46 protein-coding genes and 11 pseudogenes (1 of these 57 running past the window's edge) are annotated in these 57,671 nt (G+C 47.5%); 38 read left to right on the top strand and 19 right to left on the bottom strand.

Annotated features, from left to right (window positions below; genetic code table 11):
* The 19 genes and pseudogenes from flgG to UA76_RS22485 form a co-directional block, all read left to right on the top strand.
* A protein-coding gene (flgG, locus tag UA76_RS10990) for a flagellar basal-body rod protein FlgG (RefSeq protein ID WP_047045943.1) crosses the window boundary here: on the top strand, nt 1-346 show its end. The gene continues 440 nt to the left of window position 1, outside the view; 346 of the gene's 786 nt are visible here — the last part of the coding sequence; its start codon lies off the left edge, out of view; its stop codon occupies nt 344-346.
* A gap of 18 nt (nt 347-364) precedes the next feature.
* Nucleotides 365-1,042: a flagellar basal body L-ring protein FlgH gene (flgH, locus tag UA76_RS10985; protein ID WP_047045941.1), complete on the top strand. Its 678-nt coding sequence runs from the start codon at nt 365-367 to the stop codon at nt 1,040-1,042.
* Between the two features lie 66 nt (nt 1,043-1,108).
* Entirely contained in the window at nt 1,109-2,191 is a 1,083-nt protein-coding gene (locus UA76_RS10980) for a flagellar basal body P-ring protein FlgI (RefSeq protein WP_047046021.1), read from the top strand.
* Between the two features lie 9 nt (nt 2,192-2,200).
* Nucleotides 2,201-2,764 carry a rod-binding protein gene (locus tag UA76_RS22495; RefSeq protein WP_052772021.1) on the top strand — a complete coding sequence of 188 codons (564 nt, stop codon included), beginning with the start codon at nt 2,201-2,203 and terminating at the stop codon, nt 2,762-2,764.
* Entirely contained in the window at nt 2,761-4,134 is a 1,374-nt protein-coding gene (gene flgK, locus UA76_RS10970; RefSeq protein WP_047045938.1) for a flagellar hook-associated protein FlgK, read from the top strand. The genes UA76_RS22495 and flgK overlap by 4 nt, the downstream gene beginning before the upstream one ends.
* A 36-nt stretch (nt 4,135-4,170) precedes the next feature.
* Nucleotides 4,171-5,076, top strand: coding sequence for a flagellar hook-associated protein FlgL (gene flgL / locus UA76_RS10965; RefSeq protein ID WP_047045935.1), 906 nt, complete (start codon nt 4,171-4,173; stop codon nt 5,074-5,076).
* A 48-nt stretch (nt 5,077-5,124) separates the two neighbouring features.
* Nucleotides 5,125-6,177, top strand: coding sequence for a hypothetical protein (locus UA76_RS10960; RefSeq protein ID WP_047045933.1), 1,053 nt, complete (start codon nt 5,125-5,127; stop codon nt 6,175-6,177).
* A gap of 128 nt (nt 6,178-6,305) precedes the next feature.
* Nucleotides 6,306-6,677, top strand: coding sequence for a hypothetical protein (locus UA76_RS10955; protein WP_047045930.1), 372 nt, complete (start codon nt 6,306-6,308; stop codon nt 6,675-6,677).
* A 413-nt stretch (nt 6,678-7,090) separates the two neighbouring features.
* Nucleotides 7,091-7,986, top strand: a pseudogene (gene lafA / locus UA76_RS10945) (lateral flagellin LafA).
* A 545-nt stretch (nt 7,987-8,531) separates the two neighbouring features.
* Nucleotides 8,532-9,857 (top strand): flagellar filament capping protein FliD, encoded by a 1,326-nt coding sequence (fliD, locus tag UA76_RS10940; protein ID WP_047045924.1) that lies wholly within the window; start codon nt 8,532-8,534, stop codon nt 9,855-9,857.
* A gap of 9 nt (nt 9,858-9,866) precedes the next feature.
* The gene (gene fliS, locus UA76_RS10935) at nt 9,867-10,265 is read left to right on the top strand and encodes a flagellar export chaperone FliS (protein ID WP_047045921.1); all 399 of its coding nucleotides are present in this window, start codon (nt 9,867-9,869) and stop codon (nt 10,263-10,265) included.
* On the top strand, nt 10,252-10,557 hold the full coding sequence (locus tag UA76_RS10930; protein WP_047045918.1) for a hypothetical protein: 306 nt from the start codon (nt 10,252-10,254) through the stop codon (nt 10,555-10,557). The genes fliS and UA76_RS10930 overlap by 14 nt, the downstream gene beginning before the upstream one ends.
* On the top strand, nt 10,554-11,603 hold the full coding sequence (locus UA76_RS10925; protein ID WP_047045916.1) for a flagellar hook-length control protein FliK: 1,050 nt from the start codon (nt 10,554-10,556) through the stop codon (nt 11,601-11,603). Before UA76_RS10930 ends, UA76_RS10925 begins: the two co-directional genes overlap by 4 nt.
* 105 nt (nt 11,604-11,708) lie before the next feature.
* Entirely contained in the window at nt 11,709-12,080 is a 372-nt protein-coding gene (locus UA76_RS10920) for a flagellar basal body-associated FliL family protein (protein ID WP_052772020.1), read from the top strand.
* A 13-nt stretch (nt 12,081-12,093) separates the two neighbouring features.
* Nucleotides 12,094-12,825 (top strand): RNA polymerase sigma factor FliA, encoded by a 732-nt coding sequence (gene fliA / locus UA76_RS10915; RefSeq protein WP_052772019.1) that lies wholly within the window; start codon nt 12,094-12,096, stop codon nt 12,823-12,825.
* Between the two features lie 10 nt (nt 12,826-12,835).
* Nucleotides 12,836-13,692, top strand: a pseudogene (motA, locus tag UA76_RS10910) (flagellar motor stator protein MotA).
* Nucleotides 13,692-13,973, top strand: coding sequence for a flagellar motor protein MotB (locus tag UA76_RS10905; RefSeq protein WP_047045912.1), 282 nt, complete (start codon nt 13,692-13,694; stop codon nt 13,971-13,973). Before motA ends, UA76_RS10905 begins: the two are co-directional and overlap by 1 nt.
* A gap of 136 nt (nt 13,974-14,109) precedes the next feature.
* Complete coding sequence (locus tag UA76_RS22490; protein WP_052772018.1) at nt 14,110-14,328, top strand: hypothetical protein; 219 nt, start codon at nt 14,110-14,112, stop codon at nt 14,326-14,328.
* Complete coding sequence (locus tag UA76_RS22485) at nt 14,325-14,654, top strand: OmpA family protein (RefSeq protein ID WP_052772017.1); 330 nt, start codon at nt 14,325-14,327, stop codon at nt 14,652-14,654. The genes UA76_RS22490 and UA76_RS22485 overlap by 4 nt, the downstream gene beginning before the upstream one ends.
* 15 nt (nt 14,655-14,669) lie before the next feature.
* Here UA76_RS22485 and UA76_RS10895 read toward each other — a convergent pair whose 3' ends face one another.
* The 7 genes and pseudogenes from UA76_RS10895 to glnA all read right to left on the bottom strand — a co-directional run bounded on the left by UA76_RS10895 (nt 14,670) and on the right by glnA (nt 24,507).
* Nucleotides 14,670-15,464 carry a substrate-binding periplasmic protein gene (locus UA76_RS10895; RefSeq protein ID WP_238322264.1) on the bottom strand — a complete coding sequence of 265 codons (795 nt, stop codon included), beginning with the start codon at nt 15,462-15,464 and terminating at the stop codon, nt 14,670-14,672.
* 242 nt (nt 15,465-15,706) lie between these two features.
* Nucleotides 15,707-16,708 carry an adenosine deaminase gene (gene add / locus UA76_RS10890; RefSeq protein ID WP_047045909.1) on the bottom strand — a complete coding sequence of 334 codons (1,002 nt, stop codon included), beginning with the start codon at nt 16,706-16,708 and terminating at the stop codon, nt 15,707-15,709.
* A 96-nt stretch (nt 16,709-16,804) separates the two neighbouring features.
* Nucleotides 16,805-19,343 (bottom strand): annotated as a pseudogene (gene gepA / locus UA76_RS10885) (phosphodiesterase GepA).
* Between the two features lie 116 nt (nt 19,344-19,459).
* Nucleotides 19,460-20,863, bottom strand: a complete 1,404-nt coding sequence (gene glnG, locus UA76_RS10880) for a nitrogen regulation protein NR(I) (RefSeq protein WP_047045906.1) — start codon at nt 20,861-20,863, stop codon at nt 19,460-19,462.
* Between the two features lie 54 nt (nt 20,864-20,917).
* Entirely contained in the window at nt 20,918-21,964 is a 1,047-nt protein-coding gene (glnL, locus tag UA76_RS10875; protein WP_047045904.1) for a nitrogen regulation protein NR(II), read from the bottom strand.
* Between the two features lie 125 nt (nt 21,965-22,089).
* Entirely contained in the window at nt 22,090-22,683 is a 594-nt protein-coding gene (locus tag UA76_RS10870; protein ID WP_047045901.1) for a DUF4124 domain-containing protein, read from the bottom strand.
* 414 nt (nt 22,684-23,097) lie between these two features.
* Nucleotides 23,098-24,507 (bottom strand): glutamate--ammonia ligase, encoded by a 1,410-nt coding sequence (gene glnA, locus UA76_RS10865; RefSeq protein WP_047045898.1) that lies wholly within the window; start codon nt 24,505-24,507, stop codon nt 23,098-23,100.
* A gap of 498 nt (nt 24,508-25,005) precedes the next feature.
* On the opposite strand from glnA, the pseudogene typA reads away from it, so the two are divergent.
* Nucleotides 25,006-26,837 (top strand): annotated as a pseudogene (gene typA / locus UA76_RS10860) (translational GTPase TypA).
* Between the two features lie 137 nt (nt 26,838-26,974).
* Here typA and UA76_RS10855 read toward each other — a convergent pair.
* Entirely contained in the window at nt 26,975-27,508 is a 534-nt protein-coding gene (locus tag UA76_RS10855) for an AAA family ATPase (RefSeq protein WP_047045895.1), read from the bottom strand.
* Nucleotides 27,509-27,572: 64 nt separating this feature from the next.
* Nucleotides 27,573-28,214, bottom strand: coding sequence for a DUF2959 domain-containing protein (locus tag UA76_RS10850; RefSeq protein WP_047045894.1), 642 nt, complete (start codon nt 28,212-28,214; stop codon nt 27,573-27,575).
* Nucleotides 28,215-28,261: 47 nt separating this feature from the next.
* On the opposite strand from UA76_RS10850, the pseudogene UA76_RS10845 reads away from it, so the two are divergent.
* The 3 genes and pseudogenes from UA76_RS10845 (at nt 28,262) to UA76_RS10835 (ending at nt 30,650) form a co-directional block, all read left to right on the top strand.
* Nucleotides 28,262-29,202, top strand: a pseudogene (locus UA76_RS10845) (virulence factor BrkB family protein).
* Nucleotides 29,174-29,608, top strand: coding sequence for a D-aminoacyl-tRNA deacylase (dtd, locus tag UA76_RS10840; protein ID WP_047045890.1), 435 nt, complete (start codon nt 29,174-29,176; stop codon nt 29,606-29,608). Before UA76_RS10845 ends, dtd begins: the two are co-directional and overlap by 29 nt.
* A 125-nt stretch (nt 29,609-29,733) precedes the next feature.
* A pseudogene (locus tag UA76_RS10835) lies at nt 29,734-30,650 on the top strand (bifunctional GNAT family N-acetyltransferase/hotdog fold thioesterase).
* A gap of 56 nt (nt 30,651-30,706) precedes the next feature.
* Here the strand turns inward: UA76_RS10835 and UA76_RS10830 are convergent.
* From UA76_RS10830 to hslR, 4 genes are all read right to left on the bottom strand, one after another.
* On the bottom strand, nt 30,707-32,593 hold the full coding sequence (locus UA76_RS10830; protein WP_047045888.1) for an AsmA family protein: 1,887 nt from the start codon (nt 32,591-32,593) through the stop codon (nt 30,707-30,709).
* Nucleotides 32,594-32,717: 124 nt separating this feature from the next.
* A complete protein-coding gene (gene pckA / locus UA76_RS10825) occupies nt 32,718-34,346 on the bottom strand; it encodes a phosphoenolpyruvate carboxykinase (ATP) (protein WP_047045885.1) in 1,629 nt (542 codons plus the stop codon).
* Between the two features lie 339 nt (nt 34,347-34,685).
* Complete coding sequence (gene hslO, locus UA76_RS10820) at nt 34,686-35,561, bottom strand: Hsp33 family molecular chaperone HslO (RefSeq protein ID WP_047045882.1); 876 nt, start codon at nt 35,559-35,561, stop codon at nt 34,686-34,688.
* Nucleotides 35,562-35,588: 27 nt separating this feature from the next.
* Complete coding sequence (gene hslR / locus UA76_RS10815; RefSeq protein WP_047045880.1) at nt 35,589-35,987, bottom strand: ribosome-associated heat shock protein Hsp15; 399 nt, start codon at nt 35,985-35,987, stop codon at nt 35,589-35,591.
* 267 nt (nt 35,988-36,254) lie between these two features.
* Here hslR and gspC point away from each other — a divergent pair, with 267 nt between their 5' ends.
* The 12 genes and pseudogenes from gspC (at nt 36,255) to UA76_RS25645 (ending at nt 47,529) form a co-directional block, all read left to right on the top strand.
* Nucleotides 36,255-37,097: a type II secretion system protein GspC gene (gene gspC, locus UA76_RS10810; RefSeq protein ID WP_052772026.1), complete on the top strand. Its 843-nt coding sequence runs from the start codon at nt 36,255-36,257 to the stop codon at nt 37,095-37,097.
* Between the two features lie 36 nt (nt 37,098-37,133).
* On the top strand, nt 37,134-39,161 hold the full coding sequence (gene gspD / locus UA76_RS10805; RefSeq protein WP_047045875.1) for a type II secretion system secretin GspD: 2,028 nt from the start codon (nt 37,134-37,136) through the stop codon (nt 39,159-39,161).
* A complete protein-coding gene (gene gspE, locus UA76_RS10800; RefSeq protein ID WP_047045873.1) occupies nt 39,161-40,666 on the top strand; it encodes a type II secretion system ATPase GspE in 1,506 nt (501 codons plus the stop codon). The genes gspD and gspE overlap by 1 nt, the downstream gene beginning before the upstream one ends.
* A pseudogene (gene gspF, locus UA76_RS10795) lies at nt 40,666-41,887 on the top strand (type II secretion system inner membrane protein GspF). Before gspE ends, gspF begins: the two are co-directional and overlap by 1 nt.
* A 39-nt stretch (nt 41,888-41,926) precedes the next feature.
* A complete protein-coding gene (gspG, locus tag UA76_RS10790) occupies nt 41,927-42,370 on the top strand; it encodes a type II secretion system major pseudopilin GspG (RefSeq protein ID WP_047045870.1) in 444 nt (147 codons plus the stop codon).
* 67 nt (nt 42,371-42,437) lie between these two features.
* On the top strand, nt 42,438-43,019 hold the full coding sequence (gene gspH / locus UA76_RS10785) for a type II secretion system minor pseudopilin GspH (RefSeq protein ID WP_047045867.1): 582 nt from the start codon (nt 42,438-42,440) through the stop codon (nt 43,017-43,019).
* Nucleotides 43,009-43,365 carry a type II secretion system minor pseudopilin GspI gene (gspI, locus tag UA76_RS10780; RefSeq protein ID WP_075202567.1) on the top strand — a complete coding sequence of 119 codons (357 nt, stop codon included), beginning with the start codon at nt 43,009-43,011 and terminating at the stop codon, nt 43,363-43,365. The genes gspH and gspI overlap by 11 nt, the downstream gene beginning before the upstream one ends.
* Nucleotides 43,352-44,032 (top strand): type II secretion system minor pseudopilin GspJ, encoded by a 681-nt coding sequence (gene gspJ / locus UA76_RS10775; protein WP_047045865.1) that lies wholly within the window; start codon nt 43,352-43,354, stop codon nt 44,030-44,032. The genes gspI and gspJ overlap by 14 nt, the downstream gene beginning before the upstream one ends.
* Complete coding sequence (gene gspK, locus UA76_RS10770) at nt 44,022-45,068, top strand: type II secretion system minor pseudopilin GspK (protein WP_047045862.1); 1,047 nt, start codon at nt 44,022-44,024, stop codon at nt 45,066-45,068. Before gspJ ends, gspK begins: the two co-directional genes overlap by 11 nt.
* Nucleotides 45,037-46,251 carry a type II secretion system protein GspL gene (gene gspL, locus UA76_RS10765; protein WP_047045860.1) on the top strand — a complete coding sequence of 405 codons (1,215 nt, stop codon included), beginning with the start codon at nt 45,037-45,039 and terminating at the stop codon, nt 46,249-46,251. The genes gspK and gspL overlap by 32 nt, the downstream gene beginning before the upstream one ends.
* An 8-nt stretch (nt 46,252-46,259) precedes the next feature.
* A complete protein-coding gene (locus UA76_RS10760) occupies nt 46,260-46,751 on the top strand; it encodes a type II secretion system protein M (RefSeq protein WP_047045857.1) in 492 nt (163 codons plus the stop codon).
* A pseudogene (locus UA76_RS25645) lies at nt 46,751-47,529 on the top strand (type II secretion system protein N). The gene UA76_RS10760 and the pseudogene UA76_RS25645 overlap by 1 nt, the downstream one beginning before the upstream one ends.
* Before the next feature lie 112 nt (nt 47,530-47,641).
* Here UA76_RS25645 and cysQ read toward each other — a convergent pair.
* The 4 genes and pseudogenes from cysQ to UA76_RS10735 all read right to left on the bottom strand — a co-directional run bounded on the left by cysQ (nt 47,642) and on the right by UA76_RS10735 (nt 50,516).
* A complete protein-coding gene (gene cysQ / locus UA76_RS10750; RefSeq protein WP_047045855.1) occupies nt 47,642-48,469 on the bottom strand; it encodes a 3'(2'),5'-bisphosphate nucleotidase CysQ in 828 nt (275 codons plus the stop codon).
* Nucleotides 48,470-48,492: 23 nt separating this feature from the next.
* Nucleotides 48,493-49,044: an ADP compounds hydrolase NudE gene (gene nudE / locus UA76_RS10745; protein ID WP_047045852.1), complete on the bottom strand. Its 552-nt coding sequence runs from the start codon at nt 49,042-49,044 to the stop codon at nt 48,493-48,495.
* A 135-nt stretch (nt 49,045-49,179) separates the two neighbouring features.
* Nucleotides 49,180-49,766: pseudogene (gene nfuA / locus UA76_RS10740) on the bottom strand (Fe-S biogenesis protein NfuA).
* 109 nt (nt 49,767-49,875) lie between these two features.
* Nucleotides 49,876-50,516 (bottom strand): annotated as a pseudogene (locus UA76_RS10735) (ComF family protein).
* Between the two features lie 159 nt (nt 50,517-50,675).
* On the opposite strand from UA76_RS10735, the pseudogene bioH reads away from it, so the two are divergent.
* Both bioH and UA76_RS10725 read left to right on the top strand, forming a co-directional pair.
* A pseudogene (gene bioH / locus UA76_RS10730) lies at nt 50,676-51,448 on the top strand (pimeloyl-ACP methyl ester esterase BioH).
* Nucleotides 51,449-51,561: 113 nt separating this feature from the next.
* Nucleotides 51,562-52,032 carry a hypothetical protein gene (locus UA76_RS10725; protein WP_047045851.1) on the top strand — a complete coding sequence of 157 codons (471 nt, stop codon included), beginning with the start codon at nt 51,562-51,564 and terminating at the stop codon, nt 52,030-52,032.
* 99 nt (nt 52,033-52,131) lie between these two features.
* Here UA76_RS10725 and UA76_RS10720 read toward each other — a convergent pair whose 3' ends face one another.
* Nucleotides 52,132-54,474: a Tex family protein gene (locus UA76_RS10720; protein WP_047045848.1), complete on the bottom strand. Its 2,343-nt coding sequence runs from the start codon at nt 54,472-54,474 to the stop codon at nt 52,132-52,134.
* A gap of 267 nt (nt 54,475-54,741) precedes the next feature.
* Between UA76_RS10720 and UA76_RS10715 the strand changes: the two genes are divergently transcribed.
* Nucleotides 54,742-56,625 carry an ATP-dependent zinc protease family protein gene (locus tag UA76_RS10715; protein WP_047045846.1) on the top strand — a complete coding sequence of 628 codons (1,884 nt, stop codon included), beginning with the start codon at nt 54,742-54,744 and terminating at the stop codon, nt 56,623-56,625.
* 52 nt (nt 56,626-56,677) lie between these two features.
* Here UA76_RS10715 and UA76_RS10710 read toward each other — a convergent pair whose 3' ends face one another.
* On the bottom strand, nt 56,678-57,625 hold the full coding sequence (locus UA76_RS10710) for a hypothetical protein (RefSeq protein WP_047046003.1): 948 nt from the start codon (nt 57,623-57,625) through the stop codon (nt 56,678-56,680).
* Nucleotides 57,626-57,671 lie beyond the last annotated feature (46 nt).

Here is a 57,671-nt window from a genome sequence, read left to right as displayed (position 1 = left end):
AACCATCACCATTGGTAACGACGGTACGGTTTCAGCAAAAGTGGCAAACAGCGATTTCCCACAAGACTTAGGCCAGATCACACTAGCCAACTTCATCAACCCAGCCGGTCTAGAGGCGCTTGGTGGCAATATGTATCGCCAGACTGCTTCTAGTGGTGAAGCGATTGATGGCATTGCGGGTGAAGGTGCGTTCGGTCAGCTGAAGCAGGGCGTTCTAGAAGGCTCAAATGTTCAGGTGGTTGAAGAGATGGTGGACATGATTACCACTCAGCGTGGCTACGAAATGAATGCTAAGGCCCTCTCTTCGTCGGATGAGATGCTGCAGTACATTAACCAAGTTCTTTAATCGATAGGGTAATCACTAATGCTGAGATGGCTGGCACTGTTGTGTAGTGCATGGATGCTGGTGGGGTGTGCTGCAAACAACACCTCACTGATTGATGATAGACCGTCGCCAGACGACGATGTTTATGCGCCGCCCCAATTAGACTACTCACTACCTGATGCGACTTCAGGCTCTGTTTACCGAGACGGCTATATCTGGACGTTGTTCCAAGATCGCCGTGCGTACCGAGTGGGCGACATTCTCACGGTATCGCTCGATGAAGATACACGCTCTAGCAAACAGGCCGACACCAACTTCGGTAAAAACTCGTCGGTCGGTTTGGGTGGATCTTATGATACGGGCAGTAGCTCAGGCGCGGCATCGGGTGATCTCTCTGGTGATAGGGATTTTCGCGGCAGCTCGGCCAGTTCTCAGCGAAACTCTTTGCGTGGTTCGATCACCGTGATGGTGCACGAAGTTCTGCCAAACGGGGTGCTACGCATCAAAGGCGAGAAATGGATTCGCCTCAATCAGGGGGATGAGTTTATTCGTCTTAACGGGTTGGTGCGCGTAGACGACATCAACAACGGCAACGAAATTTCTTCGCAACGCGTCGGTGATGCTCGAATTACCTACTCACAAAGCGGAGTTCTGGCTGATGCCAACGAAGCAGGTTGGCTAACCAAGCTGTTCGTTAATCCGTTATTCCCATTCTAAGAGGTCGCGATGAAATCGAAATACATTTCCATGCTTTTCTTGGCGCTGGCGTCTTTGCTGGTGGTGATGCCAAGCCACGCGACGGATTCGGCGAATGCATCTGCCAATGAGCGCTACTTGATTGATTTGGTTGACATTCAGGGGTTGCGTGAAAACCAATTGATAGGTTATGGCTTAGTGGTCGGTCTCGACGGAACAGGCGATCGTAACCAAGTGAAGTTCACCAGTCAGTCGGTCACCAATATGTTGCGCCAGTTCGGCTTGCAGCTCGATGACAAAATCGATCCAAAACTACGTAACGTGGCGGCGGTGAGTGTTCACGCATCAATCCCACCTTTGACAGGCAAAGGGCAAACTATTGATATCACGGTCTCGTCGATCGGTGATGCCAAAAGCTTGCGCGGTGGTTCACTTCTCATGACGCCAATGCGTGCCATTGATGGTCAAGTATACGCGGTGGCACAAGGCAACTTGGTGGTTGGCGGCATCAAAGCGGAAGGTCGCACAGGTTCTAGCATTACCGTGAATGTGCCAACCAGTGGTCGCATTCCATCAGGGGCGATTATTGAGCGTGAAATTCCCTCGGATTTTGCCACCAAGCCACTGATTACTCTAAATCTACTGCAACCAAACTTCACCACGGCGCGCAATATCTCGCGCACTGTGGATGAAATGTTTGGCCCAGACACGGCAGTGGCACTAAGTCATGCGCGAGTTGAGTTGCAAGCGCCGGAAGATTTTGAGCAGCGTGTGGTTTTTATGTCGATGCTGGAAGAGATGAAGGTCGATATTGGCCGACAACGTGCGCGAGTGGTGTTTAACACCCGAACCGGCACCGTCGTGGTTGGTCAAGGGGTTCAGATTGGTCGTGCGGCGGTGAGTCATGGCAACTTAACCGTGACCATTGGCGAGTCATTTAACGTCAGCCAGCCCAATGCCTTTGCTGGTGGTAACACCGCCATTGTTCCTGAATCGGACATCGATATAAATCAAGAGCGCAATCCAATGTTTATTTGGCCTGAAGGGGTTGAGTTGGAGACGATCGTTAACGCAGTCAATAGCTTAGGGGCTTCTCCCGATGATGTGATGGCGATTCTGCAAGCACTCAATACGGCGGGTGCGCTGAATGCTGAACTGGTTGTGATATAGGAAGTAAAGATGACAGTAACCACACTTCCAGTGAATCCGCTGGCTCTGCAATCAATCCACTCACGGGCCAACCAAATTGCGCCCAACGATATTAGCCAGAACGGGATAGGCACAGTCACCACGTTCGACAGCCGCAGTTTGAACGATCTGAAGCTAGCCGACGAGCAACAGGCCCTGCAGGGCGTGGCCGAGCAGTTTGAGTCCATGTTCTTACAGATGGTGCTCAAGCAGATGCGTCAGGCTAGTGAAGCACTGAGCAACGATGAGAATAACCCACTGTTTAGTAGCCGCGAGCTGAGTACCTATCAGGAGTTTTTTGATGGTCAGCTTTCAATTGAAATGGCCAAAGGTCGTCTTGGATTGGCGGAATCCATTGTCGAACAGCTTTCAAAGCGCGGTATAAGCGAGCAAAATGCGCAAATGACATCGAATCCATTTAAGGAAACCGACGACACGGTCGCTTTATATTCTCAGGAGCCGACAACAGTCGCGGCTCACAGTACACGAGCATTTCATCAGCCTCTGCTTTTAGTCAACGAGTCGCTAGTGAATGATAAGGAGTCAGCAGTATGAGTTTGATGAATATCGGTTTATCAGGGGTGACCGCTAGCCAAGTGGGTATGAATGTGACGGCGCAAAACGTCGCCAACATTAACACCCCAGGTTACAGCCGCCAGCAAGCAGTGTTTGGTACCGTTGGACCTCAGTCTATGGGTGATGCGGGTAATGGTGTGAGCGTAAACAGCATTCGCCGCATTACCGATGACTACCAAACCAATCAGCTGTTTCGTGCGAGCTCCTTGATAGGCTCTACGTCAACGTCGGCTCAGCAACTTGTTAGGCTTGAAACGCTACTTGCGGCAGATTCGATGGACATCGATCAAGGCTTCAACAGTTTTTTCTCTGCGCTGAACGGCTCTAGTCCAACACCTTATAGTTCGGCAAACCGTACTCAGATTATCAGTGAAGCGGAAGCCCTGGCTAATCGCTTTAACCAGTTGAGTAATTCGCTTGATGGGCAATATTCCGATCTTAACCAGCAGCGTACATCGGCAGTGGCGCAAGCCAATAGCCTCCTGACGAATATTAGTCAGCTGAACGAAGAGATTCGTAAAGGAGAAGCGACAGGGGCTAACACTTCAGCTCTGCAAGATGAGCGTGATGTATTAATTACACAGTTGTCAGAAATCGTTGAAGTACGCACTACTGACGCTGGTGATGGCACTATTGAATTATCGCTACCGAATGGTCAGCCGCTGATCAGTGGTAATCAAACCGCGCAGTTTGGAGTGGAAACGGATCCGAATAACCCCCAAAGTACTGTTTTGACACTGAGCTTTAACGGTCAAGACTTCCCGCTCACGGGGGATATTGGAGGGGCATTAGGCGCATTGGATGACTACGAATATGATGTGCTTAAGCCAGCAATGGAAGTCATTAATGACATCGCTTATGAGTTTGCGACCGCCTTTAACGACCAGCTCTCTCAAGGTTTTGACTTAAATGGTGAACCGGGTAAACCTCTATTTATCTTTGATCCAGATAATCCTGCATCGACCTTATCGATTGACCCTGATTTTAAACCTGAAGATCTCGCGCTGTCGGAAGATGGCACAGCAGGTTGTAACGGTAACTTGCTCAAGCTGATTGAGATTCAAGATCAGGAGTTTGAGATTGGCCACCTTGGCTCACAGACGTTAGGTGGTGCTTACACCTCTCTGGTCGGGGATATCGCGGTTAAGTCGCGTCAGGCTCAATCTGATTATCAGGCAGCAGGCAACATCTATGTGCAAGCAACGGTAGAGAAGTCGGGCACTAGTGGCGTCAACATGGACGAAGAAGCGGTGAACTTGATGAAATACCAGCAGGCGTATCAAGCCAACTTGCAGGTGATCAATGCAGCGAACCAGACGTTCGCGTCCGTGATGCAGCTTTTCTATTAATCCAAGCCTGTTAGTCAAAGTATTTAAGGAATCAGTATGCGCGTTAGTACGAATCAATACAGTCAAATGATGTCCTCTAGCCTCAATAACAACTCGCTAGGGCTCAATAAGCTGATGCAGCAGATGGCAACAGGTAAGCGAATCCTTCTGCCTTCTGATGACCCAATGGCATCAACTCGTGTCAAAACCTTGCAAGGGCAGCAGGCCTCACTTAGCCAATACCAGAGTAATATAGAACAGGCGGATGTATTGCTGAAAAACCAAGAGGTGTATCTCAGCAACTCTGTTGACGTGATGCTGCAGATGCGTGATTTGATGCTTTGGGCGGGCAACGATGCCAACGGACCATCCGAGCGTGCGGCGATCGCTGATGAGTTGGAGCAGTTGCAAGAATCCTTAGTTTCCCTGATTAACGCTAAAGATGAGAATGGCAAATACCTGTTCTCGGGCAATGAAGTGAATGAAGCACCGCTGACCAAAGATGCAGACGGCAACTGGATCTACAACGGAGACAGTGGTGTGCGTGAAGTCGTGGTTGGCGATGGTGTGACGGTGAAGATTAACGTTAATGCTGGCGATATGTTCTTCTCGGGCGACTCTAACCTGTTCAACCAAATTGATGATCTGGTCGACGCGCTACGCGATCCAGACTTCAGTGCTGGTGGCAGCAATATTATCGAAGAGAGCGTGGCGGTGCTGGATGCAGCGCTAGGTACTGTGACCAGTGAAGTGACTAACCTTGGTGTGAGACAGAATACGTTAATGACCATGGGCGATGGTCACAGTGAAGTCGAGCTGTTCAACAACCAATTGATTGGTCAGCTGGAAGATTTGGACTATGCCGATGCAATGATCGAGTTTAACAACTACTTGCTTGCCCTACAGGCGACGCAAGCTACGTATGTGAAGACATCGAATATGTCTCTTTTCTCGATGATGTAATCGCTCAATCAAGGCTGTTTAATCCAAGTAATAGGTAGTTAAGTCACTATGGTTTCACAAGTTAGCGATCTGAGAGCCGCTACGTCGGGCAATCATCAACCTTCGGTGATTGCTAAGCGCGCCGAGCAAACGACTCGCGTTGCCGACAGTCAGCAGCGCGACCCTATTCGTTTGTCACGCACACTAACGCCGGAACATACCCGTCAACAAAGTTTGCTGCAGCGTGCGCAACAGCAGCTTGCTTCCGCGCAGGTCGCCGAGCGCAGTTTGATGGATATTGGTAAAGGCCTAATGGATTTGAACAAACGTTTGGGTATGGCCACCCGTTCTGCGCAGGCATCCCATCAAGTGGAGTCACAAGTCTCGCAAATTACCTCATCACTTGAACAAACGTTTAATCAAGCTCAATACCAAGAACAGCCAGTTTTGAGTCGTCAGCTTAGGCCGAACTTTCATGGTGATGCTCAAACCACCTTTTCCGTGAAAGGCCTTGATACAACGCGAGTGGTCAATCGTGACGAAATGTTGGTGTTTAATTTGGGCAAGGGTGGTGCGAACGCGGTTCCAGTGAAAATCCCTGCTAACGCCACCCCTGAAAAACAAGCGTCTCAATTTCGCCAGGCCTTTAATGAGCATGGGATTGGTGTTGGCCTAAATAAGCAGCGTCAGTTGGTGTTTAGTGCAAAAGAGGGCGACTGGCAGCGGTTGCAGCAAAGTTTGAAGGTGACCGGACAGGGTGAACGCTTTCCTGCTGGCAAAGCAAATCGAGCCAAAATAGAAGCGACTGAACTTCGTTTCGAACCCACTAAACTGAAGGTTGATCGCGCCGCGTTGCACGATAGCCAAGCGGAAACAAAACGTTTGATGCAGCAGGTCAAAGCGAGCGTTCAAGAGCTTCGTGAATATCGTCGTGTGATATCGGAAAAGATGAGCAGCATCAGTCAAAAAAGCCCGCAATTAGCGGGGTTGTCACTGGAATCTGTTGAGCGCGATTTACAATCGATTTTACCTCAGGAGATGAGCTTTACTCAGGTGTACCAAAACATTCGGGTGCAGGCGAATGTTCATCGCCATACCGCTGTTGCGTTGCTGTCTAAGTAGTCACTTACAAAGCAGTGGTCGACACGACCAAAACACTTTCCGCTTAATATTCTACAACGCTACCGTTTGATTCTCGGTAGCGTTTTTCTTGGCATCATGTTTCTTAGCAGTATGAAGACGAGGTTAGGATGCAATCACAACTTCCTCCAGGCATTGAAAAATTGGTTCGGGTAGAGCCACAGCAGCTCAAGTCCGAACGGCAACTCTCGCAACCGGCTCAAACAGCGAGTCACCTTCCTTCTCGTCCGACTCAGCAACAGCTCCCAGGATTTACGCTGCCGTTAGCGCAATGGCAAGTGGTGCGTATGTTGTATTCGGCCCACTCGGTAACGCCAACCCGCAAGGATATGGCGTATCAAACGCCCAATCGAGCGACGGCTCAACTTACCATGCCAACCGATCGAGGTATTCTCGCCGCGAAATTTGAACTGGATGGTCAGCCTCATCAATTACGTTGGCAAATTTCTCAAGCGAAGCCGTGTTGGTGTCATCAACGTTAGCCAGCGATCAAGTTGTAAAGCTATTACCTTCAGTGAATGGCAGTTGGCGGTTGGTGGGCAGTGGTTCCGATATGGTAGAGCCACTTCAACTGTTGTGGTTGCCCGCGCAAAAGAGAGCACCACGCTTGTCTCCCATAGATTATCAGTTGGCTTGGCTGCAGAGATTAGCAGTGGTCTTGTTTGGGCTATTGGTACTGCTAGTGGCCTTGTTATAAGGCAAGGACGACGAAAAAACGGTATAAGTCACAAGGTAAATATTCGCCAAACCTCCCAAAAATTAGCCCAATTGGATTTAATATAATTTTTTTTCAGTCGTGGGAAAAAGAATTGTTGTTTAGAGGTTTAAGCGATTAAAAATCCAAGACGTTTATTAACTGTGTAAGCGGTACAGCATAACCAAAGAGGATGAACTCATGCTATCGATTCACACTAACTACACGTCTCTACTGACGCAAAACAACCTAAACAAAACTTCTGGTGCAATGGACCAAGCGATGCAGCGCATCTCTACGGGCTTCCGCGTTAACTCTGCAGCAGATGATGCAGCAGGTCTTCAAATCGCGACTCGTCTACAGTCTCAAGTAAACGGCCTATCTGTTGCGTCTCGTAACTCTCAAGATGCGATCTCTATGCTACAAACAGCAGAAGGTGCATTCGATGAGATGACAAACATTGCTCACCGCATGAAAGACCTAGCGACACAAGCAGCTAACGGTACTAACTCTGCAGATGAGCACTCAGCGATGCAAGCTGAGTGGGACCAACTAGCTGATGAGCTAGACAGCGTAATTCAAAACACGCAATTTGGTTCAGGTAACAACCTATTCCGCGCAGAAACGGATCCAGGCGTAAGCGGTGACGGCGGTATCTTCGACAGTGCAATCACTTTCCAAATTGGTTCTTCGACAGCTGAAACATTGACTCTAGATGTATCTGGTGGTCTTGGTAATGTTCGCAATGGCATCGGTGAAGCGGATCCAGCTGGTGACGGTAGCTACCAGGTACAGGTCTATTTGGTATCGATCTAGGCGCTGATGCAGCGGCTGGTATGGATGCTGTAGATGCACTACTAGGCGATGTGGGTTCTCTACGCTCTGAGTTCGGTGCAACCATCAACCGTCTAGACCACACTGTAGTTAACCTAGGCAACATGCGTGAAAACACTGAAATGGCGAAAGGCCGTATCATGGATACTGATTACGCGGTTGAATCTTCAAACATGATGAAGAACCAAATGCTAACGCAAATGTCTATGTCTATGCTTTCTCAAGCAAACGGCATGTCTGGCATGGTAATGAGCCTAATCTAAGCCATTCCCTTCTTGCTTTTCGTATCTTACCGCAGCCTTTGGCTGCGGTTTTTTTATGCCTTAAAAAGGACAGACCCTATCTTCAAATTCGCTTCTAGCCTTAAGTAGCATCCTCAGTGGTAATGGTATCAAGATCGCGAAAATAGTCTCGAGCAAGGTTAAGTCAGCGCCCGATCTCGTCGTTTTTCTAGCTATAGAAACTCAGTTTTAAAACGGCTTTTTTCAGGCGGAATAGAAGGTCTATACAAGACTTCCGCAAAGCGGAAATTCCACTTCCGTATATGCGTCTTTTAGGGCTAATAAAGCAACAAACTACTACATTTATGCTGCTAAATTGCACGAAATAAGCAAATTTAACAGTGATTTATAGATTGGAACACATCTTGCTCCTATAGCTTGTTTCTCATAGAGAAATGGAAGTATTGAGCAATGGATGCGACCGATTAACCACATACCAATGCTCGCTTTCTGCGGTATTTACCCACGCATGTTTACCAAGGTAAGTAGCCAGATGTTTGCAAGCATCAATAACTAGGAAGAGTGACATGATCGATCCAGCACAAATGGCCATGCAGATGGTAATGATTCAACGACAGCCGTTTGATATTCAGTACGCGAATCAGCAAGCAATGTACCAAACACAATTAGATGCATGGAAAGAGATCGACACTGCTTTTTCAAGTTTTAAGTCTGCATTGGATGACTTCAATAAGCCTGATAACAGTTTTGTTAAAAACTCAGTCACCACCAGTGAAGATGGTTACATCAACGCTACGGCAGGTCGTTATGCTCGCGAAGGCTCATACGACATTTTTGTTCAGCAGCTTGCGAAAGCGCAGCAAGATTCAATCAGTTTTGAAGGTGGTGAGCTGCCGTCTGAGGGCTCGATGACCCTAACTTTGTCTAATGGCGAAAGTGTGGACATCAATTTTGCTGACTTTGAAGACATGCATGCCCTAGCAGACCACATCAATGAGCTCGATGAAGGCATCAATGCCAGCGTAGTGCGCACCGATGGCGAGTTGCATCTAATGCTCAGCTCTGACGAGACCGGTGTGGAAAACGGCTTTGAGGTCGATGTTCAAGGAGCGAACCACAACCATCGCCAGCTGAATGAGGCGCAAGATGCGGTGATTCACTTGGGGGGTGAGGGCGGCTTGGTGATTTCCAACAGCACTAATACCTTTGATGATGTGATTTATGGCGTGTCGTTTGAAGTGACAAAAGCGCACCAGCCAAATGAAGCACCGTTGACCATGGTGGTCGGTACCGACCAAGAAGCATCGAAGGATGCAGTTGAAGAGTTCGTTGATGCTTATAACGATTTGATGAAGGTCATTCTCAAGCATACGCAAACTGAATTTCAAATCGAAAATGATGACAGTGACGACGATGATGACGATAGCACTAGCAAGGTCACTGAAGCGGGCGTGCTGGCCAGTGATTCCACCGCACGCAGCATCCGCAACCAGCTAAATAGTGTTACGCGCGGCGTATTCGATGAAGGCACATTATACAGCATCGGTATTGAAGCTAATCGCGATGGCACATTGAAAATTGATATCGATCGATTAGAAAAAACTCTGGCAGAAGAGCCAGAAAAAATCGATGCCATCTTCTTTGGTGATTCAGGGTTGCTTGCAGGTCTAGAGCAAGTGATTGAGCCTTATACGGGCAGCGGTAACAGTGGCAGCAATTTGCTAAAAACTCGCCAAGACACTTTGCAGGGCAATATTGATCGTGTTGATGACAAAAAAGAGCGCCTCGACTACCGAATGGAAAAAGCCTACGACCGTTATTTGCGTGAATACACGGCAATGGCGCAGGTGATGTCGCAGATGCAGTCGACTGGCTCAATGTTTATGTATTAAGGAGTATGGATGTTTACCGAAGAATCTGGCTTTGATGCTTATCAACAAGTGGATGTAGAAGCCCAAGCAGCGGCAGCTAGCCCGTATCAGTTAGTACTGATGTTGATTGATGGCTTTCTCGATACCTTAACGCGAGCAGAAGCGCATATGGAGGCGAATCGTTTCAAGGAAAAAGGCGAAGCCATTGCCCGTTGTTTGGACATCATTGGTGGCCTCAACAGTGCGCTGGATATGGAACGTGGCGGCGAGATGGCACAGCAGATGAACCGCTTATACGATTTTTGCAGTTTGCGCCTGTTTGAGGCGAGCACTTACAACGAAGCGGACAAGTTATCGGAAGTTCGCACTGTGATGACCAACATTCAAGAAGGTTGGCAGAACTTTGGAGCTGTCCATGGAAATAAGTAGTGCTTTGCTAAGGAAAATGGTGATTCATCTCGATCACTGCTGCGCTAAGAAAGAGTGGCAGCAGTTACGTAAGCTGGATCTACAGATTCGCACTGTTCTAGATACCTTAAATGGCCAGCCTGAACTGGCCAATCGCCTACAAGCCGATCTGGTGAATCTACGTCGTCATCATGAGGTTGCGATTGAGCGCTGTGATGAAGAGAAAAAACGCATTGGTATTACCTTGGCGCGTTTGCAAAATCAGCGCGAAGGTATTGAAGGCTACTCCCAAGTAGAAAGGGGCGTGGCATGAGCGTGATAGGGACATTACCTCATCTGCCATCATCGAATGGCCAACCTGGACATGTAGACTCACAACACTCGGCAATTTCATTTGAGGAGTTGCTCGGTCTGTCCGATGCTCAAGCCAATAGTGAAGGTCAATATTGGTTCGACCTTTATGATCAACTTAAAGGTCTTGCGGAGCAAGAGAACTGGCAGTTTAACAGCGAGCAACCGCTGCTCGCTCAGTTGCCGCCAGAAGGGCAGTTTCGTGTTCTATCGGTAGTTAGCCAATTCGACAGTGAAGTGCAGCAGCAGATGGTAGCGATGATGCGCCGCGCTGATGGCCTGCACAGTGTCGATGTCCAACTCGGTCAGCCAAGGCATGGTTTAGCGCCAGTAAATGGCGACTCAAACAGTTTGAACTTCTCTCAAGCGGTTGAGCGTTTGATTTCCAACGCCTTGGTGCCCGCTCGTCCAGAGCATCACAACCCCGAGCTGCTTCAGCCCGTAAAGCCTCACACCTTGATGACATCAAACTTAGTGAGTCAGGCGGCGAACTTCACAATCACACCAGATGCGACCCAGCTGTTTAGTGCAGCTCAACCTTCTGTTCAATCTCATACTCAAGCGACAGCAATGACAGAGTGGGCGCCCGTTAAAGTGGATGAAAATAAGCAAGCTTGGGGGCAGCAAATGCTAGCGGTACTTAAAGACCGCGTTCAAATGCAGATGAATCAAGATATCTCACAAGCGCGTATTCGTCTCGACCCACCGAATTTAGGCAGTTTAGAGCTGGCGGTAAAGGTTGAGAACAACAAGGTCCACGTGCAACTTTTTGCTAGCGATCCCACCTTGCGCGAGGCCATTACGCAACAGGCTGAACGGCTGCGTCTCGATCTTGAATCGAAGCAACTCGCGGGAACCAGTGTTGATGTGGATGTCAGCGATCATCAATCGCACTCCGAGTCTGAAGCCATGGTGATTGCTCAAGAAGAAGTGACTCAGTCAGATTGGCAGGAGTCGACCTTAAAATCTTCTGGTCATGATGACCACCGAATTACCCGACTAATCTAAGGAAGACGTCATGATCAACGTTAATCTTTCAAGCGCAAAAATCTTAATGCTGGCGTCTTATCAGCCGCGCTGATCGCCGGAACTGCCGTAGGCACATACTACCTGATGGATAGCAAACTTGCCGAAGGTGGAAGCTTATTTGGGGGCGGACAGCCTGAGAAGCAAGTTCATTTCATGTCATTGGATAAGTTCGTTATTTCACTCAATGGCGATGAACGCATGCACTATTTGCTGTTGGAGTTGGATTTGAAAACCGCCAACGTTCGCGCACATGAAGACCTAAAAGCTTTCCGTCCTATCGTCAATAACGTGCTTTTGAAAATGTTTAGCCAAATGAGCTACGAAGAGGTGCGAGCATCGAATGATATTGAGGTGTTGCAGCGCCAGGTGAAGTCTCAACTTTCGACCACGCTCGCCCATAGCGGTTACTTACACAGCATAGAAGATGTGCTGTTCACTAAGTTGGTCCTTCAATAAAAAGGTAGGAAACATGCTAGAGAGTCAGTTCTGTTTAGAGCAAGAGTATTTCAATGTTGATGCCAAGCCGCCGCAAATGGACGAAGGTGAGGTACTGAGAAAGTATCTGCCACTTGTGAAACGTATAGTGAACCAACTTCGTCCTCATGCTACGAGCACAGTTGGATTGGACGACATGGAGCAGCTGGGGTTGCTCGGCCTACTTGAAGCCGCAAGACGTTATGGCGAGATGGACGAAAACTTTCCACTGTTTGCCTCTCGTCGAGTACGTGGCGCAATCTTAGATGAGCTGCGCCGTAGAGATTGGAGACCACGTCAGTTGCGCCAACAAGCTCATGACTTGATGAACAGAATTAAAGTACTGACTAAGAAACTGGCCCGTGAACCAAGTGAGCGAGAAATTCTTGCCGAGCTTGAACTCTCTAGTGATGAATACCACCGACTGTTGTATGTCAGTCAGGCAGAAGAGCTACAAAGCTTGGATGCTTTGATGCAGCAAGGAACCGAAGCTTACCCCTTTGAATCTGCGGAATATGGGGTGCAGCAGGTGATTGACCACGATTTGATTCGCTATGCACTGACTAAAGTGCCTGAGCGCGAGCAGATCATTCTCAGCTTGTATTACCTCAAAGAACTGAGCTTAAAAGAAATTTCCATGGTCGTCGGGTTAACCGAGGCGCGAGTGTGTCAGCTACATAAGCTGGCATTGAAGAATTTGCAAACGATGATCAAACGTCAGATATAGAGGAACAATCATGCAAAAAATTATAGGAATAGCGATCATCGTCTTCGGTGTATTTGGAGGCTACGTCGCCGCGGGTGGGTACTTAGGTACCATGTGGCAGCCAGCGGAGCTCATCATTATCTTAGGGGCGGGATTGGCGCATTAATCTTAGGTAATCCGCATCACGTGATTGTGGAAATGTGGCGTCAAACTAAAGGCATCATGGTGAAGAAAGACGAGCGTCGCTTATATCAAGAGCTGCTGTCTTTGATGCACCACCTACTTGAGCAAGTTAGAGCAGGCGGCATGCGCGCATTGGATGAGCACATTGAAGAGCCGAACCAAAGCAGCCTGTTTCTCGCTTACCCAGAGATCATGGAGCACCCGGAGTTGGTGGTCTTCATCTGTGATAACTTCCGCTTGATGGCGATGGGAAAAATCTCAGCTCATGAACTAGAAGGCATGTTAGAGCAAGAGATCTTGTCGATTGAAGATGACATGTTGACCCCTTCTCGCAGTATGCACCGTATGGCGGAAGCGATGCCAGGATTCGGCATTCTAGCGGCGGTCATGGGTATCGTGATCACCATGACCAATATTGATGCCGACATGGCGCAGATTGGCATTAGCGTTGCGGCAGCACTAGTGGGGACTTTCTTGGGCATCTTCTTTTGCTACTGCGTGTTTGACCCAATCAGTGCGGCGATGGAGAAGAAAATTAAGCGTGAGATTTCCGCATTTGAGTGTGTGAGAGCCATTTTAGTCGCGTATTCCTCGGGTAAGTCTTCACTGGTTGCGGTCGATGCTGGACGTAAACTTATCCTACTAGACGTTAAGCCTACCTTCTCTGAAATGGAGAACTGGGTAACACAGCGAGTATTTCAATAATGCGTAACGCCCAACAACATATCATTGTTCGTCGTTCGCGCCGTCGAGGGGAAGGCCGGCGAGCCACAGGCGCTTGGAAAGTCGCCTTTGCCGACTTCACCTTGGCAATGATGGCCTTCTTTATGGTGATGTGGGTGGTTCAAGTCACCACGTCTGATGAAAAGAAACGTATTGTCGGTAAGTTGGCGGGCAATCCAGACATTATCGCAATAGACGAAAACTTCTCGAACAATAGCCCATTTCCGATTGATTTTGGGGTAGTGCACTACCGGATCAATTAAGTGCTCGCCCAAGCAACCCTACCGATTTGGGCAACAGTTTGACCATTAACGTCAAAGACGGTGATGGCAATAACTATGGCGGTACAGGCACCGAGAGTCTGTCTTTGATTGCTGGCCGTTACGATAGCAAGAAGAGATGGTGGTGCTGGGGGATTTCATTAATGAATACAGCAAGCACCTGTCGGTGAGTGAACATGTTCAGGTTGAGATTGTACCGCAAGGCTTACGCGTTTTGGTCAATGATGATGAGCAAAAGCCGATGTTTCAGCGTGGTGGTTCGATGCTGACGCATTACTTTGAAGATTTACTATTGGCGTTAGCCCAATCTTTACCACGGTCGAAAACTCGCTCATGATCTCGGGCCATGCCGATGCAACCGCGTTTAATCAACGTTCGACTAACAGTAACTGGACCCTGTCTGGAGACCGAGCCCAGCGTGCACGAGAGGTACTGGAATTTGGTGGCATGCCAAAGCAGCGTGTATCACAAGTGACGGCCATGGCCGACAACATGCTGCTTGATGAGCAAAATCCAACCAGCGCAGTGAATCGTCGTATTGAGATATTGGTGCTGACTGCGCAGAGCGAAGACATGCTCAATGCTTTGTTTGGTCGCTCGCAAGGCAGCGCACTGCAAGAAGCTCAAGCAGCAGCTCAATACAACCAACCTGTAAGCGGGTAAATCACAGAGAATCAGCTATTGGAAATAGTGGCGGTAAATCTGCGCAGATTCACCGCTGCTTGCCATATCCGCCAAGGCCTTTTGGAAATGATAAGCGATGGATTGACTGTTTATCACCGTTGGAAAATTGCTGACAGATAGAGGCTGGTTCGCATCGTAGTTAGGGTTAATCGTCTCGCTGAAGTGGGGCGAACGGCGAGAAAACCCAAGGTAGAGTGGTTCGATTTCTCCGCAGCAGTTAGGGTGAATCTTCATATCATTGGGTTGGTGCTGCTTAAAGTAGTAGTCGATGGATGAACGATTGTAGATGTAGAAATCCGCGCGCTTTTTACGTATCACGGCTACTGCTTGATCTATGGTGATTTCAGGCTTGGCGTAAATGGTGACATTCTCCAAATCTCGCACAAAATTAGGCGAACCCAGCGCTTGAACGACCGTATGACCTTCAAGCTCAGACAATTGAGTCACGGTTATAAAATCATTGCGAGAGATGCCGACATCGCCACCAGGCAAACCATTAACGATATAGTAGGTGTAACGTGCCCGCTCTGGATTGAAATTAAAACCAGGGTAGAAATCGACCTCCCCGTCTTCAAGCATTTTCAAGATTCTTTTCTTTGGCCCTCGGACAATCTCCAATTGACAGCCAATGGCACTGGCAGCTTGCGAGTAGAGGGTCTGATACAGACCTCGATTGCTGGGTGCTTGCTCTATTAAAGGTGTTCTATCACTCGTGCGATAAGCATGGTGAGGGTGCAGGCCCAAGAGGAGCTTGCGAAGAAAGTGAGCAGAAAAAGTATGCTCCAACATTTTGTTTTGCTGACCCACTTTCTTCTACTTAAAAGGCAGAGGCGGGTTATTGAGTGTTGTTTGTCAGCACAGTGGCGATAGGCGCGGAAGAAATTAAGCCAACTCATAGTGGTCGCATCCTTGATCACGTTGCATATAGTAAAGGATATGCAACGTTTCATCTTGTCGCCAACAAAAAAACCGACACAGGGTGTCGGTTTTTGCTATCTGTTTGTATCGCTTAAAGCTATTTGCAACGAACGCTAGCGTTTAGCTGCCATCTCGCGCAGTGCTTGCTTCTCTTGCTCAGAAAGGAAAGCCAGCTCTAGGCCGTTGATCTGCGCCTGTTTAATTTGCTCAATCGACAGACCCGCTTGCGGTGCGGCTACTTCATACTCGTAAGGCAGCTCAATGCCTTCAACCGCAGGGTCGTCTGTGTTTAGACACGCTAGCACGCCGTGGTCAAGGAACTGCTTGATTGGGTGGTTAGACAGTGAATCAACCGTACTTGTTTGGAAGTTAGATGTTAGACAAGACTCAATACCAATGCGGTGTTCTACTAGGTAATCCATTAATTTAGGATCGTGGATAGCTTTCACACCGTGGCCGATACGTGTTGCGCCTAGCTCGTGGATTGCTTGCCACATGCTCTCGGCACCGGCCGCTTCACCCGCGTGTACAGTCACGTTTAGGCCAGCATCGCGAACCTGTTTGAAGTGCTGCACGAAACGATCACCCGGTTGGCCAAGCTCGTCACCGGCTAGGTCAACGGCTACCATGTGATCTTTTTGGCTTAGGATAGCATCGAGCTCTTGCTGACAAGCGTCGGTACCGAAAGTACGGCTCATGATGCCGATAAGATTCGCTTTTACACCAAAGTCACGAACGCCTGCTTGAACGCCATCAACGACAGCTTCAACAACACCGGCTACTGGCAGGTTGTGCTTCATCGCCATGTAGTAAGGTGAGAAACGCAGCTCTGCATAATCAATTTGAGCGTTCAGTGCATCTTCAACGTTTTCGTAAGCCACGCGGCGACATGCGTCCAGATCACCAAGAACCGCAACACCCCAATCCAGTTTAGACAGGAAGGCCACTAATGAAGGCTCAGCTTCAACAATCTGTACGTGTGGCGTGAGAGATTCAATATCGTACGCAGGAAGCGCCACGCCAAACTTTTTACCCAAATCGAGAATAGTTTGAGTACGGATGTTGCCATCTAGGTGGCGGTGCAGGTCAGTTAAAGGGAGTGTTTTCGTTATCATTATGCGTACGTCCATTGATGTTTTGCCGCTAGTATAGAAATCAATGATGCACTGTCAGTAGCCATTCAGCTCAAAAACGCCAAAATTCGCCGATTTCTAATTCATGTTAACCAAATCTGTTGGCCATTCTTCGTACGGAACTGGGCGGCTATATAGGAAGCCTTGACCGAGTGGACAGCCGAGTTGAATCAGCATGTCAGACTGAGAAGTCGTTTCGACCCCTTCGGCGACCAAGCTGACGTTCATGCTCTGCGTCATATTGATGATGGCTGCGACAATTGACGTGTCTAGCGTGTCGGCTTCTAGTTTATTGACGAAGGTTCTGTCTATCTTCAAACAGTTGAACGGCAGCTTATGCAGGTAAGCTAGCGAGCTGTAACCCGTTCCGAAATCATCAATGGCGATATAGACCCCAAGGTCGCGTATCGATTGCATGTTATGCACGATGACAGGGTCGTTATCGACGATCCTAGATTCGGTGATCTCTAAGGTTAGACGGCTTGGTTCGATCTTGGTCTCTTTGAGTACCTGCTTGAGTGTTGGAATAAAGTCAGGCTGCGATAGCTGGTTAACCGACAAGTTGACATGAAGATTGAAGTCTTCACCCCATTTACCTTCCGCAATGCCTTGCGCCGTGTCTTGGCAAGCCTGCTGCAATATGGCTTTGCCAATGTCGCCAATCAATCCGCTTTCTTCAGCAATCGGAATAAACTCAAGTGGAGAGATCAAGCCATCGGTTGGAGAAATCCAACGAGCTAGGGCTTCAGCACCGACGATACGGCCGGTTTTTAACTCAACGATAGGTTGATAGAAAGGCACAAACTCGTTGAGGTCGATGGCTTGGCGAATCTTAGCTTGTAGCTGAGTACGCTTAAGCGTCACATCCGCCATTTCTGGTGAGTAATGGCTAATATGAGTGTGGTCTCGTTTCGCGTTGCTCAGTGCAATGCTGCCGTTACGCAGCCAGACGGTCATGTTGTTCTCTTCAATATCGGTAACAATGCCCACCGAAATGCTGATAGCAATGTTGTCTCCACCCATTGAAAATGGCGAACCAAAACTCTGAAGAATGCGCGTTGTATTCAGTGAGATGGTCTCTGCATCTTGATCTTCGGGTAGGTAGATAGCGAACTCATCTCCTGCAATTCGAGCGATCATAGCGCGATCATCAAACAGCGCTTTGAGTCGTTCAGAGATGATCACCAAGAGCTTATCGGCGCGATAGTGACCAACACTGTCGTTGATATCACGGAATTTGTTGATCCCAACCAAATACAGGCAACCATTAAGTTTGCTGCGGTTTTCGCAGCTTTCAATTAAGCCTTCTCGGCTATACAAGCCCGTCAACGAATCATAAACCAGCTGAGTCCGCAGTGCCTTGAATGAAGCTTTGAGATTATTCGCCATCTCATTAAACGCATACACCAACATACTGGTTTCATGGATGTGCCCAGGTTTAGGCATCGGGTTGTCCCAGTTACCCAGCGCGAGGTGTTTGGCGGCCGCTGCTGTTGATGTGATTGGCGTGGTGATGCGGTTAAAAGCAACTAAGCTATGGTGAGGCCGACCACACTAACAATGATACCCAGTAGCCAACTGTTTCTTTGAGCGTCAGGCAGATTACCCAGTAAGTCAGATTCTGAAATCGACACGCCGATATACCAAGTTAGCCCGTGTGGGTCTTTGTATGGGGTGACGAAATTGAAGTAGCGCTCTCCGTTGATGTCAGACTCAAATTTCGTGATGGCTTGAGTTTGGTATATTTGATGGGTCTTAACGTATTTGGCACTGGCTTGGATGATCGGGTTGCCACTCTCCACCGCAAGTAAACGCTCCCCTTTTTTGGAATCTCGAGTTCCCCAGGAGACAACACTGCTTCTGCTTGGGTGCGCCACTAAACGTTCTTCTTGGTCAAAGATGTACACCGCGGCATTGGTATTGGTTTCAAGCTCCTTAAGGAAAGCGTTGAAGGTATTAATCTTAATATCAGTCACAATCACGCCGGTAAATTCATTGTTCTGGAACATTGGTGTTAACGCAGACAAAGTAATCTCTTGGCGCTCATCGGCATTGGCATAAATCGATGACCACATTGGTTTCTTAGATTTAGCCACAGGTGCGTACCATGGGCGGATTCTTGGATCGTAGCTTCTATTACTGAGCGAATGTCGTCACTGACTTGATTGCCACGATAAATAACCAACTTTTGATCGGTTCTATCGTCTTGAATCATTAAGGTAAAACCGCCATTGGCTTCTTTTCTAAACCCAGTGTATTCCGCCCCTTCGCCACCAAAACCAATCACATCCATATGTGAGATGGTCGGATAGAGATCTTGGAAAGCCGTGAGTAGATACTGCTGAATGACTTCAGTGTCGCCTTTGGTGTAGACGTTGTGATAACCGATGCTATGGCTCAGCGCTAAGCTGGCCTGAAAAGGTTCATTGAGGAAGGTTTGCAGTTTGAGGTTAACGTTTTCCGTTAAAGAAGAGAGCTGCTTTTGACTGATGTCTTGCACCATTTCCTCGTAGCTGCTCTTTTGAACAGCCACGATGGCGCCAATTGTAAAAATAAAAATGATTACAAATGGAATAATAACGGCGGTGCGAAGCGTAATATGCGTATTCCCTGGCATGCTCTTTTCTGCTATTTTATTTTTTTATCAATTAATTATACAAGCAGAGAGTCATTTTGTGGGAGTGATAAGTTACATATCTGTTAACGCATCCACTTTCTCACAGTTTCAAAGCCTTAATAGAGCTCTTTCAGCTTTCTAGTCAGTGTGTTGCGTCCCCAACCTAATACTTTCGCGGCGTCCTGCTTGTGTCCATTAGTATGATCGAGTGCTGCTTCAAGAAGTATACGCTCAAACTCAGGAAGTGCATAAGAAAGCAATTCAGTTTCCCCTGAAGAGAGTGCCTGTTTCGCCCAGCCAGCTAACTGTTGCTGCCAACTGACGTCGCCAGAAAAGGTCTTGGTTGCTTTTTCTTCCATCAGCTCCGGTGGAAGGTCACTGGGTAGGATTTCACTGCCACTTGCCATGACGGTTAACCAACGACAGATATTTTCGAGCTGACGGACGTTACCCGGCCAAGCGAGGCGATTGAGAGTGTCAACCGTGCTTGGATGGAGGGTTTTGATGTCCACACCCAGCTCTTCAGCGGCTAAAGACAAAAAGTGTAGAGTCAGCTTCTCGATATCTTGTCTGCGCTCACGCAGGGCAGGAATATGAATGCGAATAACGTTTAAGCGGTGGAACAAATCCTCACGAAAATCTCCTTGATGAACGAGCTTCTCAAGGTTTTGGTGCGTGGCCGCGACAATGCGCACATCCACTTTCACCGCCGCATGACCGCCGACGCGGTAGAACTGGCCATCGGCCAGAACACGGAGTAGGCGAGTTTGGATATCCAATGGCATATCACCAATTTCATCCAGAAACAGGGTACCGCCGTTAGCTTGTTCGAAACGGCCTTGGCGCACACTATTGGCTCCGGTAAAGGCGCCTTTTTCGTGACCAAATAGCTCAGACTCAATCAAATCTTTTGGAATCGCCGCCATGTTAAGGGCGATAAAAGGCTTGGCTGCGCGTGGGCTGTGGCGGTGCAGAGCGTGAGCAACCAGCTCTTTACCAGTACCTGATTCACCATTGATGAGCACAGAAATGGATGAGCGCGACAAACGGCCGATAGCGCGAAACACCTCTTGCATAGCCGGTGCTTCACCTATGATTTCAGGGGCTTGCTCAAATTCAGGCTCTTGCGCGGCTTGCTGCTTTTTCTGCTCTTGATTGTGAGTAATGGCGCGCTCAACTAGAGTTAGGGTCTCGTCGACATCAAAAGGTTTAGGTAGGTATTCAAACGCGCCTTTTTGGTAGGCATTGACCGCGGCATCTAGGTCTGAGTGTGCCGTCATGATGATGACAGGCAGCTCCGGTGCACGAGTTTGTACTTGATTCAGCAGCTCGATGCCATCCATGCCTGGCATACGAATATCTGATACCAGAACATCAGGCGTTTCACGCTCTAATGCCAGTAACACACTTTCGGCGTCTGCAAATGTTTCGCATTTTATGTTCGCGGACGAAAGTGTTTTCTCGATCACCCAGCGTATCGAACTGTCGTCATCAACAACCCAAACGTATCCTTTACTCATAATTTTTATTCCCCAAACTGCTGCAAACGCGTAATTTTCTGTATCGTCTAATTTTTATATCGGCAAATAGACGGTGAAGATGGTTCTTCCCGGCCAACTTTCTACGTCTATTTTTCCTTTGTGTTGATCAATGAGATTCTGCGAAATTGAAAGCCCTAAGCCGGTACCACCTTCACGGCCACTTACCATGGGATAAAACAGCGTGTCTTGTAAGTCGGCTGGAATACCGGGCCCGTTGTCGATGACTTCTACCCGAGCTGCCAGTTTGTGGCGCTTACCATGGATGTTGGCTTGATGCACCGTTCTGGTGCGAATGGTAATTTTACCGTGTTCCTGAGCTTGTAAGATCTGCCCTGCGTTACTTACGATGTTAAGAAATGCCTGCTCAATCTGATCGGTATCCATCAAAATGTCAGGCAAACTTGGATCGTAATCGCGCTCAATAATCACGGATTTACCCACTTCGAGTTCCACTAACTGACGCACCTTTTCTAAGATTAAGTGCAAGTTTTCAGTCTCTTTTTTACCTGGCCTCTGAGGCCCGAGCAATCTATCGACTAGGCTACGAAGTCTATCGGCTTGTTCAATGATGATCTGCGTGTATTCCGCCAAGCTTTGGTCTGGCAACATGCGTTCAAGTAGCTGCGCTGCACCACGTAAACCGCCTAATGGATTTTTGATTTCGTGGGCTAAACCTCGAACCAGTAGTTTGGCGGCTTGTTGTTGAGCATGCTGATTGAGTTCTTGGCTAAGACGGCGTTGCTGACCAATCTTTCTCATTTCCACCAATAGCATCAGCTCTTTTTGCCAAGATAACGGGCTGACGGTGACTTCAAGCATCAGTGGTTTACCATCAACCACAAAAGTCACGTCGCTGTCGGTAATGCTTTGACCGCTTTGTAGTGGTTGAGAAAGCAAAGCCAGATCCATAGAAGCGTGTTGGATAAGCTTAGAAAGGGATTGGTCAACGATGCGTTTTGCACTTTGGGCAAACAGCTGCTCGGCCGCAGGGTTCGCATAGCGCACGACTAAGCTTTCATCGAGCATTAACGTTGCTGTGACGACGTTGTTGAGAATGGTTGTACTGAGCTCGTTATTCACCGTTGCATCCCTATCATTGACCCATGATGTCGCAATGCACCAAAATGGTGCGACATGAATCTCAAGTATGGCGCATTGATCGTGGAAGCTAAAGAAAAAAGTCCCTCAAACGTCCTTTTTCGAGGTTATTGAGGTCTCTTTCGAGAAGCGCGCTGTAAATGCACCGTTATGGTGTTAGACGATGCAATAAGCTTGCCGTCTCTAAAGCTCTGAATTGAAAAGGTGTGTGTTCCGCGATCCACATTCTTCAATTGCCAATTGGGTTCATTCTTTGGTGCATCAAAACGTTGATTGTTCATGATTAATTGCAGGCGTTCGCCTACTTGAAGGTCGCGATTAAGCTTGGCGGTGATATTGATGAACCCAGCGTTGCTACGTAAGGCTTCATCGTCACGAGGAGAGGTAATATCTATGGTTAAAGGTAGGTCGCCTTTTTGGGGTTCTGGCAGCTTCGACTCTGCGGTTTTAGGTTCAGCTTTGGGCTGGGGTTTATCAAATTTAGGTGCAGGCGCGTTAGCATGGTTATCGGGCATCTGTATAAGCTTGGCCTTGGCACTTTGTGGGGTCTCGCTGAAGTGTAAAACACCTTTTTCATCAACCCAGGTATACACATCTTGTGCTGTAGTAGGTAGCGCACAGAACAGGGCGAAAAGCGTCAGACCAAGGTTCAATGAGCCTAATGCTTTTTGAGATGCAAAGGTTGAAATTTTCTGCCACATACTAAGCTACCTGAATAAGAAAAAGTCCATATACCCAAGTGACTTCAAGATGCAGGATTCAGAGCGTTGTCACTGATTCAAGTTCAAGGCAAATGACGCAGCGGAATAACAGGTTCTTTCCAAGTCATTTAACGCAGAAATTGACTCAGTGAACCGCTCCCGAAGGGCGAGCTTGCCTAGCTCGCACACTTTGTTAACGATTCTATATTTAGAACCACTAAACAGTCGCATCGTTGCCGCGTTTGCAAACTAGGCAATTCTCGCTGAACCACGCATCTTGAGGTTACTTGGGTATTATTCAACATCTTAATTAGCTAGTCAGTTTGCGGAAACAAAAAAAGGCTCGCCTGCGAGGCGAGCCTTAAAAGCTATGTAACAGACTATGCAACTAGTGTTGCATTAGCAGCGTTAAGATTAAACTGAGTAGTACAGTTCAAACTCAAGTGGGTGAGTAGTCATGTTTACTTTCTCTACGTCTTGAGACTTAAGATCGATGTAAGAATCGATGAAGTCGTCAGAGAATACACCGCCAGCTGTTAGGAACTCACGGTCAGCATCTAGACACTCTAGAGCTTCTTTTAGTGAGTAAGCAACAGTTGGGATTTCAGCTGCTTCTTCTGCTGGTAGGTCGTAAAGGTCTTTATCCATTGCTTCACCTGGGTGGATCTTGTTCTTGATACCGTCAAGACCAGCCATAAGCATTGCAGCGAAACATAGGTATGGGTTCGCAGATGGATCACCGAAGCGTAGCTCGATACGACGTGCTTTAGGGCTTGGTACCACTGGGATACGGATAGAAGCAGAACGGTTACGTGCAGAGTAAGCAAGCATAACTGGCGCTTCGAAGCCTGGTACAAGACGCTTGTACGAGTTAGTTGATGCGTTAGCAAATGCGTTGATTGCTTTAGCGTGCTTGATAACACCACCGATGTAGTAAAGCGCCATTTCAGATAGGCCGCCGTACTTATCACCAGCGAACAGGTTAACACCGTCTTTCGCTAGAGATTGGTGAACGTGCATACCAGAACCGTTGTCACCAACTAGTGGCTTAGGCATGAATGTCGCTGTTTTACCAAATGCGTGAGCAACGTTGTGCACAACGTACTTGTAAACTTGGATTTCGTCCGCTTTAGCCGTTAGCGTGTTAAAGCGAGTTGCGATTTCGTTCTGACCCGCAGTTGCTACTTCGTGGTGATGCGCTTCTACTACTTGGCCCATCTCTTCAAGGATTAGACACATTGCAGAACGGATATCTTGTGAAGAGTCAACAGGCGCTACTGGGAAGTAACCACCTTTAACGCCTGGACGGTGACCTTTGTTACCGCCCTCGATGTCAGAACCTGTGTTCCAAGCTGCTTCGATGTCGTCGATCTTGAAGAAAGAACCAGACATGTCAGTTGCGAATTTAACATCGTCAAATAGGAAGAATTCTGGCTCTGGACCAACTAGTACAGTATCAGCGATACCAGTAGAGCGTAGGTAGTCTTCAGCGCGCTTAGCGATTGAACGTGGGTCACGGTCGTAGCCTTGCATAGTTGCAGGCTCTAGGATGTCACAACGAACGTTTAGTGTTGCATCTTCTGTGAATGGGTCAAGAACAGCACTTGATGCGTCTGGCATCATTACCATGTCAGACTCGTTAATGCCTTTCCAGCCAGCAACTGAAGAACCATCAAACATCTTACCTTCTTCAAAGAAGTCTGCGTCAACTTGGTGTGCAGGGATTGATACGTGCTGCTCTTTACCTTTTGTATCAGTAAAGCGTAAGTCTACAAACTTAACTTCGTTTTCTTGGATCAGTGATAGTACATTTTCTACTGACATCTTGGATAACCTCCAGTGTTGTTAAAGCGGTATTAGCTTGATTTAGCAAAATCTAGCATTGATTAATTTCATGACGTTGTTATTAATCGATGCTGTTTTGATTAAAGCTAAAATCGTGCCAAAAAATTAATCCGTTAATTTTCAATATCTTAAGGGCTTGGCGCTCAATGATGATGCATTCAATGCACCAAAATGATCATCTGATGCACCATATTGGTGCTAATCGTTTGCGTTGCACCAACATGAACCATTAAGCGAATACCATTCAGCCCTTGTTTTGGTCGGTTGTCAAACGTATTTGTGTGCGTCTGATTCGAGTTTGTGCCAAACCCAGACGTCATCTAATCTTACGGAAGAGGAAATTCGCTGTGATAGATCACATATTTCTGGGTTTTTCGCCAGAATCTGGTACATTACGGTCGTTTTTTTAATCAAATAAGCAATGCTCGGGAAATATTAAGTTTCCATGAGGGTTGCTTCTTTTATAAGTGAATCTAAATCCATGCTACTCCACAGATTGATAAATTAAGAAATATCGCGATCATCGCGCACGTTGACCACGGTAAAACAACGTTGGTTGATAAGCTGCTGCAACAATCAGGCACGCTAGAGTCTCGCGGTGAAACTGAAGAGCGAGTCATGGACTCGAACGATATCGAGAAAGAGCGTGGTATTACCATTCTTGCTAAAAACACGGCAATCAACTGGAACGACTACCGTATCAACATCGTAGATACTCCGGGACACGCGGACTTCGGTGGTGAAGTTGAGCGTATCATGTCTATGGTTGACTCTGTTCTTCTTATCGTTGATGCGGTTGACGGCCCAATGCCTCAAACGCGTTTCGTAACTCAAAAAGCGTTCGCTCACGGCCTTAAGCCAATTGTTGTAATCAACAAGATCGACCGCCCGGGCGCACGCCTGATTGGGTTATGGACCAAGTATTCGACCTATTTGACAACCTAGGTGCAACTGACGAACAGCTAGACTTTAAAGTGGTTTACGCATCGGCACTAAACGGTTGGGCAACTAAAGAAGAAGGCGAAACGTCTGACAACATGGAAGCGCTTTTCGAAACTATCGTTGAAGAAGTAGCGGCTCCACAAGTTGACCTAGATGGTCCACTGCAAATGCAAGTTTCTCAGCTAGATTACAGCTCTTACGTAGGTGTTATCGGTGTTGCTCGTGTGACTCGTGGTAGCGTTAAGCCAAACCAACAAGTAACGGTTGTGAGCGCAGACGGCAAAACTCGTAACGGTAAAGTGGGTACCGTTATGGGCTACCTTGGCCTTGAGCGTCACGACGTTGAGCAAGCAAATGCTGGCGACATCGTTGCAATCACAGGTCTTGGCGAACTGAAGATTTCTGACACTATCTGTGCGCAGAACCAAGTTGAAGCGCTTCCTGCACTGTCTGTTGATGAGCCAACCGTAACTATGACGTTCCAAGTAAACACGTCTCCATTCGCTGGTAAAGAAGGTAAGTTCGTGACTTCACGTAACATCCTTGAGCGTCTAGAGAAGGAACTGGTTCACAACGTTGCACTGCGTGTTGAGCAAACAGACGACCCAGACAAATTCCGCGTATCAGGCCGTGGTGAGCTTCACCTGTCTATCCTGATCGAAAACATGCGTCGTGAAGGCTTTGAGCTAGCGGTATCTCGTCCAGAAGTTATCATCAAAGAAGAAGATGGTCAGCTAATGGAACCGTTTGAAACGGTAACGATTGACGTTCTTGAAGAGCATCAAGGCGGCATCATGGAGAACATCGGCCTACGTAAAGGTGAGCTGACGGATATGTCTCCAGACGGTAAAGGCCGTGTTCGTATGGACTTCGTTATGCCATCTCGTGGCCTAATCGGTTTCCAAACTGAATTCATGACTCTGACTTCAGGTTCTGGTCTTCTTTACCATACGTTTGATCACTACGGTCCGCATAAAGGCGGGGAGATCGGTCAGCGTATCAACGGCGTTCTGATTTCTAACGGTATGGGTAAAGCGCTAACTAACGCACTATTCAACCTACAAGAGCGTGGCCGTATGTTCATTGGTCACGGTGTTGAAGTTTACGAAGGTATGGTTGTTGGTATCCACAGCCGTGATAACGACCTAACAGTAAACGTACTAAAAGGTAAGCAGCTAACCAACGTTCGTGCATCTGGTACTGATGACGCACAGGTTCTGACTCCGCCGATCATCATGACACTTGAGCAAGCACTTGAGTTCATCGATGACGACGAGCTAGTAGAAGTAACACCTGAAAGCATCCGTATCCGTAAGAAGTTCCTAACGGAAAGCGATCGTAAGCGTGCTTCTCGCGCAGCGAAGTAATCGCGATACGCAAAAGTAGCGACACGCTAGAATAACAAAGCCCCGAAGTGATTAGCTTCGGGGCTTTTTCGTTTTGGGTGTACTCTTTTTCTGCCTTACTACTTTGTAGTAGCCGTTTAGGTCTGAAGCCAGTGGGTTTATTGCCTAACGCTTTCAATGTGCTTTTGAACGAATTGAACGCGTTCTTCAACTGACATAAAGGGCACATCAATCACTTCAAAACCTAGCGCTTGGTACACTTCCACTAAAGCATTGTGGATCTCTATCGCACCTTCAAATGGGTATGGTCGAACTTCATCTTGCACATAAATAGAAGCTTCAGGTCGGCAGAAGAAAGCTTGGGAGTGGTAGCCTTTGCTCGCTTCAATGTAATGCTCATCAACATTGAGATCCCCTTGACGCAAGTAACCACAGATATCAGGAATTGCACGGTCTAGAAACACTATCTCATGTTGGTTGGCTTGCGCCTTTTGCTCGCTCATAACGTCCAAGCACAGTTTGGCAAACGCGGCTAAATCTACCCAAGGTAAAATACCCTCGGGCTTTTGACTTTCTTGTTCGATAAGGCGTCGGGAGGACTCTTCAAAGGTGGCAAAACCTTGCTCGGCTAATCCATTGACTAACGTCGTTTTGCCCGCGCCAGGGCCTCCTGAAATGATAATAGGCTTCATTCGTTGTTCGCTGCTCTCATTGTTCGTTGCCCGTATGGTTTTTAATTGTTTTCTTTACATGTTGTTATTTATTGTTGAGTTGATTTAAGAACTTATCCGACTCTTCAATCGCTGTATTCATCTGCTCAATCGCAAACGCGATGTCTTTTTCTAAGCTCATAAACTCACCTTGTAGTGAACCGATCGCACTCGCGTTGAGGTTATGTTTCAGATAAAGGGTGTTGTCTCTGAGAGTGTTCAAAACCGGCGTCATTTTCTGCTCAGCGCGTTTCATCGCCGATAGCATGGTGTTATATGAACGTTGAGTCTCTTTGAGCTTTTGTTCACTAGAACGGCGCAGCTTGTCACTGGTGTAAAGCTCTAGCTCATCTTGCCATTCGTCAAACAGCGCTTCTGAAACATCTTCAATGGATGCGATGCGATCGCTTACATCTTGCGCTGCTTTTTCGCTGTCTTGATACTTGTCGTTGATTTGGTTGTAAACCGCTTCCAAATCGCCACCATCGAAGTTGGTTAGGGCAGAAAGGGCTTCGAGAGCGCTGGAAAACTCTTGTTGGGCGTCTTGCTGTGACTCTTTGGCGTCTTCAACACGATCCACCATAATGTCACGCTTATGGTAACCGACCTGTTCCATGGCAGAGTAGTAAGTGGATTGGCATCCGGTTAAGGTCAACACTGAGATGAGGATCGCAATCAAGTAGGGCATCATAGTTTCCTTTCTATTAGAATAACTTGAGAGTATTGATGTACAGAATGGATGACTTGATTGGGAGATACAAGTTGAAATTGGATGAAACGGTGAAGCAGGGCCTCTTTTTTGCTCGCTACTTATGGGCTCGAGTTCAGCATGATAGAGTCAATGTGAATGCGGGTTATCTCGCGTATATCACTCTGCTGTCGATTGTACCGATGCTGACGGTATTACTTTCAGTGCTCTCTTCTTTCGCTGTGTTCTCGAATGCCGGTAATGTGATTCAAGACTTTGTGATCACTCACTTTGTGCCTGCGGCTGGCGATGCTGTAAAAGCGGCTTTAACGGAATTTATTGCTAATACCGGCAAGATGACGGCAGTTGGTGGTCTGTTCTTGTTTGTTGCAGCACTGATGCTGATTTCAAACATCGACAAAAACCTTAACTATATCTGGCGTGTGCACACCAAGCGACGAGCGGTGTTCTCATTTTCGATGTACTGGATGGTGTTAACGCTTGGCCCGATATTAGTGGGCGCGAGTATCGCAGCGACTCGTACATTACCTCATTGCGTTTCATCGACAGCGATGCACTGTCTGGTGCTTACAACTTATTCCTGCGCTGGTTGCCGTTCTGGCTCTCTTTCTTTGCTTTTGCTGGCCTGTATATGCTGGTGCCAAACAAGAAGGTGCGATTCTCTCACGCCATGATCGGGGCAATTGTGGCGGCGATTTTGTTCGAACTCAGCAAAAAAGGATTTGCCGCATACATTACTCAGTTCCCTTCTTATCAACTGATATATGGTGCTTTGGCAGCCATTCCGATTCTATTTGTTTGGGTCTATCTGTGTTGGTTAATCGTGCTAATTGGCGCTGAAATTACCGCAGCGTTAGGTGAGCGCAATCAGTGGAGTCAGCCTGCAGACGTGGTAAACTCTGCGCCACTATCTGACGAACAACAAGAAGGAAACGAGAGTGATCGCACTGATTCAACGTGTAAGTGAAGCGGCTGTCCGAGTAGAAGGTGAAGTCGTTGGAGAGATCGACCAAGGTCTACTTGTGTTGCTTGGTGTGGAAAAAGACGATGATGAAGCTAAAGCGAAACGTCTGATGGAGCGCGTCACCACTTATCGTGTGTTTGAAGACGAAAACGGCAAGATGAACCTGAATGTTAAGCAAGTGAACGGAAAGGTTTTGGTGGTGTCTCAATTTACATTGCCAGCAGACACTAAGAAAGGCACGCGAGCAGGTTTTTCTAGAGGTGCTCATCCGAGTGATGCTGAGCGTCTTTACGACTATTTCGCAGATCAATGCGAACAAGTACTGCCGACAGAGCGTGGCCGTTTCGCCGCTGACATGAAAGTTTCATTGGTCAACGATGGACCAGTGACCTTTTGGCTGCAAGTATAAGAATAAGTAGGTCAACACACCCTAGGCTCTAGCGCACTTACCCCAAATATTAAAGCGTTAGTAGAGCTTAATGGCTTAATTTTGCTGTTGTGACAGCAGGCTGTTTACAAGAATGGAATCGAGAGATGTTTAAACTAATAACCCCGACCACGGATAATCAGCTCAATAAGTATTATCACTTTCGTTGGCAAATGCTCAGAGAACCATGCGTATGCCGATTGGCTCTGAGCGAGACGAATACGATCCGATGAGCCATCATCGCATGATTGTCGATGGCCGAGGTCGTCCGATCGCCATTGGGCGTCTATACATCACGCCGGATAACGAAGGCCAAATTCGTTATATGGCGGTAAAGAATAACCGTCGTAGTAAAGGCATGGGATCGCTTGTGTTAGTGGCGTTGGAGTCACTAGCGCGTCAGGAAGGGGCGAAGCGTTTAGTGTGTAATGCACGTGAAGACGCTATCCAGTTTTATAAGCGCAATGGATTTGAAACTCGTGGTGAATTAAACGACCAACGTGGCCCTGTTCGTCACCAGCAGATGGTCAAACCGCTCGATCCCATGGCGAATGTACTGCGCAAACCAGAATGGTGCAGCGAGCTGCAAGAGCGTTGGGAGAACCAGATTCCAATCAGCGACAAGATGGGGATCAAAATCACTCAGTACACAGGCTATCAGTTTGAATGCAGTGCTCAACTCAACCCAAACCTCAACCCTCATAACACCATGTTTGCAGGCTCCGCCTTTACGCTGGCGACTCTGACTGGATGGGGAATGGCTTGGCTGCTACTTAAAGAGCGCAATCTGCAAGGAGATATCGTGTTGGCCGATAGCCGTATTCGCTATCGACACCCGGTAGAGCAAAATCCGGTTGCGAGCACGTCATTAGATGGAATTAGTGGCGACTTAGACCGCTTGGCATCGGGCCGCAAAGCACGTATTGCGATTCATGTGACCATCAATAGTGGTGATACAGCGGCGGTAGAGTTTATCGGTACCTACATGCTTATCCCAAACTATAAGTCTTTACTTAGCAATTAGATTCGCAACGTAAACAGACCTTTCTTCACACAACCTTTCTTCTTTATACAGAGTGCCTATTCTTTGTCACTGATTTCAGTGGCTAGGCACTCTAGTAAAGCGCCCGACAACAACTCATATCTTGCTTTCTGGCAGGGCTGTGTCAACTCGATATAGAGGTGATCATGTTGTGAGTCGACCAGATCTATTTTCCCTGAAAGCTGTCCTTCGCCATTGTGATGAGTCGTAATGGTGATTTGACCACGCTTGGCATTGACATGAACTGGTTCAGGCTCAAACGGCATCACGAGCGAGCGCTTCACGCCATCAAGCTCTTGACTGAGAAGCAACGTTGCTTCACGTGCGGATGCAGTAAGCTCCCCATGGAGGGAATGTTCAAATAGTACCGAATCACTGGCAAACCCGTTGAGCTGTCCAGTGACTTCTAGCAGCCCATCTAATTGCCAGGCCTCTGCGATGAAAGGGGTGAGTACAGGTAAAGAAGGAAGCCCATCGGCGCTAAAGTCTAAGGCCCATGGATGACCTCTGGATGCCATGTCATACACGCCGCTGATGTCGACATAACCTTGGTCTAGAGGTAGGTAGAAACGGTCTAAACTCCATTGTCCGTTTCGAGATTGAGTTTCAATGATCGCTTGGCTCGTGATGAGTTCGCCATAGCTGGCACTGTTTGCTGTCGCTTCAAGTTGACCATTCCATAGTCCGAGTTGTTTCTCTCTAAGTAGCTCTAGCTGGCGACCGCGCGCATTAAACCCAGATAGCTGCCAGTAAGGCTCTTCAAACAGTTGGATGACTTGGCTATTGGCGATATCGACTTGAGCAACTGAGAGCGCTTCTAGTCTTTTTTTATGCTCAAGCAGAGCAAGCCACTTTGGTCTCTCATCGATTGTCCACTTAATGCCGTTAACTTTTAGCAGATCTAGGTGGAGCGAGTTCGGCGTAATAACGCCAGCAAGTTGCAGTCGGCCTTGCTCAAAGTCGGTGTCGAGTTCTGTTACTGATATAGCGTTTGAATCGAGCGCCAGTTTTGCTGTGGCGTCTACCCATTTCAGGTCTTGATAAGTCAGAGTATCGGCATGGAACGACAAGTAACCTTGCTGCTGCCAAAGGTTTTTAGCGGGGTAAATGTTTTCTAGTGACAGATCAAGATTTTGTGCGCTAATGCCTTTGAACTCGATGTTGGCGGTTAGAAGATCAAGGCTATTGATGTGATGAACGGATCGCGTCAGTTGTTCGATTAGTTCGCGGTTAATAGGCTTGTCGTCGCTGAGGTTGAGCTTATCTATGGTGACGTTGATTAACGACCAGCCGCTGTCAAACTGTTCCGCTTGGCCTGAAATAGACGTTTCTCGCCAGATGAATGAAGCCCCATAGACAGTGCTGTCTTTGGGTTGATACTGAACATCTATCAAGAAATCATCAATCGCTTCACCTTGATAATAAAAATGGTTAGCAGAAAGTTGAATGGAGCCGAAGGGAAGAAGCTGCTGGTGTGCTTCCCACTGGGGCTCTTTGAACTGCGCATTGACGCCGTGACCAATGAGGCCGTTGTAATCGATGTCTGCGTTGTTAAAAGCCAACTGGTACAGGAATATTTGGTCAAATAGCGGATGCAGATCGTGTTGCTCTGTGAGGGTAAATCCATCAATAACGATACTGTCGATGGCGAGTTTGCCAGCACGCGTGATATCTGGGTTTATCCAGAGTTCAACTTGATCGATGTGTTGAGCATTGGGTTTATCACCAAAGGTGACGTTTTGCGCGGTGAAGTGCCAAGGAAATTCGTAGGTTAGCGTTTCAACTTGAATCTTATGGTTGAGAGACTTGAGGAAGTAATTGGCCCCGTTTGCGGCGAAAGGCGTATGCAAAATGGCAAACAGACTACCAATAGTCAAAGCAGTAAGCATTACTAACAGCGCTAAAGCGATATAGACCTTTCTCATTTCTCAAACCGGTTGTCCTAACTCAGTGATAGCTTGGAGCAATTTCTCGGCGTCATCAATAAAAAAAGCCCTTAAATAAGGGGCTTGTAACTTAGTTATCAGTTTTCAAACAAATCGACTTCAATCAGTCGAGTTGTGGGCCAGCTTCAACCAGTGCTTTACCTTCTGCGTTGTCTGTGTATTTCACAAAGTTATTGATGAAGCGCTGTGCTAGATCAGTTGCTTTGCTTTCCCACTGCAGTGGGTCAACGTAGGTATCGCGTGGGTCTAGGATTTCCGGATCGACACCAGGTAGTGCGGTTGGCACTTCTAGGTTAAAGATTGGAATATCCTTGGTTTGTGCTTCTTCGATTGAACCATCTAGGATGGCATCGATGATGGCGCGTGTATCTTGGATAGAGATTCGCTTGCCGCTGCCATTCCAACCGGTGTTCACTAGGTAAGCCTCAGCGCCTGCTGCTTCCATACGTTTTACCAGTACTTCTGCGTACTTGGTTGGGTGAAGCGTTAGGAACGCTGCGCCAAAACAAGCCGAGAAGGTTGGTGTTGGCTCTGTGATACCACGTTCAGTGCCCGCAAGTTTTGCGGTAAAGCCAGACAGGAAGTGGTACTTGGTTTGCTCTGGTGTCAGTTTAGACACTGGAGGAAGCACACCAAAGGCATCTGCAGACAAGAAGATCACTTTATTAGCATGACCACCTTTCGATACAGGCTTAACGATGTTGTCGATGTGGTGGATTGGGTACGATACTCGGGTGTTCTCGGTTTTCGAGTTATCGTCGAAATCGATAGAGCCATCATTGCGAACGGTCACGTTCTCTAATAGCGCATCGCGGCGAATCGCGTTGTAGATGTCAGGCTCGGCTTCTTTTGATAGCTTGATGGTTTTCGCATAGCAGCCACCTTCGAAGTTAAATACGCCGTCATCATCCCAGCCGTGTTCGTCGTCGCCGATCAATGCGCGTTTAGGATCAGTCGATAGCGTTGTTTTACCGGTACCCGATAGGCCGAAGAAGATCGCAACGTCGCCGTCTTCACCCATATTGGCACTACAGTGCATAGATGCGATGTCTTTCAGTGGAAGGAAGTAGTTCATCATCGCGAACATACCTTTCTTCATTTCACCGCCATACCAAGTGCCGCCGATAAGCTGCATGCGCTCAGTAAGGTTAAACACTGTGAAGTTTTCAGAGTTCAGACCATGCTCTTCCCACTTCTGGTTTGTACACTTCGCGCCATTCATTACGACGAAGTCTGGCTCAAACGTTGCCAACTCTTCTTCTGAAGGGCGAAGGAACATGTTTTTCACGAAGTGCGCTTGCCACGCAACTTCAGTAATGACTCGGATACTGAGGCGAGTGTCGGGATTTGCGCCACAGTAACCATCAATGACGAATACGCGTTTATCTGAAAGCTGATCCGTGACGAGTGCTTTCAGATCATTCCAAACGGCTTGGTCAATCGCTTTGTTATCGTTTTTAACCGCGTCCGATGTCCACCACATATGTTCTTCTGTCGTCGCATCTTTAACGATATATTTATCTTTAGGTGAGCGTCCCGTGAAGATTCCTGTGTCGACAGCAACCGCTCCCAGCTCGGTTACTACACCTCGTTCAAAACCTTCCAAATCAGCGCGCGTTTCCTCGGCAAAAAGCATTTCGTAGCTTGGGTTGCGGACAACCTCTTTAACGTTATGCAGTCCGTGTTTAGTAAGATCGATTGTTGCAGCCTTAGTATGTTCCATAACGGTCATAGGTGCTCCTTATAACGATATATTGTAGGGATTTTGTAAGAATTTTATTATTTTTTATCTGATCACCATGCTAGCAACGGAACTCCTGTAAAACAGGGATATAGGTCAAAATATGTCCACAATTTTAGTAGGGCTTTAAGTGCTTCGTCACATATTGGTCATAACAAGTTTATCCCTTCCGCAAAGGTTTGCGCTAGACCAGATCGATTAATATTTGTTTAAAATTAAGCCGTTATAAAATTACGGCTGAGGGTAGTGATGGCGGGGCTTTGGTCACAAAAAAGCCAGCTTGAAGCTGGCCTTTGTTGTGTAAATTACAGACTTGATGTGATGAGCAAATTAATGCAGCGTATCTCGGCCCGAAGTTGCCTCAATAAACAGAGCTTTAATTTCAGGTTCATCAAATGAGTATGTTGTGCCGCAGTAATCACAATGTAAAGAAACGGCACCTTCTTTGGCTAAAATGTCATAAATTTCATCTTGGCTTACGGTGACGATTGCAGCGCCACTTCGCTCTCTTGAACAGCCGCAGTGGAATTGCACTGGTTGAGGTTCGAATAACCGAACTTTCTCCTGATTGTATAAACGGTACAGAAGCTCGTTGGCTTCTAGAGTGAAGAGCTCTTCATCTTTAATGGTGTCGGTCAACTGTTCTAGATGCTCAAAGTCGTCTGGTGAACCAGTACCGTCTGGCATTACTTGAATCAGCATACCCGCAGCATGAGGCTTACCTTCTACTTCACCTGTGCGGATCCATAGGCGCGTTTTAAGCTGTTCAGAGTTAGCGAAGTAACCTTCAAGCACTTGTGCTAGGTTGTCGCCTTCTAGGCCAACCACACCTTGGTAACGCTCACCTTTCTTAGGATCAATAGTGATCACTAGGTAACCTTTACCGATCATGTCGTGCAGTGTTGCGTCATCGGCGATTTCGCCGTTAAAACGGCCTACGCCACGAAGTTTTTGGTCATGGTCGCCATTAATTACGGCAAGCGATACCGGGCCGTCACCTTGCAGTTGCATGGTGATAGAACCTTCAAACTTAAGAGTGGCGGTCAGTAGTGCCGTTGATACCAATAGCTCACCCAGCAGCTTTTGTAGTGCTACAGGGTATTCCTTGCTCGAAATAATTTGCTGGTACGCTTCATCCAGTTGTACCAATTCACCACGTACTGATAGGTCTTCAAATAGGTAGCGATTTAAAACATTGTTTGCCATGTGGCTATTCCTCGTGGCTGGGTCAGCTTATTGATGTTTAAATTTGATAATGTTGCGACGCTGCTTTTTATCAGGGCGGCGTTCAGGGCTTGGGTTGTGTGCATGCATCTTACGTTGCTCTGCGTTGTGCTCGCGTTTCGCCAAGCTTTCGGGAGTTTCGGAGTAGAGTGTTTGAGCGACTGGCGCTCCACGGCGTTGGTCAGAGATTTTCTCGATGACAACGGTCTTCTCTTCGTGCCCTTGTCTTAAAGTAATAATAGCACCGAGCTCGACGATTTTGCTGGGCTTGCTACGTTGGCCATTGTAGTGGACTTTACCACCATCAACCATGTTACGCGCAATTGAGCGAGTCTTGTAAAAGCGTGCCGCCCAGAGCCATTTGTCGAGTCTTACGGCCTCTTTCTCAATTTCGTTGTTTGAACCCATTATTTACAAAAAACCTTCAATATTTTGGTGCAGTTTCAATTATTGAAGGTAACAATGGTGTTGTGCTTCCATTTTTTCAAGGCACGTGACAAATTATCGTTGGAATATAATAGGCATTATTCCTTAGGGCTGTGCTATATTTTCCAACTTATTCAATCTAGTACCGCAAGCTATTGGACTTTTGAGGCATCAGAGGAAGAGATGGAAATAGGGAAGGTGAATGCCTCGTCGTTTTTATCGGCGTTGCAACAAGGTAAATCAGAGCATATGCAACGACGCTTGAGTGTTGCGATCGCGCTGGTCTTCTTGGTGCTTTCAGCGTGGTTGGCCGGCAAAATGGTATGGCTATTCTCAGATGACGTACAAGTCGCACCATGGCAACCTACCACATCCTCTAATACGGGTTCATCTGGCCCTGCCCTTACCGATATTGCAGAACTGCAACGCAGCTTCTTGTTTGGTGAATACACCAACAAACCCGAGCCAGTAGCGGCACCTGTTGTTACCGATGCGCCCAAAACTCGTCTTAACCTTATTCTTGTCGGAGCGGTTGCGAACTCAAATCCTGAGCGCGGCCTAGCGGTTATTGCTAATCGTGGTCAGCAAGCGACTTATGGTGTGGGTGAAGTCATCGACGGTACTCGCGCAAGGCTAAAAGCGGTGTTAATTGATCGCGTCATTATTGAAAACTCAGGTCGAGATGAAACACTCATGCTTGAGGGAATTGAATACAAACGTTTGGAACAGCCCTCTCAAGCAAGTACACCTAAGCAAGTAAACTCAGCTGCAAATACTAACTCTGACTCGCAACTCGATAAAATAAAAGCTGAGATCACCGCCGAACCTCAGAAAATCTTCCAGTATGTAAGACTATCGCAAGTGAAAAGAGACGGTGATATTTTGGGCTACCGCGTAAGCCCCGGCCGTCAGCCAGAACTGTTTAATTCTGTGGGTTTACAAAATGGTGACATCGCCATCCAATTAAATGGTCAGGATCTCACAGACCCTGAAGCCATGAGTAACATATTTAAATCCATTGCAGAGGTCAGCGAGCTCAACCTGACCGTAGAACGTAGTGGTCAGCAACACGATATCTATATCGAATTTTAGTCCTCGTGCCCAAGGGCATGAGCGAAGGAGAAACAAGTGAAGCATTGGCTTAAAAAAAGTGCTTGGCTGTTGGCAGGGAGCCTACTGGTATCCCCGACGATGGCACAGACCGACAATTTCAGTGCCAGTTTTAAAGGCACCGATATTCAAGAATTCATCAATATTGTTGGTCGGAATTTAGAAAAAACCATCATTGTCGATCCATCGGTTCGCGGCAAAGTCGACGTTCGCAGTTACGACACCTTAAACGAAGACCAGTACTACGGCTTCTTCTTAAGTGTGCTGGAAGTATACGGCTACGCAGTGGTTGAAATGGACAATGGCATTCTGAAAGTCATCAAGTCGAAAGATGCTAAAACGGCGGCAGTCCCGGTGTTAGGTAATGACGACCCAGCTTTCGGCGACCAAGTGATTACTCGCGTGGTGGCGGTACGCAATGTGTCGGTTCGAGAGCTCTCTCCTTTATTACGTCAACTGACTGATAATGCTGGCGCAGGTAATGTGGTCCACTACGACCCTTCGAATATCATTTTGATCACTGGCCGCGCAGCTACCGTAAACAAATTGGCGGATATTATCCGTCGTGTCGACCAAGCGGGCGACAAAGAAATTGAAGTGGTAGAGCTGGCCAATGCCTCTGCCGCGGAAATGGTGCGTATTGTCGAAGCGCTAAACAAAACCACAGATGCAAAAAACACGCCTGCCTATTTGCAGCCAAAGTTGGTTGCTGACGACCGTACTAACTCCATTCTAATTTCGGGCGACCCACAAGTTCGTGAGCGTTTACGTCGCCTAATTCAACAGCTAGATGTTGAAATGGCTACTCGCGGTAACAATCAAGTGGTTTACTTGCGCTACGCTAAAGCCGATGAGCTGGTGGATGTTTTAAAAGGCGTATCCGATAACCTGCAAGCTGAAAAACAAGGTGGCTCTCAAGGTGCCAGCAGCAACCGAGGTGAGGTCGTGATCGCCGCGCATACAGGCACCAACGCACTGGTTCTTACAGCGCCGCCAGATATTATGAATGCGCTGACTGACGTGATTGCGCAGCTGGATATTCGTCGTGCTCAAGTTCTGATTGAAGCGCTAATTGTTGAAATGGCAGAAGGTGACGGCATCAACCTTGGTGTGCAGTGGGGTAACCTTGAAACAGGTGCCATGATTCAGTACAGCAATACGGGCGCATCAGTGGGTCAAGTGATGGTTGGTCTAGAAGAGGCCAAAGACACGACCAAAACGACCGCGGTGTACGATTCAGATGGCAATTTCCTACGTAACGAAACGACAACGGAAGAGGGCAGCTACGATACCTTGGCTGCCGCTTTAGGCGGAGTAAACGGCGCAGCAGTGAGTGTAATGATGGGTGACTGGACGGCCCTGATTAGCGCAGTGGCATCCGATTCAACCTCGAACATTCTGTCTTCTCCAAGCATTACCGTGATGGACAATGGCGAAGCTTCATTCATCGTTGGTGAAGAAGTTCCGGTGCTTACAGGATCAACTGCCGGTTCGAGCAACGACAATCCGTTCCAAACAGTTGACCGTAAAGAAGTGGGTATCAAGCTAAAAGTGACCCCACAAATTAACGAAGGCAACTCAGTTCAGCTTGATATTGAGCAAGAAGTCTCGAACGTACTTGGCGCAAACGGCGCAGTAGACGTTCGTTTTGCTAAGCGTCAGTTAAATACCTCAGTAATGGTTGAAGATGGCCAAATGATTGTACTGGGTGGTTTGATTGATGAGCGTGCTCTGGAAAGTGAATCTAAAGTGCCACTGCTTGGCGACATTCCTTATTTAGGCCAGCTGTTTAGATCAACCAGCTCTCAAGTTGAGAAGAAGAACTTGATGGTGTTCATCAAGCCAACCATTATTCGCGATGGTGTGACGGCAGATGGTATTACTCAGCGTAAGTACAACTTTATCCGTGCCGAACAGTTGTTCAATGCGGATCAAGGCATGCGATTGATGGACGATGCGCACATTCCTGTGCTGCCTGAATACGGTGAAGAGATCACTCACCCTGCGGAGATCCAAGCCTTCATTGATCAAATGGAAGCTAAGTAATGAGCGAAGTTGTCACCGAAGCCGTTACCGAAGTTATGATGCGTCGACTGCCGTTTAGCTTTGCTAATCGCTACAAGCTAGTACTGGAGCATGGTGAAGAGCAGAGTGTGCTCTACTACGTCGAGCCGCTTCAAGTTGAAGCTATCGTCGAAGTTAAGCGTGTGGTGCAGTCTGATTTTGCTTTGGTGGCGCTGAGTGAACAAGAGTTTGAAGTTAAGCTAACACAAAGTTATCAGCGAGATTCCTCTGAGGCTCGCCAGTTGATGGAAGACATCGGCGCAGACAGCGATGATTTCTTCTCATTAGCGGAAGAATTACCACAAGACGAAGACCTGCTCGAATCTGAAGACGATGCACCGATCATCAAACTCATCAATGCAATGTTGGGTGAAGCGATCAAAGAAGGGGCATCGGATATCCATATCGAAACCTTCGAAAAATCGCTCTCTATTCGCTTTAGGGTTGATGGCGTGCTGCGTGATGTTCTTGCTCCAAGTCGCAAGCTTGCGCCGCTGCTGGTCTCGCGTGTAAAAGTCATGGCTAAGCTCGACATCGCTGAAAAGCGTGTACCTCAAGATGGCCGTATCTCACTGCGTATTGGTGGCCGCGCTGTCGATGTTCGTGTTTCCACTATGCCTTCATCTCATGGTGAACGTGTGGTGATGCGTCTACTGGATAAGAATGCAACGCGTCTAGATCTGCACAGCCTAGGCATGACAGAGCGCAATCATGCGAGCTTCCAATCTATGATTCAAAGACCGCATGGCATCATCTTGGTAACAGGCCCGACTGGTTCGGGTAAATCGACCACCCTGTATGCAGGCTTGAGCGAAATCAACAGTAACGAGCGCAACATACTTACGGTTGAAGATCCAATTGAATTTGATATCGACGGTATTGGTCAAACTCAAGTGAATCCGAAGGTTGATATGACCTTTGCCCGTGGCCTACGCGCCATTCTGCGTCAAGACCCAGATGTGGTGATGGTGGGTGAGATTCGTGACTTGGAAACCGCACAAATTGGTGTTCAAGCATCTTTGACTGGTCACTTAGTGATGTCAACACTGCACACCAATACCGCTGTCGGTGCGATTACGCGTTTGCGTGATATGGGTATTGAACCTTTCCTCATTTCTTCTTCGCTTCTGGGCGTATTGGCTCAGCGACTAGTACGTACCTTATGTAGTGATTGTAAGCAGAGTTACCAAGCTGATAATGAACAAAAGCGCTGGTTTGGTGTCGATAGTGATGAAGAGCTGACATTGTATAAAGCGGTTGGTTGTGAAAAATGTAATCATAAAGGTTATCGAGGCCGTACTGGCATTCACGAGCTGCTGCTGGTGGATGAAACGGTTCAAGAGCTGATTCATAGCGAAGCGGGTGAGCAAGCGATTGAGAAGTCTATTCGGGCTAACACACCAAGTATTCGCGCTGATGGTTTGCACAAAGTTCGCCAAGGAATTACCTCGCTTGAAGAGGTAATGCGAGTGACGAAGGAAACCTAATGGCGGCATTTGAATACAAAGCGCTGGATGCAAAGGGTAAACGTAAGAAAGGCGTTATCGAGGGTGATAATGCGCGTCAGGTACGAGCTAGGCTGAAAGAGCAAGGGCTAGTGCCAATCGAAGTGATTGAAACGAAAGCGAAGGCTGCCAAAGCTAATACCAACAAAGGCGTTAGCTTTAAACGAGGGATTAGCACGCCAGATTTAGCGCTGATCACTCGTCAGCTCTCAACACTTGTTCAATCGGGTATGCCCCTCGAAGAGTGTTTGAAGGCTGTTTCTGAACAATCTGAGAAACCGCGTATTCGCACTATGTTAGCGGCGGTACGCTCTAAAGTGACCGAAGCTACACGCTGGCTGACAGCTTGGCCGATTATCCGCACATCTTTAATGAGCTATTTCGCTCTATGGTGGCCGCTGGCGAAAAATCCGGTCACTTAGACTCGGTACTGGAGCGTTTAGCGGACTATGCCGAAAATCGTCAAAAAATGCGTTCAAAACTGCAGCAAGCGATGATCTATCCGGTGGTTCTAGTGGTATTTGCGGTTGGTATTGTGGCGTTTTTGCTTGCGGCGGTTGTGCCAAAAATTATCGATCAGTTTGTACAGATGGGGCAGGGGTTACCGCGCTCAACTCAAATTTTGCTTGATTCAAGTGATTTTGTACAAGAGTGGGGCATCGCTCTGGTGATCGGCACCTTGGTTTTGATCAGCTTCTGCCGCTGGTTTCTAAGTAAAGAAGCGATTCGGTTGAGCTGGGACCAAAAAGTACTGGCGATGCCTATCATCGGCAAAATTGCCAAGGGGCTGAATACGGCACGTTTCGCACGGACTCTATCGATTTGTACTTCAAGTGCCATTCCTATCCTTGAAGGGATGAAAGTGGCAGTGGATGTGATGACCAATCAATACGCTAAAAACAGGTACTATTGGCGGTTGATGGTGTTCGCGAAGGGGCAAGCTTGCGCAAAGCGCTTGAGCAGACGCGCCTCTTCCCTCCAATGATGCTACACATGATTGCCAGTGGTGAGCAAAGTGGCGAGCTTGAAAGCATGCTTAACCGCGCCGCTGATAACCAAGATTCCAGCTTTGAATCGACCGTGAATATTGCGTTAGGTATTTTCACGCCTGCTCTCATCGCGTTGATGGCAGGTTTAGTGCTGTTTATTGTAATGGCGACCTTAATGCCAATTTTGGAAATGAATAATTTGATGAGTGGCTAGCTTGCGTATGCTACTTCTCTTTAAAACGTCGGAGACACAATGAAAAATAGAATGAAGAAACAGTCAGGTTTCACTTTGTTAGAAGTCATGGTTGTGGTTGTAATTTTAGGTATTTTGGCGAGTTTCGTTGTGCCTAATCTGCTAGGTAACAAAGAAAAAGCGGATCAGCAAAAAGCGATTACCGACATTGTTGCGCTAGAGAATGCATTAGATATGTATCGTTTAGACAACAGTGTTTACCCAACAACTGACCAAGGCTTAGAAGCATTGGTAACTAAGCCATCGAGCCCAGAGCCTCGCAACTACCGCGATGGGGGTTATATTCGTCGTCTGCCAAACGACCCTTGGGGCAACGAATACCAATACCTAAGCCCGGGTGATAATGGAACGATCGACATCTTCACGCTAGGTGCGGACGGTCAAGAAGGTGGTGAAGGGCCGAATGCAGATATCGGCAACTGGAACATGCAAGACTTCCAGTAAGCGGAAATCTTAACTAACGAATAGGCGACGAAAGTCGCCTATTTTCAAGGTGGCAAACTCAATCAATATGCGTAGAGCGAAAGGTTTTACACTCCTAGAGATAATGCTAGTGCTGGTACTGGTTTCAGTCAGTGCTGTCGCTGTGATCGCCACGCTTCCTACCAGTGAATCGGATCAAGCCAAGTCCTACGCTCAAGCTTTGTTTCAGCGCAGCCAATTTCTGAACGATGAAGCGCTATTAAGTGGCGTTGATTATGGTATTCGCATTGATGAAAGGCAGAATCGCTATCAGCTTCTGGCCTTCGATGGGCAAGATTGGCAGCCAATCGATGTTCAGTCGATTCCAACCCTAACAGAGCTTTCCAGTGATGTGGCCATTCAGCTTAACCTTGGCGGCGGAGTGTGGGGTAACGATGATCGCCTGTTTAATCCAGGGAGCTTGTTTGAAGAATCGCGTTTTGCAGACCTTGAAGAGCCAGAAAAAGTGAAGCCACCTCAGTTGTTTATCGTATCAAGTGGCGAGTTAACCCCTGCGACCATCACTATTTTTCCGGCCAATGGCGATGCTGGAAAAGATGGCTGGCGAGTTGAGTTAAAAGACAACGGTACTATCCACTTGCTGGCGCCGGGAGAAAGCGATGATGCGTAGCCAGCGAGGAATGACGCTACTCGAAGTGTTGGTGGCTTTGGCAATCTTCGCCACGGCAGCGATTGCGGTGATACGCTCGGTATCTCAGCACATCAATACCATCAGCTATCTTGAAGAGAAAACATTCGCAGCCATGGTGGTGGATAACCAGATGGCAAAAGTGATGTTGGAGCCCGATAAGTTGCGTAAGGCTTCCGGAACAGAAGAGCTCGCAGGACGAACTTGGCATTGGAAGGTGGAACCGATTCAAACCTCCGATAATCTTTTGAAATCTTTCGATGTGTTAGTGGCAACAGAAAAAGATGCCTCCCCTGTAATGACGGTGAGAAGCTATGTTCCCAACTAACGACACTTTAACTAAGCCTAAGCACTTAACTCAACGTCGTGCTAAGGGTTTTACTCTGATTGAAGTTTTGGTCGCCATCGCAATTTTTGCCAGTTTAAGTGTCAGTGCTTATCAAGTTCTATCTCAGGTGTACGAGAGCAACGAGTTATCTCAAGTCCGCTCTGAAAGATTGAAGGAGCTGCAACGCAGTCTAGTTGTGATGGACAACGATTTTCGCCAAATGGCTAATCGCCAGTTCCGAACGCAAGGGGAAGAGCCTGACAGACGTTTGGTGCAATGGGGTGATTACCTACTCGATTCCGATACTCGCGGTATTGTGTTTGCTCGGACGGGTTGGAACAATCCTCAACAGCAGTTCCCGCGAGGCGAAGTGACGAAAGTCGGCTACCGATTAAAGGAAGGGACATTAGAGCGAGTCTGGTGGCGCTACCCTGATACCCCGAGTGGCCAGGAGGGTGTGATTACCCCTGTGCTAAGCCAAGTAGAAGCGTTTGATATGCAGTTTTTCGATGGCGAACGATGGAGTAAGGATTGGGACCGAGAGCTGCAACTGCCAAAAGCCGTTTCCTTGCAGCTGACTTTAGAGGACTACGGTGATATTGAACGAGTCTATCTAGTGGCTGCGAGTCCATTTACGATTTCGTCGGGAGGGGATGATGAAGGCTAAAGCCTCTACATACTCTCCACGTAGAAATCCAGCTCGCCAAAAAGGCGTGGCTTTAATCGTGATTCTGATGATTCTGGCGATCATGACGACGATTTCAGCGACGATGTCTGAGCGATTGTTTACCCAGTTTCAGCGAGCGACCAATCAGATCAATTATCAGCAAGCTTACTGGTACAGTATGGGGGTTGAAGCGCTTGCTCAAGTTGGCATCGAGCAGAGTTTTGAAGATAGCGATACCATTAACCTCAATCAGCCTTGGGCGATCGAAGAGCAAATTTATCCACTGGATTATGGCGAAGTGGTGGGTCGTATTTATGATCGTCAAGCGTGTTTCAATCTTAATGTACTTGGCTCTGTACAGGTGGAAGCGGGTGGGTCGAGTCGACCTTATTTAGTGCAGTATTGGCAACGCTTGTTAGAGGCGCTTGAAGTCGAAAGCTACCAAGCGGAAGTGATTGCAGACTCCACGTGGGAGTTCATCGACAGCAATACCACCATTCAATCTCTCGCGGGGGTGGAAGACAGTCAGTATGAAGCGATGACACCACCTTATGTCGCGGCCAATAGTTGGTTGGCAGACAGCAGCGAACTGAGGGCGATTTATCAAGTGTCAGCGGAAGTCATGGAGCTGGTTGAACCTTATGTTTGCGCGCTACCTGTCGATGATTGGCGCATGAACATCAACACCATTAGTGAAGAACATCCAGAATTGTTGACTGCATTGTTTCATCCTCACCTAAGTGAGAATGATGCCCAAAGTATGTTGAGCAGCCGTCCATTTGATGGTTGGAGCAATGTAGAGGATTTCCTTGCTGAGGCGGAAATTGCGAAAGTGGAAGCCACCGTTCGCGACGAAGCTCGAAAATATTTAACTGTAGATAGCGCCTATTTTGAAATGGATGCGCAAGTATTAGTAGAAAACTCTAGAATGAGAGTTCGCAGCCTGCTATTTAGTGATAATCGAGAAACTGCGACCGTTGTAAGGCGTCGCTTTGGAGGGATCAGTGGGCGAGTTTCTGACCGTTCGACTGACTAGTCAAAAAGACCACACCATTCCATGGTTAGTATGGTCAACCAAACAGAATGAAGTGATTGCCAGTGGCGAAGTAAGCGGCTGGGATCAATTGAGCGAGCTTGCTTCTTATGCGCAGCAGCGTCAGGTATTGGCATTGGTTTCGGCCAGTGATGTAGTATTGACTCAAGCGGAAATCCCGCCTGGTGCGGAGCGTCAGCTAGATTCTATGCTGCCGTATTTGCTCGAAGATGATATTGCGCAAGATGTTGATGACATCCACTTTTCTATTTTAAGCAAGAAAGATAAGCAAGTCAGTGTATGTGGTGTCGACAGTGCGCTGTTAACTCAATGGTTGGAAGTCTGCAAAGCTGCTGGGTTAGACATTAAAAAAGTCCTTCCAGATGTGTTGCTTCTTCCGCAAAAGGATTCGGTACTCAGCGCCGTGAAGTTGACCGACGACTGGCTAATTCGCAAAGGTGAATGGAGTGGTATCTGTGTCAAGGAAGCTTGGTTACCTGCGGTTGCACAATCGGACTGGGTGAAAGAGGAAGGTGAATTCCTTGATTTGCATGCATACAGCCCCTTGCCAGAGCTCGCGTTGAGCGAGAGTCAACAATGGCAGCAAGCAGAACCTATGTTGGTGATGCAGATGCTGACCGAAAGTGCGATAGCCAGCAAGATCAATTTGCTTTCGGGCAGCTTTAAAGCCAAGTCTTCATGGGCTAAGCACTGGAAATTGTGGCAAAAGGCAGCGATAGCCGCGGGCGTTTTCGTTGCGGTATCCGCAGCCTATCATGTGATACAAACTTCTCAGTTGGAGAAACAAGCTCAGGCTTATCGCGCTGAGAGCGAACGTATCTTCCGCCAAGCCTTGCCGGGTAAAACACGTATTCCAACCGTCAGTTACCTGAAACGAGAGATGGAAACTGAAGCGAATCTTTTATCAGGAGGCCGCTCTGGTGAGTCTGTATTGGATTGGCTAGGAAAACTGCCAAGCAGTTTGAAAGGCATTTCAGACATGCAGGTACAGAACATTCGTTTTGATGCGCCAAGAGGCGAAGTTCGTATTCAAGCTCAGAGTAAAGATTTCCAAAGTTTCGAAAAAGCGCGTGCTCAGCTTGAAGCTCAGTTTGAGGTTGAGCAAGGGCAGCTGAATCGCTCTGGAGAAGTGGTCAATGGCAGCTTCGTGCTGAAGAAGAAGTGAGGTGAAGAATGGATAATGTAATCGCACCTTTGAAACAGTGGTGGTCTTCTATCACTCAGCGTGAACAACAACTTGTACTGGTTTGTAGTGTGCTAGTTATCGTTGGTGGTATCTACTGGGGCATGGTTCAGCCTCTGACGCAAAGAAGCGAACAAGCACAACAGCGCATTCAATCAGAGCAGCAGCTTCTGACTTGGGTACAAAACAAAGCAAACGAAATTATTACCTTGCGAGGCAGTGGCGGGGCGATCAACACCAGCCAGCCACTAAACCAGACCATTTCTTCGTCAGCTCGTCGCTACAATGTCGATTTGATTCGTGTCCAGCCTCGCGGTGAGATGATCCAAGTTTGGATTCAACCTATGGATTTTAATCGCTTTGTGGATTGGTTGGCTTACTTGCAAGATCAGCAAGGGGTGAGTGTCGAGTTTATGGATATTGACCGAGGTGAGCGAAGTGGGGTTGTTGAAGTGAAACGACTGCAGTTTAAGCGAGGTTAATGACAGTGCAAAAAGTCTCGATGAAATGGAAGATTTTACTGGCGGTTTCGTTGGTGGGAGTATTTTTGGCCAGCGTGGTCATTCATATGCCAGCGTCTTTCGTGGTAGGCCAAGCCTCGTTGCCAAGAGCACTGACTCTGTCAGGAGTGCAAGGCACAGTTTGGCAAGGCAGAGTGTCTCAAGTGAGCTGGCAAGGTCAGCAGCTTGGTGAAGTGAACTGGCGTTTCCAGCCAAGTAAATTGCTAACGGGCAAAGCGGAGGTGAGTCTGCGTTTTGGCCGAGGCAGTGATTTGGCTTTAACGGGCCGTGGTCATGTGGGTTATGGCTTGTCAGGCGCATATGCAGAGAATGTGGTTGCGTCGTTGCCAATCAACAACGTCATGGAGTATGTGACGTTACCTGCGCCAATCACGTTAGAAGGTCGAGTGGAAGTCGCCTTAAGTGAATTCCGATATCAAGCCCCTATTGTTCACTGGCCTCTGGCAGTGTGACTTGGTCTGGCTCACGTGCGTTAACGCCGTTAGGTGACTTAGATCTAGGGCCAGTTATTGCGCAAGTTAGCTGCACGGATAATACGATTTCGGTGACTGGCGACCAAAATAGCCCAGTCGCACAAAGCGAGTTTTCAGCCACACTTCAGGCGAACAGTACCTACAACGCTAAAGCTTGGTTTATTCCTGGAGATGAACTTCCTGACTCGATGCGCAACCAGCTGAGATGGTTAGGTAATCCAGATGGTGAAGGCCGTTATCAGTTCGACCAAAATGGGCGATTATAAAGTCACTTGGATTATGGGTCGGAGTTTAGGTATAGCAATTAAGTGAGACTAAAAAGGCTTATGGGTTATCCATAAGCCTTTTTTGATTATCGATTTTACAGGTCGTGATTCGCTATTCTTTGACCTTAAGTATCTTGTCCCAAGGTAGGTTTTCATCCCCAAGTACAATGAAATTTGGATTCTCTAACGTTTCACGCTCATTGTAAGACAGCGGCTCTAACTGGGTGCTGAGAATACGACCTCCCGCTTCTTCAACAATACACTGAGTCGCTGCTGTGTCCCATTCACCTGTTGGGCCAATGCGCAAATAGCAATCGACGGCACCTTCTGCCACTAGGCAGGCTTTTAGTGCTGCAGAGCCTAAAGGAATAAGGTCATAGTTCCATTTACTGCTCATGCGACTAGTGATGCTGTTGATGTTCTGCCTGCGGCTGATAGCAATGGCGATAGACTGGTTTGGCTCTTGATGCTTGTGCGTTTTGATTTTCACGTTCTCATCAAGATCAGGGATCTTCCAAGCCCCTTTGCCGCGGTAGGCATAGTAAGTCACACCAGATACTGGGCCATAAACGACGCCCATAACCGGGTGATTGTTTTCGACTAGGGCAATGATGGTGGCAAAATCCCCGCTGCGAGCAATGAACTCTTGCGTGCCGTCGAGCGGGTCGACTAACCAGTAGCGGTCCCACTGGCTACGTTTATCTAAGCTGATGTCGGCGTCTTCTTCTGAAAGAATCGGAATATCCGGTGTTAGTTCGGACAGCCTTTCGATGATGAGCTTGTGCGCAGCGATGTCGGCAGATGTCACCGGCGTGGCGTCGCTTTTGGTGTAGGCTTCATATTGCTTATTTTCGTAAATGTCGAGAATAAGCTGCCCTGCAGAGCGGGCGATTTCAATCACTGAAGGGAGTAAGTGAGAGTGATCTTTACTTATTGGCATGCTAGTTCCTAATGCCTTAATCGTTATGGCTGTTTAAGCTGTTTCAACGCAAGCAGCAGTGCTGTGATACTGCGCGCTTCACAGAAATCAAGATGGGTTAAAAGCTCTTCTGCCTGCGCCAGTGGCCATTTTACGATTTCTAATGGCTCTGGTTCATCGCCTTCTAATTGTTCTGGGTATAAGTCTTTAGCAATGAATAGCGTCATTCGGCTAGAAAAGTATGAGGGTGCCAGTACCACTTCCTTAAGTGGAGTCAGGGTCTCGGCACCAAAACCAATTTCCTCTTTAAGCTCACGTACCGCTGCTTCTTGCGGCGACTCACCTGGGTCAATCAGTCCCTTTGGAAAACCAAGCTCATAACGTTCTGTTCCTGCCGCGTATTCACGCACCAACAGCAGATCGCCTTGTTCGGTAATCGGAACCATCATCACCGCATTGCGACCACTTGGCTTCATTCGTTCGTATGTTCGTTCTACCCCATTGCTAAAACGAAGATCCATGGCTTCGATGGTAAATAGCTTAGATTGGGCTACGGAACGCAGTGAAACGATTTCTGGCAAAGTCTTCTTGGTCACAGTGAGTCCTTTTGTAGAGTGATCAGTTACTTCTTAATATATGAGAAAAAGTGACCTAAAGGAAAGTATCGATTGAGAGCGCAAACGATTTTTATTAATAAATAAAAAGCCGACATTGCTGTCGGCTTTTCGCTGTTAGTAGTAAGAGTGCTCACCACGGTCGTGCTCGGTTGCGTCACGCACTGCCGTTAGCTCCCCTTCAAACTGTTGAAGAAGTTCTTTCTCGATACCTTCTTTTAGTGTCACGTCGACCATTGAACAGCCGTTACAACCGCCACCGAATGCGACGATGCTACGCCTTCTTCAGTGATCTCAACGAGGTTAACGTGACCACCGTGACCCGCAAGTTGTGGGTTCACTTGAGTTTGAATCGCGTATTCAACACGTTCGACAAGTGGTGCGTCGTCAGAGACTTTACGCATTTTCGCGTTTGGTGCTTTTAGAGTTAGCTGGCTACCCATTTTATCCGTCACAAAATCGATTTCTGCGTCTTCTAGGAAAGGTAGGCTTAGTTCATCAACGTAAGCAGAGAAACCCGCGTATGGGATTTCTGTATCTGTTGCTTCTACGGCCTCTGGTGGGCAGTAAGAAACACCACACTCAGCGTTTTGTGTGCCAGGGTTTACCACGAATACGCGGATGTTCGTACCTTCTGGCTGTTGGCTAAGCAAGTTAGCAAAGTGAGATTGAGCGTTTTCTGTAATAGTAATTGAGTTTGACACGACGAATACCCGAGTAAAAATGTAGGTTATTTAGTTGCCATTTTACTCTTCATAGCTCTGAGATCTAGCGTTTTATTAGCAATATCTGTTATGACTAATAATTAGCCTGCTATCGATCATTGGGCTCAGGAGTACGGCATATACAGTAAATATCAACGGTTTCGACGCCAGCTTCAAGCAGTAACTGAGATAATTGCTGGACCGTGCTTCCAGTTGTGACTACGTCGTCAACTATTGCCACATGTTTAATTTTGGGGCGGTGATTTAGCTTAAAGGCTTGATGCAGGTTTTGCTTTCTTTGATCTTTGTCGAGGCCTTGCTGCTGTTTGGTCGCTTTGATGCGGCTAAACAACTTGTGCGACAAAGGAACATGCATTGAACGAGCGATGCTTCGGGCAAGAAGTTCGCTTTGATTGAACCCCCGCATCCAATATCGTCGCCAATGCATTGGTACGTAACAGATGAGATCGGGCGTGCTATCGATTCGTGGGACTAACAACTGCGCTAGGTTGTTGGCGTGCCAAAACTTCTTCTGATATTTAAACTGATGGATATAGTGAGAGAGCGGAGGCTGGTAGTCGCCTACGCAATAGAGCGATGCCACTTTGGGGGATTGGCGAGGCACTGCCCGCAAGCCGGGGTCGGCGTTAAAGTCGGTAGCCCACAGCTTTCGCACCGAGCGATGGTTTGAAAGAAATGTTCGTGGCAATGGTGGCACCACAGTGATGGGCGTTGACCTTCAATGGTCATCCGGCATAACTGGCAGTGCGCATTAAACTGATTTGCAATAAAAGTACGCAAGTGGTCTGCTGATCGGTTTGCCATGTCGATTCTTCGCTCTGAGTGAGTAGAATGTAGCTATGATGCAGGATAGGAATCCTGATGAGGTTGAATTAAGTAGGAGAGAGTGTGACTGCTGCAACATCACTGCATTGGCAAGTCGAAGGCCAAGGTGACGATTTAGTTTTACTGCATGGCTGGGGAATGAATGGTGCGGTGTGGGATCAAACGGTTGACCAGCTCAGTCAGCATTTTCGGGTGCATACCGTGGATTTGCCAGGGTATGGCCACAGCGCGCACCTGCAAGGTGAAAACCTTGATGACATTACCAAGCATCTGCTTGAAGAAGCGCCTAAGCAAGCGATTTGGCTTGGTTGGTCCCTTGGCGGTTTGATTGCTAGCCATATCGCGCTTAAAGCACCGGAACGTGTCAGCAAGCTTATTACTGTCGCCAGCTCGCCTAAGTTTGCCGCGGAGCGCCCTTGGCGAGGTATTCAACCTAAGGTTTTACAAGATTTCACCGCGCAGCTTTTGGATGATTTTAAACTCACCGTAGAGCGCTTTATGGCTTTGCAGGCAATGGGCAGCCCGTCTGCACGCAAGATGTAAAGCAGTTGAAGAAAGCGGTTTTGTCTCGCCCAGAGCCCAATCCAGCGTCATTAATGGCTGGATTAAAGATGCTGGCCGATGTCGATTTACGTTCTGAGCTGGTGGATTTATCCGTACCCATGCTGCGTATGTACGGAAGATTGGATGGATTGGTGCCAATTAAAGTGGCCAGCGACCTCGAAAAAGCCTTACCAAACAGTGAACAAGCGATCTTTACCGAGTCTTCTCATGCACCATTTATGACCGAGCGCGAAGCCTTCTGTCAGCAAATTGTCGATTTTTGTCGAAAATAAGTGCTAAATTTTTGACCAATATAGCCGATAAGTTGTTTAACCCAATAAGACAACACGTTTTATTCTAGCGTTATTGAATTGGAGGGTTGGGCGATACTGAGGAGGTTTCGGCTATGATCGTGTCACCGACGAATGTTAGTGTGCCACTTATCGCCCCATCGGTTAATGTACAGACGGAACAGGCCGCTCGTGACAACAAAGTGCGAGAACCTGTGGTACCAACCGTAGAGCTCGTCAAAACCAACGCTGAACGTAAGGTAAAGCCAGACGAAAAGCGGCGAAGGCAATCCTCTTGGGACCCCTCAGAGCATCCAGGCTATGAGACGGAGAGCGAGACGGAGAGTGTTCACGTTTACTCTGAGCAGCCCAAGGATACATTAGAGCGGCTATTCAGTTTGTTGGCGCTGAAAACTTACAGCAAGCAACAAGGTAAAGGCTACGCAATGCGATTTCGTCTGCCTAAGCAGATAATCGATGATGCGATAAAAGAAGGTCAAATGGCGCGAAGACGTACCGTGATAAAGTATCACTACGGTCACGCCGTGGCGCCAAATACGCCTTCTGAGGTAATAGCGGTTCTTTAGTGTGCATAAAGAAGGAGCTCGCTTAGAGAATACCGCCAAAAAAATACCCACAGCCGTATGGCGAGTGGGTATTTACTTTTTTGGGTTTCTAACAATCGATTATTTCTTTGCTTTAGCAAAGGCCGCAGCAAATGCACCGCCCATTGCTCCATTAGGTACGTCGTTTTGGCGTGGGTTGCGTTGACGTCCTTGATTGCTGGAAGTACGGTTGTTCGATGTATTGCTATTTGAAGAAGCTGAGCGCTGGCCGCGGCCACTGCTTTGACCCGGTTCATCGTTCAAACGCATTGAAAGGGCGATACGCTTACGTTGCACGTCCACTTCCATCACTTTAACTTTAACGATGTCACCTGCCTTCACTACTTCGCGCGGATCAGAGACAAAACGATCGGTGAGCGCGGAAATATGCACCAAACCATCTTGGTGAACACCGATATCAACGAAAGCACCGAAGTTAGCCACGTTCGACACCACGCCTTCCAGAACCATACCGACTTCTAGATCAGACACTTCATTAACACCATCAGCAAAAGTGGCGGTTTTGAACTCTGGGCGAGGGTCACGACCGGGTTTGTCGAGTTCTTTAATGATGTCAGTCACCGTAGGTAAACCAAAGCTGTCATTGGTGTAATCCATCGCATGCAAGCTACGAAGGAACTCACTGTTACCAATCATGGCTTTGACTTGCTTACCGCTCTTTTCGGCAATCGCTTTGACCACTGGGTAAGCTTCTGGGTGAACAGATGAAGCATCCAGTGGATTTTTACCATCCATGATGCGAAGGAAGCCTGCACACTGCTCATAAGCCTTTGGCCCTAAGCGAGGCACTTTCTTGATGGTTGTACGTGCCTCAAAACGGCCGTTTTCATCGCGATAGTCCACGATGTTTTGCGCCATAGTCGCAGATAGGCCAGCTACACGGTTAAGCAGAGCGGCAGAGGCGGTATTCACATCCACACCGACCGCATTTACACAGTCTTCTACTACCGCATCAAGGCGTTTCGCTAGCATGGCTTGACTTACATCGTGCTGGTACTGACCAACACCAATCGATTTAGGATCAATTTTCACCAGCTCTGCCAGTGGATCTTGCAGCCTGCGAGCAATCGAGACAGCACCACGCAATGACACATCCATATTCGGGAACTCTTTCGCCGCGAGTTCTGAAGCCGAATAAACCGACGCGCCCGCTTCGCTCACCATGATTTTTTGCACTTTCAGGTTGCCACGCTTAATCAAATCGGCAACGAAAGCATCCGTCTCGCGAGAAGCGGTACCGTTACCAATCGCAATCAGATCGACATTGAAGCGGCGAACCATTTGGTCAACGACTTGCATCGACTTGTCGTACTGTTTTTGTGGCGGGTGAGGGTAAATAGTCTCGGTTGCGAGCACTTTACCGGTTGAATCTACAACCGCAATCTTAGAGCCTGTACGTAGGCCCGGATCTAAACCTAGAGTTGCTCGTGGGCCAGCAGGCGCAGCCATCAACAAGTCTTTCAAGTTCGTGGCGAACACATCAATCGCTTCGATTTCACCACGTTCTTTCATCGCACCCATCAGCTCTGTTTCCATGTGCATCGATACTTTGATGCGCCAAGCCCAGCTAATGACCTGTTTGCGCCAGCCATCGGCTGGAGCTTGGCTTAGACTGATACCGTAGTGGTCAGAGATAATGGTTTCGCAGTAAGATTGGCGAATGCCTTCTTCTTGCTCAGGATCGGCATTCATCGTCAGCGTTAAGAAGCCTTCATTACGGCCGCGAAGCATCGCAAGTGCACGGTGAGAAGGCACTTTACTTAGAACCTCATTGTGTTCGAAGTAGTCTTTGAACTTCTCACCTTCACGTTCCTTGCCTTCAACAACGCGAGAAACCAACTCAGCATTACGGGTAAGGTGTTGGCGGATCTTCTCAAGCAGGTTTGCATCTTCCGCAATACGTTCCATGACGATAGCGCGAGCACCATCAAGTGCGGCTTTAGTGTCGGTAATGCCTTTGTCTGCATCAATGTACTGGCTGGCTTCAGTTTCTGGTTCAGTTTGTGGTTCATTCCACAGCTTATCGGCTAATGGCTCTAAGCCCGCTTCAATTGCAATTTGCCCTTTGGTGCGACGTTTAGGTTTGTAAGGTAAGTAGAGATCTTCTAGGCGAGTTTTACTGTCAGCTTGATTAATTTCTGCTTCGAGTTCAGCGGTCAGTTTGCCTTGTTCTCCGATCGATTTAAGAATGGTTTGGCGGCGCTCGTCGAGCTCGCGTAGGTAACTCAATCGAGAATCAAGGTTACGAAGTTGGGTGTCATCTAGGCCGCCTGTCACCTCTTTACGGTAGCGGGCGATAAATGGGACGGTGTTACCATCGTCAATAAGGGCAACGGCTGCGTTCACTTGCTCAGCTTTTACATTTAGCTCTTGAGCAATCATTTGGCAGATAGCTTGGCTCATCCGTGGTGTTCTCTTTTTAGTGATTTAGTCAGCAGACTGCTGCTTGTGTAATGACACTGATATTGGGGTTGGGGCAGTATTTTCCAATCTTTTTGCTACCAAGGTGTCAAAATTGCAGACAAAGTCGCGATTCGCTATGTACTTTAGTTAAAGTTATGTCAAAACTGTATGTAAAACCGAACTAAACGTCGTTTCGATGGACTGAACTACGGTGAGGTTTTCCCAGTACCATTTACCCAGTACGAATAGCGCAAATGGATGTAAATAATGAAAAAATTGTCTTTGGCGATCGCCATCTTAAGCTCTTCTCTTCTTGCTCCCAGCGTCTTAGCGCTAGATAGCTCAGCGACGACGCAAAACCCTGTATATGTTATTGATAACAAAATTGTTCTTGGGCGTGTAGAGAACGTTTACTTAGATGACGTGGCTGAGCTCGATGGAATCCCATTTGCAGGAAAAATTGATACAGGTGCTGACACCACCTCGATGCATGCAGTGAACATCCGCGTTACTAGTGAACATGAGGACTATCAATCACTGGAAGATAACGATTTATTGGCAGCACTCGTTGAAAAAGTCGAAGAAGACAAAGAACTCGATTATTTTGAGTGGGATGGAGAGGTATTTGCTCCATTTAAAACCACAGTTACATTTGATGTCTTCCACCCATACAGTGGTGAGAAAGTTGAAATTTCTGCACCGCTCGAGCGTGTAGGCGTAATTCGTAGTCGCACGAGCAGCGAGCCAATATTGCGCCCGACGGTTAAATTACCGATCACCATTGCTGGTAAAGAGGTCGATACTGACATCAACTTAACCGATCGCAGCCAGTTTTCCGCGCCAATTCTGATTGGTAAAACCTTTCTAGAGAACAACGCTTGGGTATTTGCCGGCTACGACTATCTGCAAGAGCAGCCTAGCGCGACAGTTGTAGGGCGAAAAGAGCAAGTTGAAATCGAAGGCTTGCCGCTTAATGTGACTTTTTCATTGTCTAATCGCTACAGCAATCTTCACGCAGAACAGATCGACATCGACAAGAAAAAAGGACTTGTCACTTTTGATATTGAAACAGCGGACGGAAAAACTAAGACGCTCACTCGACCTTTAGTGCGCATGTTGAAGGTGAGTGGTAAAGAAAGGCCACTTGTTTATGTGCCAGTGGATTTGAACGATAAACATCAAGAGCAGTGGTTGGTTTACCTTCGCGACCGCTCCGATAGTAAAACTCAGCTACGTGTTGGGCGTGATACCTTAAGTGAATCTTTCATGGTGAGTACTAGCGAAGAGAACTTGCTGAAGAAGAAGCCGAAGCGTTTTGCAGATGACATTAAAGGTAAAAAGCCTTTGGTGGTCTCTCCAAAAGAGAACGTTGTGATCGACGGTATTTCGCTCATGGCAGAGCCTTCCGTTACGGTGAGCACGCCACTATTGAAAGTGACCGATTTTGAAGTGACGAAAGACGGTAAGAAAAGCTTCGTTGAGTACCACCTACCGGATGCAAGTGGCAATGAGCAACGCATCATTAAACCGGTGCTTAAAACGCTCTCGGTTGGCGATTCTAGCCGCCCTGTCGTGCCAGTGCGAGTGATGCTAGCCGGCAAAGAAGTAGAGCTTGAGATAGCACTTGAAGTTCTCGATAGCGACGAACCAACGCCTTACTTTGTTCTAGGCAAAGACACCGCAAAAGATGGCTTATATATCAACACTCGCGCTGATCATTTATTAGATGCAGAGCCTTTATTCAAGGCAGGCCATATTGAAACAGTGACCGTAGAAGGCATGACATTCCCAGCGAAGCTCGATACTGGTGCTGATGTGAGCTCGATGAACGCGGTAGACATCAAGCTGTTTGAAAAAGATGGCGTGGATATGGTGAGTTTCACTTATCAAAACTCAGACGGCTTAGAGCAAGAGTTTACTAAGCAGGTGGTCGATACCATGACGATCAAAGCGAAGAAAGGCGAACAAGCCAATATCCGCCCAGTAGTCGAAATGCACGTGAAGTTGGGCGACTTGGAGAAGAAGGTTCGCGTAAATCTGCAAGACCGTTCAAGGTTCCGCTACAGCATGATTCTAGGTAAGAACTTCCTCAAGCACGGCGCTGTTGTGAGTAGTGATGAGAACTATTTAGCGAGTGAGAAGCTGAAGTAACTTAGCAATAACCATTTACAAAGTCCCTGAAGTAGGGGCTTTGTACTGTTTCCTAAAATGCATGACCTTTGGGTTTCTTGGTTTGATAGTGCTCAATTAAGTCAGTATCCGCTTTAAGAGCGGCTTCTAAGCGCCTTTCAAAATCCGCTGGCTTTTTATCTTTTCGAAGAAAGTACTTTGCTGGTTCACGTTGGAAAGTGTCACCCGTGATAATAGCTTCTTTACCATGATCCATGAATGCTAAGATTTGGGCTAGGGTATAGGTCATATCATTTTCTTTGTGAAAGGCTAGCTTTCCAATATCAATACCGACAATTGCCATAGGTTCGAAGCCCGTCTTTTTCTTGTTTTCAAATTGAAGAATGATGTTTAAGCTCAAGTGGTTCTCAATGATGCCCATTTTATCGAACTTGGCAGCCCCAACTCGCCCGTGGCGCCAGGTGTAAACAATCTGACGCTGTCGATCGAAGTAAACTTCAGCATCGCGAGGTTTGAGTAGGAATACTAACCATACACTTAACGCGAGAAACACCATTAATGAATTGAAACTAATCGTTGAATAGACGCTATCACCTCTACCCCTTAAGTCTTGAGCTTGTATATAAGTTAGTGCGGTGACTTTTCCCTCCTTATTTAGAAGAGCTTTCATATAGGTTTCCATACTATCCATGTCATACATGGGTGTGTGTCCTGTCTCCCTATATTTTTTGAAGTTTGTTAGTGATTCTTCGACTTGTTTCTGTAAATTGTCAAAATTGGGAATACTGTCATAAACAAAGAACATCGAAAGTGCAGATAGCATTAACATCCACGGTACAACAATAGAGTTTCTTCGTGTGTGATATCCAGTTCTGAGTGTTAGTATGCGATCACCCACAGACATGAAAGGTTCTAATGGATCTTTCATCGCAACGACGGTTACTTCTGCCCTAAACTGGTTCCACCATTTGGAGAAGGGCTGTCCGTATTTGGTAAATAGGTCTTTGGATCCTCGGTTCATTTTGAAATTTTCCACCTAAGTAAACGTATACTTTTCGAAAAGCTCA

The sequence above is a fragment of the Vibrio mexicanus genome, from assembly GCF_001012815.1.
GTDB lineage: Bacteria > Pseudomonadota > Gammaproteobacteria > Enterobacterales > Vibrionaceae > Vibrio > Vibrio mexicanus.
Note: the sequence above shows the minus strand (reverse complement) of the source record. Positions and strands in the feature narration are given on the sequence as shown.

What these genes read in the sequence shown, in the direction of transcription:
- gspK (WP_047045862.1), top strand. Translation starts at nt 44,022, where the DNA reads ATGAAGGCTAAAGCCTCTACATACTCTCCACGTAGAAATCCAGCTCGC.
- gspG (WP_047045870.1), top strand. Translation starts at nt 41,927, where the DNA reads ATGAAAAATAGAATGAAGAAACAGTCAGGTTTCACTTTGTTAGAAGTC.
- hslO (WP_047045882.1), bottom strand. Translation starts at nt 35,561, where the DNA reads ATGGCAAACAATGTTTTAAATCGCTACCTATTTGAAGACCTATCAGTA.
- UA76_RS10830 (WP_047045888.1), bottom strand. Translation starts at nt 32,593, where the DNA reads ATGAGAAAGGTCTATATCGCTTTAGCGCTGTTAGTAATGCTTACTGCT.
- UA76_RS10760 (WP_047045857.1), top strand. Translation starts at nt 46,260, where the DNA reads ATGGATAATGTAATCGCACCTTTGAAACAGTGGTGGTCTTCTATCACT.
- glnG (WP_047045906.1), bottom strand. Translation starts at nt 20,863, where the DNA reads ATGAGTAAAGGATACGTTTGGGTTGTTGATGACGACAGTTCGATACGC.
- gspI (WP_075202567.1), top strand. Translation starts at nt 43,009, where the DNA reads ATGATGCGTAGCCAGCGAGGAATGACGCTACTCGAAGTGTTGGTGGCT.
- UA76_RS22495 (WP_052772021.1), top strand. Translation starts at nt 2,201, where the DNA reads ATGACAGTAACCACACTTCCAGTGAATCCGCTGGCTCTGCAATCAATC.
- add (WP_047045909.1), bottom strand. Translation starts at nt 16,708, where the DNA reads ATGATAACGAAAACACTCCCTTTAACTGACCTGCACCGCCACCTAGAT.
- UA76_RS10710 (WP_047046003.1), bottom strand. Translation starts at nt 57,625, where the DNA reads ATGAACCGAGGATCCAAAGACCTATTTACCAAATACGGACAGCCCTTC.
- flgL (WP_047045935.1), top strand. Translation starts at nt 4,171, where the DNA reads ATGCGCGTTAGTACGAATCAATACAGTCAAATGATGTCCTCTAGCCTC.
- UA76_RS10715 (WP_047045846.1), top strand. Translation starts at nt 54,742, where the DNA reads ATGAAAAAATTGTCTTTGGCGATCGCCATCTTAAGCTCTTCTCTTCTT.
- fliA (WP_052772019.1), top strand. Translation starts at nt 12,094, where the DNA reads ATGCTAGAGAGTCAGTTCTGTTTAGAGCAAGAGTATTTCAATGTTGAT.
- UA76_RS10925 (WP_047045916.1), top strand. Translation starts at nt 10,554, where the DNA reads ATGAGCGTGATAGGGACATTACCTCATCTGCCATCATCGAATGGCCAA.
- flgK (WP_047045938.1), top strand. Translation starts at nt 2,761, where the DNA reads ATGAGTTTGATGAATATCGGTTTATCAGGGGTGACCGCTAGCCAAGTG.
- gspJ (WP_047045865.1), top strand. Translation starts at nt 43,352, where the DNA reads ATGTTCCCAACTAACGACACTTTAACTAAGCCTAAGCACTTAACTCAA.
- gspC (WP_052772026.1), top strand. Translation starts at nt 36,255, where the DNA reads ATGCAACGACGCTTGAGTGTTGCGATCGCGCTGGTCTTCTTGGTGCTT.
- UA76_RS10905 (WP_047045912.1), top strand. Translation starts at nt 13,692, where the DNA reads ATGCGTAACGCCCAACAACATATCATTGTTCGTCGTTCGCGCCGTCGA.
- UA76_RS22485 (WP_052772017.1), top strand. Translation starts at nt 14,325, where the DNA reads ATGATCTCGGGCCATGCCGATGCAACCGCGTTTAATCAACGTTCGACT.
- gspE (WP_047045873.1), top strand. Translation starts at nt 39,161, where the DNA reads ATGAGCGAAGTTGTCACCGAAGCCGTTACCGAAGTTATGATGCGTCGA.
- fliD (WP_047045924.1), top strand. Translation starts at nt 8,532, where the DNA reads ATGATCGATCCAGCACAAATGGCCATGCAGATGGTAATGATTCAACGA.
- UA76_RS10870 (WP_047045901.1), bottom strand. Translation starts at nt 22,683, where the DNA reads ATGTGGCAGAAAATTTCAACCTTTGCATCTCAAAAAGCATTAGGCTCA.
- glnA (WP_047045898.1), bottom strand. Translation starts at nt 24,507, where the DNA reads ATGTCAGTAGAAAATGTACTATCACTGATCCAAGAAAACGAAGTTAAG.
- UA76_RS10850 (WP_047045894.1), bottom strand. Translation starts at nt 28,214, where the DNA reads ATGCCCTACTTGATTGCGATCCTCATCTCAGTGTTGACCTTAACCGGA.
- UA76_RS10895 (WP_238322264.1), bottom strand. Translation starts at nt 15,464, where the DNA reads ATGTTGGAGCATACTTTTTCTGCTCACTTTCTTCGCAAGCTCCTCTTG.
- UA76_RS10955 (WP_047045930.1), top strand. Translation starts at nt 6,306, where the DNA reads ATGCAATCACAACTTCCTCCAGGCATTGAAAAATTGGTTCGGGTAGAG.
- UA76_RS22490 (WP_052772018.1), top strand. Translation starts at nt 14,110, where the DNA reads ATGGTGGTGCTGGGGGATTTCATTAATGAATACAGCAAGCACCTGTCG.
- flgH (WP_047045941.1), top strand. Translation starts at nt 365, where the DNA reads ATGCTGAGATGGCTGGCACTGTTGTGTAGTGCATGGATGCTGGTGGGG.
- hslR (WP_047045880.1), bottom strand. Translation starts at nt 35,987, where the DNA reads ATGGGTTCAAACAACGAAATTGAGAAAGAGGCCGTAAGACTCGACAAA.
- fliS (WP_047045921.1), top strand. Translation starts at nt 9,867, where the DNA reads ATGTTTACCGAAGAATCTGGCTTTGATGCTTATCAACAAGTGGATGTA.
- UA76_RS10720 (WP_047045848.1), bottom strand. Translation starts at nt 54,474, where the DNA reads ATGAGCCAAGCTATCTGCCAAATGATTGCTCAAGAGCTAAATGTAAAA.
- UA76_RS10930 (WP_047045918.1), top strand. Translation starts at nt 10,252, where the DNA reads ATGGAAATAAGTAGTGCTTTGCTAAGGAAAATGGTGATTCATCTCGAT.
- UA76_RS10980 (WP_047046021.1), top strand. Translation starts at nt 1,109, where the DNA reads ATGCCAAGCCACGCGACGGATTCGGCGAATGCATCTGCCAATGAGCGC.
- gspH (WP_047045867.1), top strand. Translation starts at nt 42,438, where the DNA reads ATGCGTAGAGCGAAAGGTTTTACACTCCTAGAGATAATGCTAGTGCTG.
- cysQ (WP_047045855.1), bottom strand. Translation starts at nt 48,469, where the DNA reads ATGCCAATAAGTAAAGATCACTCTCACTTACTCCCTTCAGTGATTGAA.
- UA76_RS10920 (WP_052772020.1), top strand. Translation starts at nt 11,709, where the DNA reads ATGGATAGCAAACTTGCCGAAGGTGGAAGCTTATTTGGGGGCGGACAG.
- UA76_RS10725 (WP_047045851.1), top strand. Translation starts at nt 51,562, where the DNA reads ATGATCGTGTCACCGACGAATGTTAGTGTGCCACTTATCGCCCCATCG.
- UA76_RS10855 (WP_047045895.1), bottom strand. Translation starts at nt 27,508, where the DNA reads ATGAAGCCTATTATCATTTCAGGAGGCCCTGGCGCGGGCAAAACGACG.
- UA76_RS10960 (WP_047045933.1), top strand. Translation starts at nt 5,125, where the DNA reads ATGGTTTCACAAGTTAGCGATCTGAGAGCCGCTACGTCGGGCAATCAT.
- pckA (WP_047045885.1), bottom strand. Translation starts at nt 34,346, where the DNA reads ATGACCGTTATGGAACATACTAAGGCTGCAACAATCGATCTTACTAAA.